53 protein-coding genes and 5 pseudogenes (2 of these 58 running past the window's edge) are annotated in these 55,686 nt (G+C 60.7%); 29 read left to right on the plus strand and 29 right to left on the minus strand.

Annotated features, from left to right (window positions below; genetic code table 11):
- The 6 genes and pseudogenes from A0U93_RS15565 to A0U93_RS15590 all read left to right on the plus strand — a co-directional run.
- A protein-coding gene (locus A0U93_RS15565; protein WP_077808605.1) for a replication initiator protein A crosses the window boundary here: on the plus strand, window positions 1–686 show its 3' portion. It extends 430 nt beyond the left edge of the window; the window shows 686 of its 1,116 coding nt (coding positions 431–1,116); its start codon lies off the left edge, out of view; the stop codon is at window positions 684–686.
- Window positions 683–874, plus strand: coding sequence for a hypothetical protein (locus A0U93_RS15570; protein WP_077808124.1), 192 nt, complete (start codon window positions 683–685; stop codon window positions 872–874). The genes A0U93_RS15565 and A0U93_RS15570 overlap by 4 nt, the downstream gene beginning before the upstream one ends.
- Window positions 871–1,500 carry a S26 family signal peptidase gene (locus A0U93_RS15575; protein WP_077808125.1) on the plus strand — a complete coding sequence of 210 codons (630 nt, stop codon included), beginning with the start codon at window positions 871–873 and terminating at the stop codon, window positions 1,498–1,500. The genes A0U93_RS15570 and A0U93_RS15575 overlap by 4 nt, the downstream gene beginning before the upstream one ends.
- A 58-nt stretch (window positions 1,501–1,558) precedes the next feature.
- Window positions 1,559–1,900: a DUF736 domain-containing protein gene (locus A0U93_RS15580; protein ID WP_077808126.1), complete on the plus strand. Its 342-nt coding sequence runs from the start codon at window positions 1,559–1,561 to the stop codon at window positions 1,898–1,900.
- Window positions 1,897–2,547, plus strand: coding sequence for a lytic transglycosylase domain-containing protein (locus A0U93_RS15585; protein WP_077808127.1), 651 nt, complete (start codon window positions 1,897–1,899; stop codon window positions 2,545–2,547). Before A0U93_RS15580 ends, A0U93_RS15585 begins: the two co-directional genes overlap by 4 nt.
- Before the next feature lie 228 nt (window positions 2,548–2,775).
- Window positions 2,776–4,517: pseudogene (locus A0U93_RS15590) on the plus strand (relaxase/mobilization nuclease domain-containing protein).
- Window positions 4,518–4,704: 187 nt separating this feature from the next.
- Here the strand turns inward: A0U93_RS15590 and A0U93_RS16885 are convergent.
- Window positions 4,705–4,956: pseudogene (locus tag A0U93_RS16885) on the minus strand (SOS response-associated peptidase); the annotation flags it as partial.
- On the opposite strand from A0U93_RS16885, the pseudogene A0U93_RS16890 reads away from it, so the two are divergent.
- Window positions 4,955–5,214, plus strand: a pseudogene (locus A0U93_RS16890) (transposase); the annotation flags it as partial. The pseudogenes A0U93_RS16885 and A0U93_RS16890 overlap by 2 nt on opposite strands.
- 75 nt (window positions 5,215–5,289) lie before the next feature.
- Here A0U93_RS16890 and A0U93_RS15605 read toward each other — a convergent pair.
- The 11 genes from A0U93_RS15605 to A0U93_RS15655 all read right to left on the minus strand — a co-directional run bounded on the left by A0U93_RS15605 (window position 5,290) and on the right by A0U93_RS15655 (window position 17,387).
- Window positions 5,290–7,695, minus strand: a complete 2,406-nt coding sequence (locus A0U93_RS15605) for a TonB-dependent receptor (protein WP_077808128.1) — start codon at window positions 7,693–7,695, stop codon at window positions 5,290–5,292.
- Window positions 7,696–7,773: 78 nt separating this feature from the next.
- Window positions 7,774–9,228, minus strand: a complete 1,455-nt coding sequence (locus A0U93_RS15610; protein ID WP_077808129.1) for an aldehyde dehydrogenase family protein — start codon at window positions 9,226–9,228, stop codon at window positions 7,774–7,776.
- A gap of 28 nt (window positions 9,229–9,256) precedes the next feature.
- Entirely contained in the window at window positions 9,257–10,027 is a 771-nt protein-coding gene (locus tag A0U93_RS15615) for a sugar isomerase domain-containing protein (RefSeq protein ID WP_077808130.1), read from the minus strand.
- Window positions 10,027–10,797: a nucleoside phosphorylase gene (locus tag A0U93_RS15620; protein ID WP_077808131.1), complete on the minus strand. Its 771-nt coding sequence runs from the start codon at window positions 10,795–10,797 to the stop codon at window positions 10,027–10,029. The genes A0U93_RS15615 and A0U93_RS15620 overlap by 1 nt, the downstream gene beginning before the upstream one ends.
- Window positions 10,798–11,679, minus strand: coding sequence for a carbohydrate kinase family protein (locus tag A0U93_RS15625; protein ID WP_077808132.1), 882 nt, complete (start codon window positions 11,677–11,679; stop codon window positions 10,798–10,800).
- Window positions 11,676–12,236 carry a cysteine hydrolase family protein gene (locus A0U93_RS15630; protein WP_077808133.1) on the minus strand — a complete coding sequence of 187 codons (561 nt, stop codon included), beginning with the start codon at window positions 12,234–12,236 and terminating at the stop codon, window positions 11,676–11,678. Before A0U93_RS15630 ends, A0U93_RS15625 begins: the two co-directional genes overlap by 4 nt.
- A complete protein-coding gene (locus A0U93_RS15635; RefSeq protein WP_077808134.1) occupies window positions 12,233–13,099 on the minus strand; it encodes an ABC transporter permease in 867 nt (288 codons plus the stop codon). The genes A0U93_RS15630 and A0U93_RS15635 overlap by 4 nt, the downstream gene beginning before the upstream one ends.
- Window positions 13,096–14,127 carry an ABC transporter permease gene (locus A0U93_RS15640; protein ID WP_077808135.1) on the minus strand — a complete coding sequence of 344 codons (1,032 nt, stop codon included), beginning with the start codon at window positions 14,125–14,127 and terminating at the stop codon, window positions 13,096–13,098. Before A0U93_RS15640 ends, A0U93_RS15635 begins: the two co-directional genes overlap by 4 nt.
- Window positions 14,124–15,599 carry an ABC transporter ATP-binding protein gene (locus A0U93_RS15645; protein ID WP_077808136.1) on the minus strand — a complete coding sequence of 492 codons (1,476 nt, stop codon included), beginning with the start codon at window positions 15,597–15,599 and terminating at the stop codon, window positions 14,124–14,126. Before A0U93_RS15645 ends, A0U93_RS15640 begins: the two co-directional genes overlap by 4 nt.
- Window positions 15,596–16,609 (minus strand): BMP family lipoprotein, encoded by a 1,014-nt coding sequence (locus A0U93_RS15650; protein WP_245824960.1) that lies wholly within the window; start codon window positions 16,607–16,609, stop codon window positions 15,596–15,598. The genes A0U93_RS15645 and A0U93_RS15650 overlap by 4 nt, the downstream gene beginning before the upstream one ends.
- Complete coding sequence (locus tag A0U93_RS15655) at window positions 16,551–17,387, minus strand: GntR family transcriptional regulator (protein ID WP_077808137.1); 837 nt, start codon at window positions 17,385–17,387, stop codon at window positions 16,551–16,553. Before A0U93_RS15655 ends, A0U93_RS15650 begins: the two co-directional genes overlap by 59 nt.
- A gap of 925 nt (window positions 17,388–18,312) precedes the next feature.
- Between A0U93_RS15655 and A0U93_RS15665 the strand changes: the two genes are divergently transcribed.
- From A0U93_RS15665 to A0U93_RS15675, 3 genes and pseudogenes are all read left to right on the plus strand, one after another.
- Window positions 18,313–20,349 carry a conjugal transfer protein TraG gene (locus A0U93_RS15665; protein ID WP_077808138.1) on the plus strand — a complete coding sequence of 679 codons (2,037 nt, stop codon included), beginning with the start codon at window positions 18,313–18,315 and terminating at the stop codon, window positions 20,347–20,349.
- A complete protein-coding gene (locus tag A0U93_RS15670; protein WP_077808139.1) occupies window positions 20,346–20,765 on the plus strand; it encodes a CopG family transcriptional regulator in 420 nt (139 codons plus the stop codon). The genes A0U93_RS15665 and A0U93_RS15670 overlap by 4 nt, the downstream gene beginning before the upstream one ends.
- 197 nt (window positions 20,766–20,962) lie before the next feature.
- Window positions 20,963–21,220: pseudogene (locus A0U93_RS15675) on the plus strand (P-type conjugative transfer ATPase TrbB); the annotation flags it as partial.
- Between the two features lie 31 nt (window positions 21,221–21,251).
- Here A0U93_RS15675 and A0U93_RS15680 read toward each other — a convergent pair.
- The 6 genes from A0U93_RS15680 to A0U93_RS15705 form a co-directional block, all read right to left on the minus strand.
- On the minus strand, window positions 21,252–22,175 hold the full coding sequence (locus tag A0U93_RS15680) for a LysR family transcriptional regulator (protein ID WP_077808141.1): 924 nt from the start codon (window positions 22,173–22,175) through the stop codon (window positions 21,252–21,254).
- 107 nt (window positions 22,176–22,282) lie between these two features.
- Window positions 22,283–22,732: a MarR family winged helix-turn-helix transcriptional regulator gene (locus A0U93_RS15685; RefSeq protein WP_077808142.1), complete on the minus strand. Its 450-nt coding sequence runs from the start codon at window positions 22,730–22,732 to the stop codon at window positions 22,283–22,285.
- A 51-nt stretch (window positions 22,733–22,783) separates the two neighbouring features.
- Window positions 22,784–24,118 (minus strand): MFS transporter, encoded by a 1,335-nt coding sequence (locus tag A0U93_RS15690; RefSeq protein ID WP_211274022.1) that lies wholly within the window; start codon window positions 24,116–24,118, stop codon window positions 22,784–22,786.
- A 111-nt stretch (window positions 24,119–24,229) separates the two neighbouring features.
- Window positions 24,230–25,129 (minus strand): hypothetical protein, encoded by a 900-nt coding sequence (locus tag A0U93_RS15695; protein ID WP_077808144.1) that lies wholly within the window; start codon window positions 25,127–25,129, stop codon window positions 24,230–24,232.
- A 40-nt stretch (window positions 25,130–25,169) separates the two neighbouring features.
- Window positions 25,170–25,745, minus strand: coding sequence for an isochorismatase family protein (locus A0U93_RS15700; protein WP_077808607.1), 576 nt, complete (start codon window positions 25,743–25,745; stop codon window positions 25,170–25,172).
- 100 nt (window positions 25,746–25,845) lie between these two features.
- The gene (locus A0U93_RS15705; RefSeq protein WP_077808145.1) at window positions 25,846–26,430 is read right to left on the minus strand and encodes a carboxymuconolactone decarboxylase family protein; all 585 of its coding nucleotides are present in this window, start codon (window positions 26,428–26,430) and stop codon (window positions 25,846–25,848) included.
- 179 nt (window positions 26,431–26,609) lie between these two features.
- On the opposite strand from A0U93_RS15705, the gene A0U93_RS15710 reads away from it, so the two are divergent.
- Window positions 26,610–27,173: an NAD(P)-dependent oxidoreductase gene (locus A0U93_RS15710; protein WP_077808146.1), complete on the plus strand. Its 564-nt coding sequence runs from the start codon at window positions 26,610–26,612 to the stop codon at window positions 27,171–27,173.
- Window positions 27,174–27,396: 223 nt separating this feature from the next.
- Here the strand turns inward: A0U93_RS15710 and A0U93_RS15715 are convergent, their stop codons facing one another.
- The 3 genes from A0U93_RS15715 to A0U93_RS15725 all read right to left on the minus strand — a co-directional run bounded on the left by A0U93_RS15715 (window position 27,397) and on the right by A0U93_RS15725 (window position 30,614).
- A complete protein-coding gene (locus A0U93_RS15715) occupies window positions 27,397–28,557 on the minus strand; it encodes a site-specific integrase (protein WP_077808147.1) in 1,161 nt (386 codons plus the stop codon).
- Between the two features lie 175 nt (window positions 28,558–28,732).
- On the minus strand, window positions 28,733–30,412 hold the full coding sequence (locus A0U93_RS15720; protein WP_077808148.1) for a recombinase family protein: 1,680 nt from the start codon (window positions 30,410–30,412) through the stop codon (window positions 28,733–28,735).
- A gap of 13 nt (window positions 30,413–30,425) precedes the next feature.
- Complete coding sequence (locus A0U93_RS15725; RefSeq protein ID WP_077808608.1) at window positions 30,426–30,614, minus strand: hypothetical protein; 189 nt, start codon at window positions 30,612–30,614, stop codon at window positions 30,426–30,428.
- Between the two features lie 241 nt (window positions 30,615–30,855).
- On the opposite strand from A0U93_RS15725, the gene recD2 reads away from it, so the two are divergent.
- The 4 genes from recD2 to A0U93_RS15745 all read left to right on the plus strand — a co-directional run bounded on the left by recD2 (window position 30,856) and on the right by A0U93_RS15745 (window position 36,208).
- The gene (gene recD2 / locus A0U93_RS15730) at window positions 30,856–33,042 is read left to right on the plus strand and encodes an SF1B family DNA helicase RecD2 (protein ID WP_077808149.1); all 2,187 of its coding nucleotides are present in this window, start codon (window positions 30,856–30,858) and stop codon (window positions 33,040–33,042) included.
- A gap of 283 nt (window positions 33,043–33,325) precedes the next feature.
- A complete protein-coding gene (locus A0U93_RS15735) occupies window positions 33,326–34,237 on the plus strand; it encodes a sce7726 family protein (protein WP_077808150.1) in 912 nt (303 codons plus the stop codon).
- A 7-nt stretch (window positions 34,238–34,244) separates the two neighbouring features.
- Window positions 34,245–35,180 (plus strand): sce7725 family protein, encoded by a 936-nt coding sequence (locus tag A0U93_RS15740; protein WP_077808151.1) that lies wholly within the window; start codon window positions 34,245–34,247, stop codon window positions 35,178–35,180.
- Window positions 35,181–35,185: 5 nt separating this feature from the next.
- On the plus strand, window positions 35,186–36,208 hold the full coding sequence (locus A0U93_RS15745) for an RES family NAD+ phosphorylase (RefSeq protein ID WP_077808152.1): 1,023 nt from the start codon (window positions 35,186–35,188) through the stop codon (window positions 36,206–36,208).
- A gap of 136 nt (window positions 36,209–36,344) precedes the next feature.
- On the opposite strand, the gene A0U93_RS15750 is transcribed toward A0U93_RS15745, so the two are convergent.
- The gene (locus A0U93_RS15750) at window positions 36,345–37,730 is read right to left on the minus strand and encodes a hypothetical protein (protein WP_211274023.1); all 1,386 of its coding nucleotides are present in this window, start codon (window positions 37,728–37,730) and stop codon (window positions 36,345–36,347) included.
- A 299-nt stretch (window positions 37,731–38,029) separates the two neighbouring features.
- Window positions 38,030–39,469: a DUF6880 family protein gene (locus A0U93_RS15755; RefSeq protein WP_077808154.1), complete on the minus strand. Its 1,440-nt coding sequence runs from the start codon at window positions 39,467–39,469 to the stop codon at window positions 38,030–38,032.
- Window positions 39,470–39,745: 276 nt separating this feature from the next.
- On the opposite strand from A0U93_RS15755, the gene A0U93_RS15760 reads away from it, so the two are divergent.
- Window positions 39,746–40,426: a DNA methyltransferase gene (locus A0U93_RS15760; protein WP_077808155.1), complete on the plus strand. Its 681-nt coding sequence runs from the start codon at window positions 39,746–39,748 to the stop codon at window positions 40,424–40,426.
- Between the two features lie 140 nt (window positions 40,427–40,566).
- On the opposite strand, the gene A0U93_RS15765 is transcribed toward A0U93_RS15760, so the two are convergent.
- On the minus strand, window positions 40,567–41,679 hold the full coding sequence (locus A0U93_RS15765) for a GNAT family N-acetyltransferase (RefSeq protein WP_169852790.1): 1,113 nt from the start codon (window positions 41,677–41,679) through the stop codon (window positions 40,567–40,569).
- Between the two features lie 709 nt (window positions 41,680–42,388).
- Here A0U93_RS15765 and A0U93_RS15775 point away from each other — a divergent pair.
- Window positions 42,389–42,703 (plus strand): DUF736 domain-containing protein, encoded by a 315-nt coding sequence (locus A0U93_RS15775; protein ID WP_077808157.1) that lies wholly within the window; start codon window positions 42,389–42,391, stop codon window positions 42,701–42,703.
- A gap of 56 nt (window positions 42,704–42,759) precedes the next feature.
- On the opposite strand, the gene A0U93_RS15780 is transcribed toward A0U93_RS15775, so the two are convergent.
- Window positions 42,760–43,011: a helix-turn-helix domain-containing protein gene (locus tag A0U93_RS15780; protein ID WP_077808158.1), complete on the minus strand. Its 252-nt coding sequence runs from the start codon at window positions 43,009–43,011 to the stop codon at window positions 42,760–42,762.
- Between the two features lie 271 nt (window positions 43,012–43,282).
- On the opposite strand from A0U93_RS15780, the gene A0U93_RS15785 reads away from it, so the two are divergent.
- From A0U93_RS15785 to A0U93_RS15825, 9 genes and pseudogenes are all read left to right on the plus strand, one after another.
- Window positions 43,283–43,489, plus strand: a complete 207-nt coding sequence (locus tag A0U93_RS15785; protein WP_077808159.1) for a transcriptional regulator domain-containing protein — start codon at window positions 43,283–43,285, stop codon at window positions 43,487–43,489.
- A gap of 58 nt (window positions 43,490–43,547) precedes the next feature.
- A complete protein-coding gene (locus tag A0U93_RS15790) occupies window positions 43,548–44,054 on the plus strand; it encodes a DNA -binding domain-containing protein (protein ID WP_245824962.1) in 507 nt (168 codons plus the stop codon).
- Window positions 44,055–44,166: 112 nt separating this feature from the next.
- Window positions 44,167–44,466 carry a helix-turn-helix transcriptional regulator gene (locus tag A0U93_RS15795; protein ID WP_077808161.1) on the plus strand — a complete coding sequence of 100 codons (300 nt, stop codon included), beginning with the start codon at window positions 44,167–44,169 and terminating at the stop codon, window positions 44,464–44,466.
- Complete coding sequence (locus A0U93_RS15800; RefSeq protein WP_077808162.1) at window positions 44,463–45,536, plus strand: replication initiator protein A; 1,074 nt, start codon at window positions 44,463–44,465, stop codon at window positions 45,534–45,536. The genes A0U93_RS15795 and A0U93_RS15800 overlap by 4 nt, the downstream gene beginning before the upstream one ends.
- Complete coding sequence (locus tag A0U93_RS15805; protein WP_077808163.1) at window positions 45,533–46,021, plus strand: DUF2840 domain-containing protein; 489 nt, start codon at window positions 45,533–45,535, stop codon at window positions 46,019–46,021. Before A0U93_RS15800 ends, A0U93_RS15805 begins: the two co-directional genes overlap by 4 nt.
- Window positions 46,018–46,648: pseudogene (locus A0U93_RS15810) on the plus strand (S26 family signal peptidase). Before A0U93_RS15805 ends, A0U93_RS15810 begins: the two are co-directional and overlap by 4 nt.
- A 46-nt stretch (window positions 46,649–46,694) precedes the next feature.
- Window positions 46,695–47,036, plus strand: a complete 342-nt coding sequence (locus tag A0U93_RS15815) for a DUF736 domain-containing protein (protein WP_077808164.1) — start codon at window positions 46,695–46,697, stop codon at window positions 47,034–47,036.
- Complete coding sequence (locus A0U93_RS15820; protein ID WP_077808165.1) at window positions 47,033–47,704, plus strand: lytic transglycosylase domain-containing protein; 672 nt, start codon at window positions 47,033–47,035, stop codon at window positions 47,702–47,704. Before A0U93_RS15815 ends, A0U93_RS15820 begins: the two co-directional genes overlap by 4 nt.
- 193 nt (window positions 47,705–47,897) lie before the next feature.
- Entirely contained in the window at window positions 47,898–49,637 is a 1,740-nt protein-coding gene (locus tag A0U93_RS15825) for a relaxase/mobilization nuclease domain-containing protein (RefSeq protein WP_077808166.1), read from the plus strand.
- Between the two features lie 70 nt (window positions 49,638–49,707).
- On the opposite strand, the gene A0U93_RS15830 is transcribed toward A0U93_RS15825, so the two are convergent.
- Both A0U93_RS15830 and A0U93_RS15835 read right to left on the minus strand, forming a co-directional pair.
- Complete coding sequence (locus A0U93_RS15830; protein ID WP_077808167.1) at window positions 49,708–50,655, minus strand: alpha/beta hydrolase; 948 nt, start codon at window positions 50,653–50,655, stop codon at window positions 49,708–49,710.
- 32 nt (window positions 50,656–50,687) lie between these two features.
- Window positions 50,688–51,605 carry an alpha/beta hydrolase gene (locus A0U93_RS15835; protein ID WP_077808168.1) on the minus strand — a complete coding sequence of 306 codons (918 nt, stop codon included), beginning with the start codon at window positions 51,603–51,605 and terminating at the stop codon, window positions 50,688–50,690.
- A gap of 92 nt (window positions 51,606–51,697) precedes the next feature.
- Here A0U93_RS15835 and A0U93_RS15840 point away from each other — a divergent pair, with 92 nt between their 5' ends.
- Window positions 51,698–52,591, plus strand: a complete 894-nt coding sequence (locus A0U93_RS15840) for a LysR family transcriptional regulator (protein ID WP_077808169.1) — start codon at window positions 51,698–51,700, stop codon at window positions 52,589–52,591.
- A 90-nt stretch (window positions 52,592–52,681) separates the two neighbouring features.
- Here A0U93_RS15840 and A0U93_RS15845 read toward each other — a convergent pair whose 3' ends face one another.
- Together A0U93_RS15845 and A0U93_RS15850 are read right to left on the minus strand one after the other, a co-directional pair.
- On the minus strand, window positions 52,682–52,993 hold the full coding sequence (locus A0U93_RS15845) for a CcdB family protein (protein WP_077808170.1): 312 nt from the start codon (window positions 52,991–52,993) through the stop codon (window positions 52,682–52,684).
- A gap of 4 nt (window positions 52,994–52,997) precedes the next feature.
- Window positions 52,998–53,267, minus strand: a complete 270-nt coding sequence (locus A0U93_RS15850; RefSeq protein ID WP_029605669.1) for a type II toxin-antitoxin system CcdA family antitoxin — start codon at window positions 53,265–53,267, stop codon at window positions 52,998–53,000.
- A 173-nt stretch (window positions 53,268–53,440) separates the two neighbouring features.
- Between A0U93_RS15850 and A0U93_RS15855 the strand changes: the two genes are divergently transcribed.
- Window positions 53,441–55,441 (plus strand): conjugal transfer protein TraG, encoded by a 2,001-nt coding sequence (locus A0U93_RS15855; RefSeq protein WP_077808171.1) that lies wholly within the window; start codon window positions 53,441–53,443, stop codon window positions 55,439–55,441.
- A gap of 9 nt (window positions 55,442–55,450) precedes the next feature.
- A protein-coding gene (locus A0U93_RS15860; RefSeq protein WP_077808172.1) for a CopG family transcriptional regulator crosses the window boundary here: on the plus strand, window positions 55,451–55,686 show its 5' portion. 196 nt of this gene lie beyond the right edge of the window; only the first 236 of its 432 coding nucleotides appear in the window; it begins with the start codon at window positions 55,451–55,453; its stop codon lies beyond the right edge, outside the window.

Consider the following 55,686-nt stretch of genomic DNA (forward strand, 5'->3'; position numbering starts at 1 on the left):
TCACGTGGGTCAGTGACCTGCGGATATCCCATGAGGACGGTGTCGCGCTGACGCTTCCCGCCTGGTTCATGGAAGGGGTGTGCGACTGCGCGCGTGTCCTGAGCGTCGATCCTGCCTATTTCCGGCTGGATGGCGGCCTGGAACGCTGGCTCTACCGCCTCGCGCGCCGCCATGCCGGTCGGCAGAAAGAGGGCTGGACCTTCGGCCTGGCCGATCTTCATGTCCGTTCCGGCAGTATGTCTCCCCGGCGTCGCTTCGCCGCCGGCATCGCCATGATTGTCCGTCGGCAGAGTGTTCCCGGCTACACGCTTCGCATCATTTCTGGCGGAAAACTGCCAGTGCTGCGGATTACACCAACGGTATCATCCACCGGCTCTGTGGATAACCGTGTGAGTCATACCGTTGCTTCAGTTACGCATGATACCGTTGGTCCAGTGACGGAAATACCGTTGGGTGAGTTCAGAATCGGCTCTCAAGCTATTGTTTTTGAACGAGAAATATCGTCCGTAACCTATATAACTAATATATATACTCTTAGTACTTGTACGCCGCGCGCACGCCTGCACGCGCGACTCTATATTATAGATACCTACGCTATTCTGCGTCGGGCTACGACAACACTGCAACAGGCATGTGATGTCTTCCGGCCTAGGGTCGTGGAAAAAGCATTGGGGAGGGCGGCATGACGCCCATCTCCCCTCCCACGGGCATCGCGATGCCCTATGCGCTGCTGCGTGTGCTGGTCCTGCATCGTGGCGGCTTCTTCACCCTCGTCGTCCCGGACATCCCTGAAGCCATATGGCACGTCATCCTGCGCGTCGAAATGGCGCTGGATGCTGCGCTCGGACGTGGGACAGCGGGAGGTGTGTCATGACCCGGCGCGGCTGGTTCTTCACCACGTATCTCGCGGCACTTGGCACGCTGGCCACGGTCAACATCCATCCAACGCCACGCTGGGTCTGGAACGAAACGGCGAGTGTGCCGGTCGGGCTGTATCGCATCCAGCCCACGGTCCCGGTGCGCGTCGGCGATATTGTCGCCATTCGCCTGCCTGAGCACGAGGCGACGCTGCTGGCGACACGCGGCTACCTGCCCTTTGGCGTACCGCTACTCAAGCCGGTGGCGGCACTCGCCGGGCAGAACGTCTGCCGTAACGGCGTGCATGTCACCGTTGACGGAAAGGCTATCGGTGACGCGAAAACCGTCGACCATCGGGGCCGCAAGCTGCCTGTCTGGCAGGGCTGTCAGCATCTTGGGCCGGGGCAGGTCTTTGTCATGAACGCCGCCGTGGCGACCAGCCTGGACGGGCGGTATTTCGGCGTCCTGCCGATGGAAACAGTGATCGGCCGCGCCGTGCCCGTGCATGTCCGGACCGGTGACGCGGAGCGACCACCGCGGCATTTCGATTCCCTTCCGGAACCCGGCGCTCCGATCCGGGCGCGACCGCTCCTGGCGCCACCCATGATGCCCATGAAACAGAGCGAACCGCCGATCGAATGACAATCGTAAGGCACGCGGATTTTCCATCATCTCTACCATTTCCGAAAGGATTTTTCCCATGAGCCAGATCGGATTTTTCACCCGCACGTCGGATGGTTTTGCCGGGCGTGTGCGCACCCTGTCGCTGGATGCCGAACTGACCTTCGTACCCGCGGAAAACAATGGCGCGGAGCATGCGCCGAATTATCGCATCCATCTCGGTGACGGAGAGTCCGGACCAGAACTAGGCGCGGGATGGAAACGCACCGGCGAACGTGCCGGCGAATACATTTCCGTCGTCCTGGACGATCCCAGTTTCATGCAGCCAATCCGCGCGACCTTGTTCCAGACAGGGCGCGGCGGGCGTGAATGGCAACTAGTGTGGAACCGCGCGTCCAAACGTCCGGGAGCTCGGGAATGAGCCGCCGGTTTTTCATGTCCGTCGGCATGCTGGCCATGCTCGTGCTGCCGCTCTCGCTCGCCACTGTCCACGCGCAGGATTGGGACGATCTCGTGCGGAAGGCGGCGGAGCAAAACGCGATTCCACCAGCGTGGGTGCGGGCGGTCCTTCGGGCTGAAAGCGCTGGCGATCCGCACGCGGTTTCCGGCGCTGGTGCGATGGGGCTGATGCAGCTTATGCCCAGCACATGGCAGGACGTCCGGCGTGCGCTCAATCTGGGCGCTGATCCCTTCGATCCGCACGACAATATCGCGGCTGGAGCAGCCTATCTGCGATGGCTGCACGACCGCTATGGCGATGCCGGATTCCTCGCCGCCTACAATGCCGGTCCTGCCCGTTACGACGAGCATCTGGCGACCGGTCGGCCCTTGCCAGCCGAGACGGTTTCCTACGTTGCCTCTGTCGCCCGATTGCTGAATGGCGCCGGATCGGCTGCAATTTCGCGACAGATCGACAGCACGTCGGCGGCACCAGACTGGCGTTCCGGCGCCATGTTCGTGACGGCTGTTTCCTTATCGCCGGACGTCAATGCACAGCATTTCCGAAGCATAGGGACACCAGCGAACAATGCCCTCTTCGTCACTCGCTCCAGAGGTGAAATGCCATGAGAAGGTGTCTTTCAGGGCGCGGAGAACATTCCCGGCGATTGGCGGAAATCGGGCGTTTTTGGCCGGGAGGGGGTGGTTTGAAGGTGAAGCAAGATAAAAGCCACAAGGTGTGGCGCGGTCGGGGAGGGCAGTTTTTCAGGGGATTTTACAAGGTCTTTTTACCACCCCAAGGTGGCGGCCCTTGTGTTCCCTTTGTTTTCAATGTGATCGCACAAGGTCAGGGCCACCATGGCGCGGGATGAGGATTTTCGGGTCCGGCCCGGCCGTATCCGTACTCCCCGTGCGCCGGGGCACGCGAAATCTTTCATCGGCAGCGTGCTGGCCGCGACCAATCGTGCTGGTGGCATGGGCCGTCCTGGCCGGGGCAATGGTGGCAATCGTCCCTCGACCTTCGGGCGGGGACGGGGCGCCGCCGTGCGCGCAAACCGCGTCCTCTCGCGCCGTACGCGTCATGTCGTGGTCAAGGCCCGCGTCGTGCGGCATAGCGGAAAATCGTCGCTGCGCGCGCATCTCGCCTATCTCCGTCGCGAGGGCGTGACGAAGGACGGCGACACGGCGCGCCTGTTCGGAGCGGAGCGCGATGATGTTCCTGCGTCGGAATTCGCGGCTCGCTGTGACAATGACCGGCATCATTTCCGCTTCATCATCGGTCCCGAAGACGCCACCGATATGGCGGATCTCACGGCGTTCGCGCGCGACCTGATGAGCCAGGCCGAACAGGATCTCGGCACGAAGCTGGACTGGGTGGCCGTGTCGCACTGGAATACCGACAATCCACACCTCCATGTCATCGTGCGCGGCAAGGACCAGGAGGGAGAGGATCTGGTCATGTCCCGCGACTATATTCGCGAAGGCTTGCGTGCCCGCGCCCAGAACCTCGTGACGCTGGAGCTTGGCCCCAGAACCGAGAACGAGATCAGACGATCGGTGGAGCGTCAGGTCGAGGCCGAACGCTGGACGCAGCTGGACCGGCAATTGCAGCAGGATGCCGGTGCCCGGGGGAACGTTACAGTCGCCCCCGAAGCAGGTCGTCAACCGGATATGTTTGCGGTGATGAAGACGGGTCGCCTGCGTTATCTGGAACGCATGGGCCTCGCCCATGATCTCGAGGGCGGGCAATGGCGGGTTGACGAGACGGCCGAGTTGACGTTGCGCGAGATGGGCGAGCGCGACGACATCATCAAACGGATCCATCGCGCCCTGAGAGAGAAAGGCATCGATCGGGCGATGTCATCCTGGGTCGTAGCGGGAGAGCAGGCGAGCGGTCCGGTCGTTGGCCGGTTGGTCGATCGCGGTCTTGATGACGAGCTGAAGGGGAGTGCTTGGGCGATCGTCGATGGCGTGGACGGGCACACGCGTCATATCCGCCTGCCGACGCTCGACGCGGCTTCGGATGCCCATGCGGGCGCTATCGTCGAACTGCGGGCGTTCAGGAGCGATGGCCGGCAACGCGTAGCACTTGCCGTACGGTCGGATCTGGCGATCGAAGAGCAGGTGACGGCGCGGGGCGCGACGTGGTTGGATCGTCAGCTTATTGCGCGCGATCCGATCGCTCTTGGCGATGCCGGTTTGGCGTCCAGGTGAAGGACGCGCTGGTCCGTCGTCGGGCGCATCTGGTCGAACAGGGGATCGCCCGGCAGGATGGTGACAAGGTTTTCTATCCGCGCGGGATGCTGGCGACATTGCAGCAGAGGGAACGGGACGATCTCGCCCGGCGGCTGGAGTGCGAGACGGGCATGAACCACAGCCCGCCGGCTGCGGGCGAGTATATTGCGGGCACCTATCGTCAGCGTTTCACGCTGGCAGCGGGGAGGATGGCCATGATTGATGACGGGCTCCAGTTCCAGCTCGTGCCCTGGACGCCGTCGCTGGAGAAACAGCGCGGGCAGCATGTCTCGGGCGTCGGACGCGACGATGGTGGCGTGGACTGGTCGTTCGGTCGGAAACGGGACATGGGGATCGGGATTTAGGCACGGGAACGGCCGCTGGATGACGGGGCGTTGCATGGCGACTATGTGGGGGAAAGTAGACTGTCGACTCTCGAAGGGAATAATCAGATAGCCGACATATGCATGAACGATGCCAAAGAGAGAAATGACTGCGATTGAATCGTAAACGGATATTATTTAGGAGGTAATAAAGCTACCAGTTCCTGAAATTGGCCTCGGTGGTCAGAAATCCGAACAGGTCATCCGTCGTTTCTCCGTCCGCCAGTTTCCGCACCGAGGTCCATCGGCACCAAATCCCGGCAAAGAAAGCCAGCGACTCTCCATTTCTGCAGGCAAATCACACAGGCAGTGATTTTCCATCATGCAGACGTTCCGGTTCCGAGAACACCGTCAGCGTTAACAGGCAGCGATGCGCAACACCTTCCTATCGCTTCCACCATGCCGAGGTCGGATTGTCGATGCATGCCGTCACCGACCGGAACGGATGTCCACTGGACTTCTTCATGACAGCAGGTCAGATCAGTGATTATACCGGTGCCACGGCCCTTCTGGACAGTCTCCATCAGTCGAATGGATGCTGGCAGACCGAGGCCATGACGCTGACTGGTTCGGGGAGATCCTGGAGGAGAAAGGGATCAAACCCTGTATTCCTGATCGAAAATCTCACCGAATACCGATCAAATACGACAGGCGGAAATACAAAAGACGCAGGCGCCTTTAAGCAGGTATTTGTTAGCTTCTCTCTTGTTCGACTATGTGGGAAAAGCAGAGAAGCTAACAATATACTGTAAATTCAGAACGAAGTTTGAACGGAACCCATCATCGCGAAGCCAGAACCAACAAAATAAGATGGAGAGGAGCCTGCGATTGTGGATCCGAACACACCCCGGGAAGATTTCGCATTCAGGCCCGGATACGCTACGCCGGAAAGGTATTTTGTATTTCCGACATTGATGAAATTCAGACGGAATTCCGGAGCCTTCGCAATCCAGACCTTCTTGAGCCGGACGCCAAGTGCAATATCGCCCGTAACGTAGGACGGCATTTTCTCGTCATTCATGAAGGTTGAATACTGGCTGGAGACAAACTTCATGCCGCCATTGGCAAAGAACATCCCATCGTCATAGGAGAACCCGGCCGCCACCTGCCAGTGGGGGCTGCGGACTGCGGTCTTCCCCGCCGTCTTCAGGTAATCGGTACCTGACGCGATGTTGTTGTCGGTCCTGGCATTCAGATATTCCAGGGACGCATAGGGGCTGACGTGATAATAGGGGCGTGTCCCGATTTCCGCGTCAAACCCGCGGGAGGTCTGGCCGCCTGCGTTCATGTAGGAGCTGACGAGGCTTCCGTTCTCGTTCAGAACCGTTGAAATCTGTCGGTTTGTAAAATTGTAGTTGAAGAAGGTGATCGATGCGATGATGTCCTTCTGATACCGGTATCCGATTTCCTCTTGAATGGAATACTCGTCCTTGAGTTTGGTGTTCGACAGGCTGGTTATTGCGCCTGTTGCGATGCTGTAGCTGTTATACAGATTGCTCGTCGCGGGAGGACGGAAGTTGCCGCTCGCGGAAATGAAGATCTGATTGTACTCGTTTGGCTTGTAGCTCATGGAAAACTGCGGAAGAGGTTCGGACATGTTCTGTCCGACATGCCCCTGAGGACCGGGCAGATAGTTGTTGCCCGAGCGGGAGACCATCATTTCCTTGAAGCCCGCGTTGACCGTCAGCCTGTTGTTCAGCAGTGAAAAACTGTCGCCGATGTAGATGCCGTTTATCTGGGTGCGCGTGTAGTTGTCGCCAGCCAGAAGAAGTTGCCCGTTCGGATAGCGGATGCTGTATCCCCCCGTATGGCTTGCAGCTTCACCAACCGAGTTCAGGGTTGCGAATGGCTGCTGCACGGCGTTGGTCTGGTAATTATACCAGTATCCAAGCGTGAGTTTGTGGCGACCGATCCTGTATTGCAGCGTACTGTTTACGCCGCCTGTGTATTCCTGCTCCAGATACTGCGCGAGTCCGTTGACCTGGCCGTTACTGTCGGCGCCCGCAAGATTCAGGCTTTCCGGATGATACTGCGTCCCGATGTAGTTTCCGGACTGGTTGATCATCGTACCGCCCGGGTAGTAGCCGCTTCCCCAGTAATAATAGGGCGTAACACTCAGGGTCAGATTTTTGGTGAGGCTGAAATGAGAGGGCGCGCTGATCATGACATCGTTCCAGCCGCCGATGAACGACTTCCAGTAATTTGTCTGGCCGCTTTGGAATGTGCCTGCGTAATTCGCTGAATATCCGAGTTTGTTCCACTGGGCGAGGGACGGCTCCATGTAATACGCAACATCGCGGCTGTTATAGGAGCCGAACAAGGATACGCTGTTGTCGCCCCATTCTTTCTTTATCTTGAAATCGACGTGACGCCGGTGATTCCAGCCCGACCCATGAGAGTTCTGGCTGGACGCGCCCGAGAACGACACGAACGCTGCAACGCCGCTATTGGCGATTTCACCCGTATCCAAGCGGATGAAATCCCGGTTCGTGGTAAAGGTTCCGTATGCGCCATCTGCGAAAACGCCGAATTTTTTGGAAGGGTCACGGATGCCCACGGTCATGACACCGCCTGCGGACGTGTAGACCGGATCCGTCAGTCCGGCCGAACCCTGGGCGATCGAGATTGACTTGATGTTCTCGGAATCAGCCCATTCCGAGGCGTCCTGAATATAGATGCCGCTATCGTTGAGGGGGATTCCTTCCATGACATATCCGATTTCGTCCTGCCCGAGGCCACGGATTGAAATCGTTGACTGGTCGGAAAGACCTATTGGATCCGAACCACCGATATTGACGCCAGGCAGCATTTTTACGAGCTGCACGGCACTCGTGCCGGGAGACTGTTTCTGGATGAAGTCCGATGAGACTGTGCTGACGGATCTCGCATCGGTTTCGCGCCGGATAAGTCCTGCTCCAAGCCCCGGACCCGTCACGCCATTGGTGGCATTCGTGCTTTCTGCCGTCACGGTGATCTGCTCGGGTGCCGATTTGGCGAGGGCCTGCGCCTTTGTGGGACGTGTATGAGGAAAGCTTGGTGAAGCCTTGGCGGCATGGGGCGTATTATGCGACGTCTTGTTGCTCTGCTGGGGTTTTGCTTCCGCCGCAGTCAGGGGGATGAGGGCACAGACGGGAAGAAAGAACAGGATGGTGGAACGCATTTTCGGATCTCCTCGAAGGAAAAACATTACGCAACCGAAACAAATACAAGGAGTTAAAGGGAATTTCTTCACTTTGTACTAGAAGGTGGTACGCGGCCGGACCTTCATCCGGACGTGACGGCTTTCGCGGTAGGTTTCCAGGCCTTCGACGCCCAGCTCCCGCCCGAACCCACTCATTTTCCAGCCACCGAACGGTGCCTGAAGCTCACTGACATCGTTCACGTTGATGCCAATGCCTCCGGCTTCGATCTGGTCCGCCAGGGCCCAGGCACGATCCAGATCCTGTCCGTACACATACGCCGCCAGACCGAACGGCAGCATATTGGCCAACTTCAGGGCTTCTGCATCAGTTTCGAAAGACCGAACGGCAGCGACGGGACCGAAACTTTCCTGTGTCATGGCCAGTGCCTCCACGGGGACGTCATCAAGAACAGCGGGGCTGTAGAAGAAGCCGTTGCCGTATTCCGAGCCCGTCAGATTATGACCCCCGCACAGCAGGCGCGCGCCGAGATGCACGGCATCATCGACATGGTTTTGCGTCCGCACACGCACGCTGTCGTTCATCGCGGGGCCGTAAACCGCACCGCTTTCCATCCCGGGGCGGGGCGCGATGCCTCTCGTAATGCTGACCAGGGCATCCATGAAGCGGTCGTGGACCTTATGCGAGACAAAGATACGGTTCACTGCAATGCAGATCTGGCCCATGTTGGAGAAACTGCGCCGCGCTGCCGCTGCCGCGGCCTCCTCGATATTGGCGTCATCAAGAACGATGAAGGGGCATTGTCCGCCCAGTTCCAAGGCGACCCGTTTCAGATTGCCTGCGGCTGCCCTCATGATGGCCTGACCGGCTGGTACGGAGGCTGTGGCGGAGATCAGCGAGATCCGGGGATGTTCTGCCAGCGCCGCTCCGATGGTTGGGCCGTCACCGGGAATATCGTTCAGCACACCGGGGGGAAGACCCGCGTCCACCAGACAGTCAAGCACTGCTGCGATTGCCAGCGGCGTTTCCGGCGGTGGTTTGACGACCATGGTGCATCCGGCTGCAAGTGCGGGTGCGATTTTCCACGCATAAAGATCGACCGGATAATTCCAGGGTACAATCGCAGTGACGACGCCAACCGGAGCACCTGTCACGATGCAGCGGATATCCGGGCGGATCGAGGGGCGCAGCGTGCCACCCATCCGGCGCCCTTCTTCGGCGTAGTACCGAAGGACCTCGGCCCCGAACAGGATCTCCTTTCTGGAATCCGGCAGAGGCTTTCCCTGCTCCCGAGTGAGGAGAGCTGCGATGTGATCGACGCGCTCGTCGATCAGGCTGGCAGCGCGATGTAGAATGACGGCCCGGCTGTCCGGCATCATCCCGGCCCAGACCGGAAAGGCCCTGTGGGCTGCCTGCACGGCCTTTTCCAGGTCGGGCATGGTCGCGATGGCGGTTACGCCGGTGATTTCGTTTGTCGCGGGGTCGATGACATTGCGGTAGCCGCCCTCAAGGGGAGGGACCCACATGCCATCAATGAAAAGCTCTCGTTTCATGGTTTTCTTCCGATCAGGAATGCGACAGTCAGCTTCGTGCCCGCAGGCGTCTCCACAGTTCGGCGTAATTTCGGTCGTTCTGGCGGGTGGCCTCTTCCTTGTGTTCGGTGTTCGGATTGATCATCACGAACGGCTCGACCCCGCGTGACACCAGTTCCTCTGCGGTCGCGGAGACGAGCGCATGGGCGATGGCGATGGTGATGCTGGTCGAACTCGCCCCGACTGGCGCCTTCAGGCCATCGATCCTGAGGGAGGCATCGGATTTCGGCACGCCCGTATCGATCACGACATCCGCCACTTCGAACAAACGCTGACCGCTGGAGTGGCGGGACTTCGTGTTCGAAGAATGGGGAAGGGACGTCACGCCGATAACCTTCATCCCCTTTGCCTTTGCCTCCAGAGCCATATCGAGGATGACGGCATTGATGCCGGAATGGGAAAACAGGACCAGTGTGTCAGCAGGATCGAGATGATGCGCATCCAGGATGGCCTTACCGTAACCTTCCACGGCATGGATGAAGCGATACTGCCGGGCACCCTGGTCCCCCAGAACCCGATGGAAGGAAATCATGCTGCTCTCAACGATCGGGCGGAAACCTGAGATCGTACCCGTTCTGGGAAACGTCTCGATCGCCGGCAGGGCACCGTGGCCCGTTCCGAACGTGAAGACGAGCTTGTCTGCCGCAATACTGTCCGCGCAGAGTTTGGCAGCCCCATGAATGGCGGTGTTTTGTGTGTCGCGGACATGCCCGAGGCGGGCGATCAGCAGATCGAAGTACTGTTCAACGATGTCGGCCATTATCGTGTTTCCTGCAAAGTGGAAGAAGAGAGGGATTCTATTGCGATCTCGAAAAGGTCTTTCTCGGCGGCAGCCATGTCTTCGATGTCGAGTTTCTTCTGGGTTATGGGATCGACCGTTGCGACACACAGGCTTGATGTGCGTGCACCGAGCATGCGACCAGCGACCAGCAGGGCCGATGTCTCCATATCTGCGCCAATCAGTCCGAACTTCTCGATGTCGCTCAGAAGCGCGTCACGCACGCCGCCCCGCGAGCTGGGAAGATCAAACATCTGGGAATAAAAGCCGTCATAACTGGCGAACATGCCGGCTCCGTACGGGCGTTCCTGCTGGGCGAGATGCTTGAGGATGATTGCGTTCAGCTCCGGATCGGAGACGGCTGGGTAGCCGGGCGGGGCATAGCTGTCCGATGTTCCTTCCCGTCGCAGGGCAGAGTCCGCGAGCACGAAATCCCCCAGAGACCGCCCGCTTGCCGCCATCGCGGTGCCGATCCTCAGGAAGGAGCGTACACCCAGAGCCCGGAGCTCTTCCATGACAACAACGGCAATCGGAGCGCCCATGCCGAATGCGCTGGCGGTAATGCGGCAACCGTTGCGCGTGCCGGTAATGGTCTGAAGGCCACGGTTGACCGGGATACGTTCGACATCGTCCAGATGCAGCGCAATCCGGTCGATCCGCCCGGGATCCCCTATCAGGATGGCGACATCAGCCACCTGACTTTCCTTCGCCCCGATATACCAGGCCCGTTTTTCTTCCGGTGTTTTCGTCATCTATTCCTTTTCCTCGCTATTCTGTCTCTGGCTGAGAAGGTGATAGGCATCCTGCATGCCCCGCTTCAGCGCGGTTTCCGGTGATCCGGCGTCGCGGATGAGGCAGGAAAGCGTTCCCGCAGCGAGAGTGTCCCCGGCTCCGCACGGGTCCAGCACGGGCAGGGTCGCAGGAGGCTGCAGCAGAGTTCGTTCGCCCCGGATCTCCAGGGAGGAACCGCGCCGGCCATAGGTTTCGACCAGGATCAGATCCGGTTTTGCCTGCGCACGGGCCAGGGCGTCGCGAATGGTGCTCCCTTCGGTTTCGCTGCAGAAAATGATGTCGGCGCGCTGCACGATCCGCTCCAGAAGATGGGGCGGCAGGGCGTGCGCGTCTTTCTTGGCTACCCACGCGACCTTCGCATCGCTCCGGCAGGTTTCCAGAGCCGCGAGCGTGGCATCCGCAGGTGCAATCGTGAGAACGAGCCAGTCGGCCTGCGCAATCAGGTCCCGGTGTCCGGCCTCCAGCGAAGGGCGCGTGTCTCCTGCCGCGGGGAGGGGATCGTAGAGGCAGATGGCCTCGCCCGAAGGCTCGTAGACCATGAGCGTGACAGGCGTGCGCCCTCCGGGAATAACCCGGATGCCCGCCGTGGACGCCCCGATCTCTTTCATGGCGGAGAGATAATGTTCTCCGCTGCGATCATCCCCGATCCAGGTGACCGGCACCGTCTGGCAGCCGCTGGCCTGTTCAAGGATCCGGGCGATGAACCACGGCGCACCGCCCATCCTGTTCCACGAGTCTTCCCGGCGCTCCGTGATCCGTGTCGTCTGCCCGGGCACTGCCGGTCCGTCCAGGGCGATAACGTGATCGAGGCTCGCATAACCGAGAATGACAACGTTTTTCATGCCAGGAGCTCCAGCCCCTCTGACAGCGGTACGACCTGACCGAAATAGCGCCAGATATCCTCCAGGGACGCCTCTTCCAGATGGGGTCTGTTGGAATTGGTCGCTTCCCGGACAACAACGGGTTCAAAACCACCCGCAAACGCATCCTGAACCGTAGCGCGGATGCAGCAGTTGGTCTTGACGCCCACGGTGACCAGACGGGAAACATTCTGTTCCCGCAACATAAGGGCCATGTCCGTGGCATAGAATGCGCTGTAACGGCGTTTATAGACGACCGGCTCACCGGGGAGGGGACCGAAACCCTCCACGAAGTCGATGGTGTCGTCACCCTCGATGTGATGAACTGGAAGCTTGGCCCATTCGAAATCGTAAATGCCTTCTCGATGACGCTCCGCCGTGTGAACGACAAGCGTGCCGGATGCGCGGGCCTTGTCGAGAAGCTGGCGGATTGGTTCAAGGACCTGATCGGCCTGCGGATAGTAGTTCGGATCGCCGGGGCGAAAGAACGAATTGATGACGTCCACCAGAAGGAGGGCGGTTACAGGATGGGATGTCACGACAAGGTACCTCCGTGTCTGTGTCTGGTCCGGAGGGTTTGCAGAAGCATCAGGACAAGCACAGAAATGTAGGGAAATGCCTGCGCCAGAGAGACCGGGATGTTCAGCACCTGGGCACGGGTCGCCAGCTCTTCGAGGGCAGTCAGGAAAAGACATGTCAGGGCGGTCGGAAGGGGGCGGTTCCGTCCGATGTAAAACGCGGCAAGTGCCACATAACCCCGGCCGGACGAGATATCGTCGCTGAAGGCTCCGACGATCCCAAGACTGAGATCCGCGCCCGCCAGACCGCAGAGCGCTCCGGCCACGACGGTCGAGAACAGCAGCATCCGGGGCGCCGAAATCCCGACGGTCCGGGCCATGGCGGGCTCACTCCCCGCTGCTGTCACGTGCAGTCCAAGCCATGTCTGGTCGAGGAACCAGGTCATGACCAGAACCAGGACCCAGGCGAGCAGCGTCAGGATGTCGACGGAGCCCAGCACCGGGACGGAAAACGCCGGAAGTTTGGGGCATGATGCCAGCAGAAGAAGTCCCGAAACGCCAAAGGCGGTCTTGACCAGCAGCCGGCACAGGGCATGGGAGAACAGGTTGAAGCCCAGCCCTGTGACGATCGGGTTCGCGCCCAGTCCGGTGATGACGCTCCCCATCAGGAAGCAGCCCAAAGCTCCGGCCAGTGCCCCTGCGGTCGTGCCGAGGAACGCGGAATGCGTTGCCGCCCCCGTGACTTCCGCAGCCAGCGCACCGACGAGGATGAAAGCGTCCAGACCGACATTCACGAGCCCGGCTGTCCGGCAGAATGCTCCACCCAGCGAAGTCAGAAGGAGAGGCGTCGTCTGCAGCAGGCAGCCCTGAAGAAACGCGTTCATCGGGCGCTCCTCTCTCGCCAGTTGCGGAGGCGGCGGCCAAAGCCCGTAAAGCGGACCGAGGCGAAAATGATGAACGAGGCCTCGATCAGACGTGTCACTTCCTCGGGGATATCGCTGATAAGCTGGATACCGATCCCGGAGACGACCAGCATGGCCAGCAGAAGGGAGGCAAGAAAGATACCCGGAGCCCGGTTGTCCCCGAGGATGGCGACAGTCAGCCCCAGAAAACCGTATTCGGCAGAAAAGCCCGTCACATACTGATGGACTGTTCCCAGAGTATGGACCGCCCCCGCCAGACCGCCGATCCCGCCGCTCAGCAGCATAGCGGAGACAAGGATCCGCCGGACCCCAAAACCGGTTGCGCGTGCGAAACGCCTGTTCCACCCGACGATGCGGGTTTCATATCCAAGCGTTCCTCTGCTGCACCATGCCGTGTAAAGCGCAACGCAGATGATGGAAATCATGAAAGACAGGTTGAGGCCGGGAAAGCCGACATCCGGCAGATGGGTCACTACCGGGATCATCGCCGTGGCCGAATTGGCTGAGCCGGGCGCGAGGAAAAAGCGCTCGACCAGCCATGCCGCCAGATCCAGGGCCACGAAATTGACCATGAGCGTGGTGACGACATCGTCGAGATTGCGAAAAACCACCAGCCACGCGGGAACCAGCATCCAGAGCGACCCCGCGACACTCCCCGCGAGAAGTGGAAACAGGATGGCAAGAGGAGCGGAGAGCGTGCTGCAATGTCCGGCAGTGATTGCGGCGGCGAGGCCGCCAAGGACAAAGCATCCTTCCAGTCCCACATTGAAAACGCCGCTGCGGAAGCAGATGCCGGTCGCAAGACCAAGCAGGAGCAGAGGGGCTGCGCTGTTGCATGTCTGGGCGATTGCGGCCGGGCTGCCCAGCGCGGACCTGAGGATGAGGATCAGGCTTTCGAGCGGGTTGAAACCGCACAGGCCGATGACGACCATCGCGGCGAAGAGGGCTCCCGCGATCGGGCCGAGATGGGAGGAAAGACGCCCCGTCATGCGGCAACCTCTGCTTCGGACACGAGAATGCCGTCGTGTAGCGTCATGCGACGCGTGGAGAGCGTCTGAAGCTCCGCTTCTTCTTCAGAAATCAGAATGACTGCGCCCCCGTCTTTCGCGAATTTGACAAGCAGGCTGTGAATGACGTGGATGCCGGCCAGATCCACGCCGCGGGTCGGCTGCGCGACGAGAAGGACGCAGGGATCGGCATCGAGCTCGCGGGCCATGGCCAGACGCTGCTGATTGCCGCCAGACAGATGCCCTGCCGCCAGAAGATCATCCGACCGGCGCACCCCGAAGCGGTCGAGAAGGGCATGGACATGCGCGCTGATGGATGCCGGTCGCAGCATCTGCCAACGGGAGAAAGGCATCACGTTGTGGCGTCCGGCAATGGCGTTGTCCTGCAGGGATGCCTGCAGGCACAGGCTCTCTGTTGCCCGGTCCGCGCTCAGATAGCCCAGCCCTACGGTGCGTCTGGTGTGGGGCGTACTGCGTTCGATTGGCTGGTTCTTCAGGAGGATACGGCCACTCTCCTGTAGACGCAGTCCGGCAAGGCATTCGAGAAGCTCCAGCTGTCCCGCGTCAGGCAGGCCCCCAATCCCCAGGATCTCCCCTTCGCACAATCTGAGGGACGCATCCCTGACCCGCATCACGCCACGAGGATCGCGAATGGACATGGCATCGACTTCAAGCACCGGACTGCCGATTTTTTTGCAGGGACGGGATACGGGGCGCGGAGCCTCGCCCGTCATATGCCGGATCAGGAGATCATGCGTGGCGCCCTCGCGGGGAAGGGTTGCGATATGGCGTCCTTCACGCAGGATGCTCATACGATCGGATACGGCGAGAACTTCATCGAGTTTGTGGCTGATGAAAATGAGGGTGTGGCCCCTGTCGCGCAGACTGCACATTAGCGACAGCAGGTTCTGGACTTGCTCCCGCGGCAGGACGGCGCTGGGTTCGTCGAGGATGAGGATATCGCTGCCCCGGTACAGTCCGCGAAGGATTTCCACGATCTGGCGGACATGCAGCGGCGTATCCCCGGCCTGTAGGGACCAGTCGATCGAGACGCCGGCCAGCGATGCCAGACGTTCTGCGTCCTGCAGGGCTTTTTGACGGTCGATCTGCCCCCAGCGCCCCCGCGGTTCCGCGCCCAGGATGAGGTTGTCGAGAAGAGTGAGTTGCGGAATGATCGAGAATTCCTGCTGGATCATTCCGACGCCATGACGGAATGCATCCTGCGGAGAACCGAGCGAGACTGAAACGCCGTCGAACAGGATTTCGCCGCTGTCAGGCTGCTCCAGCCCCTGAAGCATTTTCATGAGCGTTGTCTTGCCCGCCCCGTTGCCTCCAAGAAAGGCGTGGATGCTTCCGCGTTCGATCTCTAGCGAGATGTCATCATTCGCCCGGTGTGAGCCGAAGACGCGCGTGATGTTGCGCAATGTGATGCGGGGCTGAGAAAGTCCGGTCATCGCATGAAATCCGGATAGCCCTGGGTGACGACGTTCCAGACATGCACACGGCCGGAAACGATATCCTCACGGGCTGTGGTGACACTTTGAAGAACATTTGCGGGAATGAGGGCGCGGGTATAACGCATCTCCGTCAGGCCGACGCCGTCTTCGCTCAGCCCCATATGCACTACGGAGCCACCCGCCAGCCTGCCATGCGCGTAATCGGTGACAACGCGGTCAAGCGCGACTTCGGTGTGTTTGAGCATGCTGGTCAGGACATGGCCGGGCGCAAGCCCGTCTTCATTCTGGTCCACCCCGATGGCATACAGGCCGCTCTGTGCGGCCGCATGAATGACGCCTACGCCGGTTGTGCCAGCGACGGCGTAAATGATCCCGACGCCACTGTCATACATGACATGGGCCATCTCCAGCCCCTTGGCTGGGTCGCTGAAAGTGTTGGCATAGGAAATTCGAACACCAAGCCCCGGATCGACGCTATGGGCGCCCTGTACGAAGCCCGCGATGAACTTGTCGATGCCAACGGAGCGGGTGCCTCCAATGACGCCCAGTTCCTGATGATGTTCCAGTCCCGGGAGATGAGCCTGCTTGACGACACCCGCAGCCAGAACGCCCGCCAGAAAAGATCCCTGCTGTTCTTCGAACAGCACTGAAGTGACGTTAGAGCCACTCGCGACCTGATTGAGAATGACAAAATGGCAGTCCGGAAAATCCTGGGCAACGTCCTGAAGAATGCCGCTATGGGAATATTCGAGGTCTATCACCAGTCCGGCTCCGGACGAGGCCGCCTGGCGCAGGATGGTGCCCCCTTCCGCCACAACCGAGGACGTTTCCAGCACCCGTCCTGTCAGTCCTGTCTGGGCAAGTCCTAGCGTAAAACCGCGATGACCCAGATCGTTGTAAGACTGATCGCCCAGACCGCCCTGACCAATGATCAGAACAGCCTTGTGCTCATTTTCCGGATGGGCGGCGGCGTTTTGTGGCAGGCTTGCGCTGCCTATCAAAGTCAAGGCCAGGGCCGCCTGAAGAGCCCGTATTGTTCCCGGTTTCAGCATGAGATGGACCTTTTTTCTGAGGGTCATTGTTACGCTGAAGGTTTGTTTCGTAATAATAACGACGTGCGTCGTAGATGGCCTCGACCATGTCCAGAAGCTGCCCGGCTTCATTAAAAGACTGTCGATAAATGACGATCACGACGGCACCAGCCGGAAGGGAGAGAAGGTCTCTCTCATCCTCGGTCGCCAGCCGTGCGTTCAGACGCTCCTTGGCGCTCACGACAGGAGAGTTTTTCTCCGCCAGAAAGCCATAGAATGAAAAGTCGGAGCGCCGGGATATTTCTTCTGTCAGTCCGGTCTGTTTGACCACAGTCAGTGGAACAACAGAGTTGTGGCGTGCCACCGGAACACCGTCCACATAACGCAGACGGTCCATGATGACCGACGGTTCGTCGATCTCGAACGGCGGCATGCCCCGACCTGGCCACATATCGAACGACAGAAGCTGGTGAGAGGCAGCGTGACCCGCGGCCGTGACAGCCTCGGTAAAGCTGGTGAGCAGGCCGGGCTGCTTGCGCAGGGGCGCACTGGCCACGAAAGTCCCGCTGCCCTGTTTCCTTACGACCAGCCCCTCGGCCACGAGCTCTTCGATGGCTTTGGACACCGTAAAGCGGCTGACACCCCATCTGGCCGCCAGAACGGGTTCACTGGTGAGGCGCTCACCCGGGCTGCTGACCGAAATCTGTTCTCTGAGACGGTCAGACATCTGGCGGTACAAAGGAGGTGGTGTCATCAAAAATCCTGCAACCTGTTCAGTTGTCCAGACAACTGAACATACTCATGCTGGATTCGCAACGAGATTCTTGGCCGCCTCGCAATTTTCTTTGATTTCTTCGGATGCCTAGGCCGCATTGAATTTAGGCTTGGGACTCAATGATTTGAGTTGAGAAATCTGATTCAGGCTCTGTGAAGAGACTGAAGATGCGCTCCAGATTGCTCATCAATCTCCTTATGATCTGTGTCAGGGGAAAGAAGGATTGGAACTAGAAAGAGGCCGGGATTAACCGGGACGATCTGTGGTTTGGCGGGACAAGAGACGGCGGAAGACCGCCAGAGATCGACACGCGGTCGGTGTTTTGGTGCGCGATCGTCCGGCGCCCTGTCGGTTCTCGCCGATGATGATTGCACGACGATGGAGAGGCCTTTGGCAGATGCTCGGCACTACCCCACAGCCAGCCCGGCGAGATTAACCCGCGTATTCCCGCGCCGAGTGTCATCAAGACGGAAATCGAAATGTTGGAGAGGTGGATCGCTAATATCCGCGTCCGGCAGGAAAAGGTCGCATGACGAAATTCCAGCGCTTCAAGCCGATACCTGCCGGAGGACGTCCCTTTCAAACGCAAACGATATCAGTTCGCTGTGCCGGCGGACTGTCTGCTCTGGGGGAATAAGATTGGCAGACTGAATGACTGACATGAGGGCGACAGCGGAAGTATGAATCGCCGTAGTTCGCGCGATCCGTGCGTCTGCCGCATAGGCAGTATGGCTACTGCATTACCGCCTTGGTCTGGTTTCAGTTGAAGGACGGAAATACGTTCACGCTCGTTTTTCTACGCCTGATTTCGCTCGGCCACGACTGCCGTCCTTTTCGCCATTGAACAGGGCGGCCAGTGCTTCGCCTTCTTGTGGGATATCTGCACAGACAAGGCGGAAGGGTGATGGACCAGCCGGGTGCGCGTATTCAATGGAGACAGGTTGCCGTCGTCCTGTCGGTTGTCCTCGTTTCCTGGTGGACGGCAACACAATGGACGGCCTGGGAACTGGCGTTTCAGCCGGAACTGGGGCGACCGTGGTTTACGCTCCTGCACCGCTGGCCGGTCTATGCCCCGCCGCTGTTCTTCTGGTGGTGGTACGAATTCGACGTCTACGCGCCGGCAGTCTTCGCGCGCGGGGCGTGGATCGCGGGCTCCGGCGGAGTGCTGGCTTTTGCTGCGGCGGTCGCGCTGTCCGTTTATCGTGCCCGCGAGGCGACGCGTGCCGCGACCTATGGGTCCGCCCGCTGGGCGACACGTGAGGACATGCGGTCCGCCGGTCTTCTGGGCGAGGACGGCGTCGTGCTCGGGCAGTACAGGCGGGACTATCTCCGTCATGATGGCCCCGATCATGTGCTGTGCTTCGCGCCCACCCGGTCGGGCAAGGGGGTAGGGCTGGTCATCCCGACCCTGCTGACCTGGCCGGGTTCGGCCATCGTCCACGACATCAAGGGCGAAAACTGGCAGCTTACGGCGGGATTCCGTGCGACCTTCGGGCGGGCGGTGCTGTTCGATCCGACCAATCCGGACTCCGACGGCTATAATCCCCTGCTGGAAATCCGCCGGGGCGCATGGGAGGTCCGCGACGCCCAGAATGTCGCCGATATTCTCGTGGACCCGGAGGGCAGCCTGGAGAAGCGCAATCATTGGGAGAAGACCTCGCACGCCCTGCTGGTCGGTGCGATCCTGCATGTGCTGTATGCCGAGGACGACAAAACGCTGGCCGGGGTGGCGAATTTCCTCTCCGACCCGAAGCGACCGATAGCCTCCACGCTCTCGGCGATGATGCGAACCAGCCATCTCGGGGAGGCGGGACCGCATCCCGTCGTCGCGTCCGCCGCGCGGGAACTGCTCAATAAATCTCCCAACGAGCGTTCGGGCGTGTTGTCGACCGCCATGTCGTTTCTCGGCCTCTATCGTGATCCTGTCGTGGCGCGGGTAACCGGGCGTTGCGGCTGGCGGATCGGCGACCTGCTCGCGGGAGAGCGGCCGGTCACGCTCTACCTCACTGTGCCACCGTCGGATATCAGCCGCACCAAGCCGTTGATCCGGCTGGTGCTCAATCAGATCGGGCGGCGGCTGACCGAGGATCTGCAGGCCGCCAGCCGACGGCCACGCCTGTTGTTCATGCTCGATGAATTTCCCGCCCTCGGGCGGCTGGATTTCTTCGAGAGCGCGTTGGCTTTCATGGCGGGATATGGCATCCGCGCCTTTCTGATCGCGCAGTCGCTGAACCAGAGCGAAAAAGCCTACGGGCAGAACAACAGCATTCTGGACAACTGCCATGTCCGGGTCAGTTTCGCGACCAATGACGAACGGACCGCCAGGCGCGTGTCCGATGGGCTCGGCATGGCGACCGAGGTTCGCTCGCAGAAGAACTATGCCGGCCATCGGCTGTCCCCGTGGCTCGGACACCTCATGGTCTCGCGTCAGGAAAGTGCGCGCCCGCTCCTGACGGTGGGCGAGGTCATGCAGCTCCCGGAACGCGACGAGGTCGTCATGGTGACCGGGTGTCCGCCGATCCGCGCGCGCAAGGTCCGGTATTACCGCGATCGCCGTCTCACCGTGCGCATCCTGCCGCCACCTGGCCCCGGCCGTGCCCGGCCCGAGGCGGACCCGGACGACTGGACCGGCCAACCCCGGCCGCCATGCCCCGCACCCGAAGGTGAGGCGGACATGGCTGCGTCATCCCCACCACCACGGGAAGACGGGGACGAAGACGTCACGACAACCGCCCCGGGGTTTCGGCAGGAGCGGCTTCCCGAAATGGCGGATGAGGAACGGATGCGGCGGAGGGCTGCCGCCGATCGGAGGCCGGAGCACGAGCCGCCCGCAGGCGATGACAGGCGACGACACCGCGCGCGGGAGTTCGAGGATCTCGGTCGCATCGCGCGTCTGACGGCGCTCGACCACGATGACGGTATGGATCTGGACGGACCATGAGCGCACGGCGGAAAAAGCGGCAGATGACCGTCTATCTCGATCCGGTCCTGTCGCGTGCGATCGGGGAGATGGCGACGCGACGACGCCAGTCAGGGTCGCTGGTCGTCGAAACCGCCCTGGCGGCCTTCTTTACGCCGGAAGACGACGCAGCGGGCGAGGCCGCGACAGGGCGGCGGCTCGACCGGATGGAACGGCGTCTGGGACGCCTGGAACGCGATGTCGGTATCGGGGTGGAGACGCTGGCAATGTTCATCCGTTTCTGGATGGTGAGCAACCCGCCGTTGCCCGAACCGCTGTCCGCTGCTGCGCAGGCGCAGGCCGCCGAACGGTATGAGCGGTTTCTCGAGATGCTGGGACGCCGGCTCAGTACCGGACAACGGCTGCATGGAGATCTCCGGCCGGAAACGGACTCGTAACGGCGCTGCCGTGACACGCGCCCTTTCTGTCCCGAAAGGGCCGCGCCCGCCTACGCCGGTTTTCGTTTGTTTTCGCAGGTCTGCGTTCGTCTTCGACAAACGGAAATTGCCTGTTGCGGGCCAATAAATCCGCCCCTTTCTAATCATCCCCGTCGTCGTCCGGAAGCGCCGGACGATCCGAACGGACGGGGACGGGCATGCCGGTCACAGCAATCAACACCAGTGGCTGGACGCGCGGCATGTCCATGCTGCGCACGGCGATGGGACCGGCGATTGCCCGGCATCTCGCTGATCCCGCTGTGGTCGAGGTGATGCTCAACCCCGACGGGCGGCTGTGGATCGACCGTCTGTCCGAGGGGCTGTCCGACACGGGTGAGCAGATCACACCCGCCGACGCCGAGCGCATCGTGCGTCTGGTCGCGCACCATGTCGGGGCGGAGGTGCATGAAGCGGCCCACGTCTTTCTCAAGCAGAAACGGGCAGGTCTCAAGAGATCGATCCTGTAGCCGCGAAGGTGCTGGCGCTCTCGATGAACAGATCGAGCGCATCATTGCGCTGACCCTGTCGCCAGGCCGCCGTGTAATCCAGATGCGTAACGGCATTGCCGCCCGTCAGCGTCACGAATTGCACGCCGGGAACCCGCATCTCCCGCCACGCGTCCGTCGTTAGGCAGAGCGCGACACCCGCCCGAACGAAGCCGAGTATGTCGGCTTGCGGCACTTTCTGGCGGATGACACGCGGCGTGTCGGTCTGGTCGCCCAAACCGCGGCGCAGAATTCTCTCAAATGCCTGCCCGCGCCCATCACTGCCGGTCACGAACGTCTCGCCTCGTACATCGGCCCAAGCGAGCGCGCGGCATCCGGCGAAACGATGCCTCTCGGGCAGCGCGATTGCCAGGCGTTCGGTCCACAGGTGACGCGTCTCGAAGTCGTAGGCCTGAAAGTCGCCGGCTAAAATGGCCACGTCGATATAACCCAGGTCCAGAGACCTCAGCAGGCGCCGGCGCCCACGGGATTCCAGCATGATTTCAACGTCTGGTCGTCGGGCGCGACTCTTGGCAAGGACCGTGGTCATCCGACCCGTGATGACAGGGGCCTGGATTCCTGCGCGCAAGACGGAACTCACGCTTGTCCAATCTCGGTTTTTTCGGTTCGAAAGTCCGTCGAAGTCGCGCAGGAGGCGGGTCGCCTCCTTGAGGAATCGTTCTCCTTCCCGGGTTGCCCGGATGCCTGCGTGAGTGCGGTGAAAGAGTGACAAGCCGGTTACATCTTCGATCCGCAGCAGGTGCCGTCGGATGCGTGCCGGGCGCGTGCCGAGATCCTCCGCCGCGCGCCGGATGCTGCCCCGCTCGGCGGCCGTGATCGCGCAGATCAGTTGCCAGACTTCCAGCGGAGGCCGAATGAATGTCATGTCATCAGCCTATAAAAAGGGATATGAAACCGCTGTGCAACGACTCTGAAATAAAAATTCGCCGAGTGCCCAAAGAAATGCCGAAAATAAATAATCCGTATTGTAGGTTAATTTTCTCTGGGTGGTGTCGGGAAATAATTGGCGAGGCGCTCGAGAATATATCCGGCGGCGATGAGCGTAGCTTCCTCTTTATTCGTAAGCAGATTCTGGATCGCTTCAGCAAGCCAGTCGTCGCGCAATGCGCGATCTCTAGCGACCAGCCGCTCACCGGCTGGGGTGAGAGTGATGTTGACGCGGCGCGTATCTACCCTATCAGCCGTCCGCTCAACAAAACCCCGCTCAGTCAACTCGGAGAGTGCGCCGGCCACATTGGATGAGGTCATGACCAGTTCGCGACCGATCTGAGTGGGTTGCGACCCACACTCGCTTCGCGCCACCACGCCCAGCACGCGCACAGCGGACTGCGAGAGCCCCTCGACTGGAGGGCGTTCACGACGCTGGCGGCGCTGCAGGGTGCGCAACTGCCCGAGCAATCGATGCAGGTCTTCGTCCTTCATTCTTCTTATCTTAAATAGCTATGTCGTGAGGCGCAATCAATAATGACCTCTTCACCTGGACTTCCCTGCGCCTGGGGCGAGAGCCAGCGAGCGATCGAGCAGAGTGACGAGCAGGGCGAGGGTCGAGACGATGATGATAAAAGCCGCGAGCTCGTGCATGCCGGTCGTATCGGCGCGATGCCCGAAAGCCATGCCCGTTGCCGCGGACGCGATGATCGCACCAAAATATTGAAAGGTGCGTAACAGGCCTGAGGAGGCGCCGAGGCTCTCAGGATGCGCCTGGTGATAGAGTGCATTCTGGTTGGAGAGGCTCAGCAGCCCCTGCGGGATACCCAGCAGGGCGGTGACGGCCGCAAGAAACCAGATCGGTGATCCCGGCGAGGTCAGCAGCAAGCCGCTTCCGACGACGGCCTGCAAGGTTCCGCCGACAACGAGCTTGCCCCGCACCTGTGGAGTACGTCCCCATAGAGTGGAAACCAGGATGCCGACGCCGAAAGTCGGCAGCAGTAGAAGTCCTGTCTTCGAGGCACTCAGGCCGCGACCTTCCTCCATCCATTGGCTGAAGCCGTAGATGAAGGCATAGGACGTCGTTGAGGCGGCCAGGGCGCGGGCGTACGTCGCGAGGAGTGGCAGGTTGCCCCATAAAAGCCTGAGATCGATGAAAGGTGCCGTCACGCGAAGCTCGTGGAAGGCAAACGCGGCGCCGGCAGAAGCGGCCATCGCCAAGCTCCACAGGGTGGAGGTGCCAGGTGCCATGAGGAACAGCAGCAGGCCAAGCAGCGCTACTGCGAACAGTGCGGTGCCGGCCCAATCGAAGCTGCGGAGGGCTTCACGTTCATCTTGCTGTGTGCCGGCGCCATAGGCCGGAAGCATCATCCAGCCCAGCAGGAGCGCGGCCATACCAAGAGGGATGTTGATGGCCATGGTGAGGCGCCAGCCGCCGAGAGCGATGAGGAGGCCGCCCAAGGTCGGACCGATGGCCGCGATCGTCTGCACTGTGACTGACAAGGCGGTCAGGACGCCAGCCGGACTCTCGAGATGGTCGTGATTTGCCACTTTGCGGATCAGCGACATGGCGGAGGGATAGCCGGCACAGGTTCCGAGTCCGAGGATGACACGCGCGACGACGAGCACCCATAGAGTGGGGGCCACGGTGCCGATTATGCCTGCGATCACGGTCAGGAAGGCGCCCAGCAGGAAAAGGCGCTTGGGACCGAAGACGTCCACGAACCGGCCGACGAGCGGCTGGCCGATCGCGGTGGCCATATAGAGCGCCGACACAAGCCAGGCGGTCTGAGCCGGGCGCGCGCCGAACGCTGCCCCGATGGGCACGAGGGCGACCGCGATGATGGAAGAGTTGATGGGATTGAGGATTGCCCCGAGCATGAGGGGCGCGAGAAACCGGCGTGGGAACCGGCCGTACGTTGTTATTTGTTGTGAATGCGTGATCATAGACGTGCGAGCGAGCGTGCTCCGTTGTTGAGTGATGTGTCCCGGTCAGTCGAGGCGCGGCAATTCCAGCACATACAGCTCGATGACCTGCCGCTCCGCGGTCGTGGTGGCGGCGCTGGCCGTCACCGTTTCATCGCGTGGGCTGTAGAGGCAGGTGAGCTTGCCGTGCGTCGTGCCGTCGACCCGGAGCCCGGCATCGCGTGTCCATGCGATTTGAGCGCGCTCGGAAGCGAACTCATAGGATGCGCCGTCGGCCAATTCGATCATGCCGATCCGGATGTCGGCGTTCGGGCCGGGATGGTCGAAGAAATGCCCAAGCTGTTTGACACGGACGCCTGCGGCGGTCGGATAATAGTCGAATGCCGCAGGGTGCAAGAGGATCGGCTCTGCATAGCCTGGCGGCGGGATGGAGAACTTTCGCCCCGTCCGGGCAAAATACTGTTCCTCGTAAAGAGCCTGATTCGCGTCGCGCTTGGTTTCGCCGCCGGTGGCCTCGTCCTGCTCGTAGTAGATGCCGCCCTCAAAGCGCCCCCTTGCGTTCAGACGTTCCAGAGCGGCGGCGCGGTGCTGTGTCCATTCCGGTCCGGACTGGTGTTCGCCATGAAAACCGAACTGAAGCAGGAGGCCCGCGCCGTGGTCCTTGCGTTGGGGGCCGTAGTAGGCCCCACGCGGGAAATACGCGATGTCCCCTTGAGAAATATCGTGGCCAGGAGCGTAATTGACCGAGCCGGCTTCGGTGAAGCGGATCTGCTGAAAGGCGTGACGGTGCTTCGGGGACTCAAACGCCGAGTCTCCGCCCTGATATTGACTGCGGATAAACCGGAAGTTCAGCCCGTCAGCAGTACTGTCGCTGAGCAGCGTCTGGCGAACGGTGCCGCCGGTACGAAGTGAGCTGTCCCGGCCCTGGCGGGTGGTAGGCGCTTCTGCGATGGCGACGATCTGCACGACGGTTTCTCCTCAATCGTGGCGGGGTGATTGCGCGCTGTCAGGCGTGTGCAGCGAGCTTGGCAAGGATCTCGTCGGTCGTGGCCGTCTCGCCCAGGCGCGGAAAAATCCGGCTGGTGCTGTGTTCGTGGGCCGCAGCGTTGGTATCGGTCATGGCGTCGGTGGCGAGAACGACGTGCAGCCCGTGCTCGTGTGCCGACCGGGCCGTCGATTCCACGCCGATGCTTGTGGCGACGCCGGTGATGACGACCTGCGTGACGTGACGTGCGGCCAGAGCCTCGGCGAGGTCGGTCCCCTGAAAAGCGCCCCAGGTATTTTTGGTGACGAGAATATCGTCCGGCTGCCGGTCGAGTTCTTCCAGCAGTTCGGCCCAGTCGGCCGGGCGCGCCGCCGAGGCGCCAGAGGGCTGATTCTGGTGGACGTCGGCCCGACCGGGAGCGCCGCCGGCCACGTTCACCAGGACGACGGGCAGTCCCTTTTTACGGAATGCCTCGGCAAGGCGTCGTGAATTGTCGACGACACTACCAAACGGATGAGCCGTCGGGAGGCCGGCGAGACCTTTCTGAAGATCGACGATGATGAGGGCAGGGATTTTATCCAGGACTGTGACTGGCATAATTATATTCTCCGTATTGTGAAGATGATTTTCGCCCGGCTTGCATGGCTGCTGAACATCCACCGGGCTATTTTCCTGGAGCGCAACATTCCGGCCGCGCTTAGGCGGGCATTGTCTTGTCGCCCACTTTTTCGATGACTTCTTCGTCGGTTTCCGCAGGGACCCGCGTCGAGATAAGATACCGGTTGAAGAAGTTATACCAACACATGACGGCAATATATTTCCGGCATATCTCGTCAGAATAACGATTTCGCATGGCCTCCAGAACGGGGTCGGAGATTGCGCCCTTCAGCGTCAATTCTTCGGTTGCCTGGATGATGAGTTGCGCCTCTTCATCCATACCCGTCACGGGGCCATCGTTCTGAATGCCCTCTTTTTCTGCTGTGCTGGCATTCAGATTGTCGAGCATGCGCAGATTCGGACCCCAGGGATTTACACCCCCGAGGAGCTTACAAATACGCAGGCAGATGAATTCGCGCAGTTTCGGATCAACGCCGTCGACCCGGAATACCGCGCGGGCCAGCTCGATGATAGGGACGCCGAGCGATCCGGCGCCCAGCATCATGCGGCCATCTTTGTAATTCTGCCCCTTCTCGCGGAGGTAGGTCGCCATTTCGGCGCCGATGTCCGCGTCAGTTGGCAAAGGGATAGCGATTTTGAAGGGATATTCCGTCAGATGAGACATCAACGTCCTCCTGTAGCGTGCTGCCACGGCGCGAGGAAAATTAACCGGCGCGGATCGTGGCGCCCGACTAGACCTATATGACATACCTATCTAACATAGTCAAAAGCATATAAGATCGGGTTCGACATCCGTGTTTCGACCGCCGGTCGGAAGCGACACGAACTTCAGGGAGATCGACAATGAACGTTGGATTTGTCGGAGTTGGCGCTATGGAGCAGCTTATGGCGGAGCGCCTTCTCGCGGCCGGACATCGCCTCGTTGTCTATGACTGCGTATCGGCAAGAACAGAGAACCTTGTTGCCCGTGGTGCAACTTTTGTTGAAACACCAGCTTCCGTCGCGTGGGAGGTGGACGTCGTTTTTTCGATGATGGCCGATGACGTAACGCTTGAGGACATGATCTTCGGTGAAGATGGCATCGCAACCGGGCTGTCACCCCGCGCGATTCACGTCAGCTGCGGCACAATCTCCTGCCCCCAGGCGCGTCGTCTGCGGGAGGGCCATGGGCAATGCGGACAGACATATGTCGACGCCATTATTCTCGGAGGGCCGGCGGAGGCTAAAGCGGGGGAGTTGTCCATACTGGCGACTGGCGTCAATGATGTATGGGTCCGCCTGATGCCATTACTCAAATGCTTGGGCGTCGTTATGTTCAGAACGGACGATTATTTCTGTCGAGCCGATCAGGGATGGGAGCGCGCATCTTCCACGGTCGGTTCGCGGAAAGAGATTCAGCGCGCTTGACGAACAAGCTGAGGCGGAGGCCGCTCATTTGCGTTTGCCATCAGTAGATTACGGAATCCCAACTGGACAACGAAGATAGGGCCCGATGCAATCGGCAGAAATCGAGAATGTTAATTATTTCTCAGGTCATCTGCCGTCGAATTGCTTGAGGTCAGCAGCTGCAAATCTGCAAGGTGGCGTGCAGCGATGTGATCGAGGCAATGGCGGTGAAAGGCCAGTACTTTCAGCGAGGTCCGTAAAGGGACAGGACCGATGCGATACGCCCCGCGACCCTTTCTGTAGCTGTTTTTACGGACACCTTTTTAAGGTGGGCGTAGCGCGCGGTAGTGTTGATGTCGCTGTGACCGAGCATCCGGCCGATCATCGTGAGATCCTCGCCCAGTTCCAGAGCGTCGGATGCAAAGGAATGGCGCAGATCATGGATTCGCAGTGTCTCCAGCCCTGCCGCCTTTCGGATGCGCCGCCATGGCTTCTGCACATCGGTCAGGTGGCCGCCATCCTTGCGACCGGTAATCACATACGGGTTTCCTTTGATCCGAGGGATGGCCTTGAGCACATCGACCGAAACCTGTCCAAGCTGGACGATCTTTGCGCCGCTCTTGCTGTCGGGAAGGCGAAGCTCCTGCTCGGGCAGACGAACGTGTTCCCATTTCAGCTTCAGGATTTCGCTCAGCCGGCAGCCGGTCAATGCTAGCAGCCGTAGCGCATTCGCAGCTTCAGGTTCGTCCATGGCGCCGTCCAGTGCTTTCCCGAGCCGGGCATATTCCTCCTGCGTCAGAAAACGCTCCCGCTTCTCCTCTTTGTAGCGCCTTACGCCACGGCAAGGGTTGATGCCGTCGCTTCGCACGCCCCATAGGTCCGCCAGACTGAACATCTTTGACAGCACGCCGAGGGTCCGGTTCGCCTGATAGGGAATATGCCGGAACTCATGGTGGAAGTCGGCGACGTCGGCGCGGGTGATATCGGTCATCCGACGCGTACCGAGCTTCGGCACGATGAACAGATCGACCGAACGGCGATATTCCGCCTGGGTCGTGGGTTTCAGATGAATATCGACGTGGCGCTCCATGAAAGTCTTGCCGAACTGCTTGACGGTCGGAACCTTGCGCTCTTCCTGCCTCTCATCCGCCGGGTTCTCGCCCTGGTGGACGCGAGCGAGAACCTTGATGGCTTCCTCGCGTGCCATGTCCGCTGTCCACGGACTGCCGTGCTGGCCGATCGTATAACGACGCATCCGGCCACCGGAACGGTAGTGGATGACGTAGACCTTTCGCTTCGAGGGCCAGACCCGGATCGCGAAGGCAGGAAGGTTGTCATCCCACAGGAAATAATCCGTCTCAGCCGGTTCGGCCGCGTCGACAATTTTTTTAGTGAGCTTGGCCATGCTGGCGACCTCCTACAGGAAACGCAGGAAACACACAGGAAACAGGTGGGATCGTATTCCAGCGTAGCTGGACGTATAAGGTTTGCTTTTTTCGTAGAAATATGCAAATTAAAACAAAGGATTGTCGTATTTTGGCGTAGTCTGACGAAGACACAAGTAGGCAAGAAAAACTAACTCATAACCTGAAGGCCGCAGGTTCAAATCCTGCCCCCGCAACCAACTGAACTTGCGATGCGAACGCATCATGAACCCCAGTCCGGAAACGGGCTGGGGTTTTTGTTTGTCCGCCTGACGCAACCGTCAGGATGCCGGCCAGGTCGCCCCGGACATCGATCTGGAGACCCTTGTCAGATGGCGTCAGGATGATGGCCTCGATCAGTGAGCGGATCACCTCGGCCGCCTCCTGGCGCTTCTCGTCCAGCTCGGAATGCAGCATGTCGTGCAGGCGCGCTAGTTGCCGGTGGTAGAACTCCGCCATCTGGGGATGGAGCAGGGGCGGGGGTGCCTCGGCAGTCGCGAGGAACTCCGTCAGCTCCGTCTTGCGGGCCTCGAGTTTGGAGCCGCGCTCCTTGACCGTTTCGATTGAGATGGCTTCCGAGAGGTAGAGATCCATCAGCCGCTGGATGTCGCGCTCGACCCGCTTCAGTTCTGACTCTGCTGCGCCGATGTCGGCCGACGCCTCCATGCGCAGCCGGTTCATCTCGATGGTGAATGCCGTGCAGAATTCGGCGAACAGGTTCGGATCCATAAGATGGTGGCGCAGGGCGTCGAGGACGCGCCGCTCCAGTTCCTCGCGACGCATATTGGTCCGGTTCTCGCAGATGCCCTTGTTGCGGGCTGTCGAGCAGCCGAGCAAAGTGCCGGAGATCATGGAATAGCCGCCACCACAGCAGCCGCATTTGCTGAGGCCGGAGAACAGGTAGCGGGGACGCCGTTTCGCCCGGAAATGATCAGGCGAGGATGTGTCGCGTGTGTCGCGGCTGGCGCTGACGCTGGCCTGCTGCGCCTTGACAGCGTCCCATAGTTCCTGGTCGACGATCCGCAGTTCCGGCACCTCCTGGATCACCCATTCGGAGTCCGGATTGGGTCGGGCCTGCCGCTTGCCGGTGTCGGGATCCTTGATGAAGCGTTGGCGGTTCCAGACCAATTTTCCGACATACATCTCATTGTTGAGGATACCCGTGCCGCGCGCCCGGTTGCCATTGATGGTGGAAAATCCCCAGGCACCGCTGCCCGGTGCGGATATGCCTTCCTCGTTGAGACGGAAGGCAATGGCGCGTGGCCCCAGTCCGGCCGCGAAGTCACGAAAGATACGACGGACCACTTCGGCTTCCGCTGGATTGATGGTCCGGTCGCCCCGGATGGGCTCGCCATTGGCGTCCAGTCTGCGCACCACGTCATACCCGTAGGCGTTGCCGCCGCCGGACTTGCCCTGTTCGACCCGGCCGCGCAGGCCGCGATGGGTCTTCTCGGCCAGGTCTTTCAGGAATAGGGCGTTCATCGTGCCCTTGAGGCCGACATGAAGGTGGGAAACCTCGCCCTCGGAAAGAGTGACGATCCGCACGCCGGCATAGTTCATGCGCTTGAAGACGCCGGCGATGTCCTCTTGGTCGCGGGAAAGGCGGTCCATCGCCTCGGCCAGCACGATCTGGAACCGTCCGCGCTGTGCGTCCGCGATCAGCGCTTGGATACCGGGCCGCATCAGGGAGGCGCCGGAAATGGCGTGATCGGTATACTCCTCGACGATGGTCCAGCCCTGTTTCTCCACGTGGGTGCGACAGACGCGAAGCTGGTCGGCGATCGAGGCGTCGCGCTGGTTGTCGGACGAATAGCGGGCGTAGAGCGCGACCTTCATGACGGGCTTTCCCTTAAGGTCCGGAGCTGCGGCGCTGCTCCTGTTGCTGCGACCGGAACCAGTCCCGCGCCGCGCGACGGGCCATGAGGCGAACCAGCGCCACAAGGCGTGGGTCCGGGGCATTGGGTCGCAGGATGAGCCGCAACTCGGGCTCTGGCGGCCGATACGCCGGGGCAATGGACTGGCTGGGTCTGTCCGTCATCGTCGCTCTCTTCCGACCATATGGCAAGGAAAACAGACACACGATCCGGACAGATGACTGTTATTTCAATGGAAATACGCAATGTGCGAAAGCGTAATCCTGAGTGCTCCAGCGTACGGAATCGTAGTTATGGGTAGTCCCGGTTAGAGGTGCGTCGTACAAATACTGGCGTATGACGGCGGCGCGAGAGGGGAGGGCGAGTCATGAACGATACGGGAGTGCCTTTCCTCCGGCAGGTCGGATGAGCGGGCGCGCCATCGACTCTTCGCCCACGGAAGCGCTGGCTGGCCTCGTGGAGCGGGTGACGTTCCACAACGCTGAGAATGGCTTCTGTGTCCTGCGGGTGAAGGTGCGCGGACAGCGCGATCTGGTCACCGTTGTCGGCCATGCCGCGATGATTTCGGCAGGCGAGTTCGTGCAGATATCGGGGCGCTGGTTCAACGACCACAGCCACGGGCTTCAGTTCAAGGCGGAATTTCTCAAGGCCAGCCCGCCGACCACGGTCGAGGGCATTGAACGCTACCTGGGCTCCGGCATGATCCGGGGCATCGGCCCCGTCTATGCGAAGAAGCTGGTGAAAGCATTCGGCGAGGCGGTGTTCGACCTGATCGAACAGGAACCGCATCGCCTGCGGGAAGTGACGGGTATCGGCCCCAAGCGCGCCGAACGGATCGTCGCCGGCTGGGCGGATCAGAAAGTGATCCGCGAGATCATGCTGTTTCTGCACAGCAACGGCGTCGGCACCTCGCGGGCGGTGCGCATTTTCAAGACCTACGGGCAGGACGCGGTCAAACTGATTAGCGAAAATCCGTATCGCCTGGCGAAGGACATCCGGGGGATCGGATTCAAGACCGCCGACCAGATCGCCCGGAAAATGGGGATCGCGCCTGACGCCATGATCCGGGTGCGGGCAGGGATCTCCTACGCGCTCGGCGAGGCGATGGATGAAGGGCATTGCGGCCTTCCGGTCGGAGAACTGCTGACCAGCACGGCTGAATTGCTGGAAGTCGCGGCACCTCTGATCGAGATGGCCCTCGCGCTGGAACTGGAAGCCGGTGACGTTATTGCCGACAGCGTGGGCGAGACGGGGTGCATCTTCCTGGCTGGCCTGTATCGCGCGGAGCAGAGTATCGCCGAGCGGTTGCGCGCCTGCGCCGTCGGCCGTCCGCCCTGGCCAGAGATCGACGCTGCAAAGGCCATGACCTGGGTGGAAAGGAAGACCGGGCTTGCTCTGGCCCCCAGCCAACAGGAGGCGGTGCGCCTCGCCCTGCGCAGCAAGGTGCTGGTGATCACGGGTGGTCCCGGCGTAGGCAAGACCACATTGGTCAACGCCATCCTGAAAATCGTGACGGCCAAGGGCATCGACGTGCAGCTTTGTGCGCCGACCGGCCGCGCGGCGAAGCGCCTGTCGGAAAGCACGGGGCTGGAAGGCAAGACGATCCATCGCCTATTGGAGACAGACCCGGCGACCGGCAGTTTCAATCGGGACGACACCAACCCGCTGACCTGCGATCTGCTGGTCGTGGACGAGGCCAGCATGGTCGACGTGCTGCTGATGCGCTCCCTGCTACGCGCGTTGCCTGACAGCGCGGCTCTGCTGATCGTCGGCGACGTGGACCAGTTGCCGTCCGTCGGACCGGGACAGGTGCTCGCCGACATCATTGGCTCCGGTGCTGTCCCTGTGGTGCGGCTGACCGAGGTGTTCCGCCAAGCGGCGCAGAGCCGGATCATCACCAACGCGCACCGGATCAACGAGGGCAGGATGCCCGAACTGAGTGCGGAAGAGGGATCGGATTTCTACTTTGTCGAGGCTGGCGAACCGGAGATCGGGCTGCGCAGGCTGCTGGCGGTTGTGAAGGATCGCATCCCAGCACGGTTCGGGCTGGACCCGGTTCGCGACGTGCAAGTGCTGTGTCCGATGAACCGGGGCGGGCTTGGGGCGCGGTCGCTGAATATCGAATTGCAGCAGGCGCTGAACCCGCCGGCCGAGGTGAAGGTCGAGCGGTTCGGCTGGACCTATGGTCCGGGCGACAAGGTGATGCAGATCGCCAACGATTATGACCGAGATGTCTTCAACGGGGATCTTGGCGTTATCGACAGGATCGATATCGAAGAAGGCGAACTGACCGTTTCATTCGATGGACGGGAGATCGTTTACGGTTTTGGAGAACTGGACGAGCTGGTGCTGGCCTACGCGACGACCATTCACAAGAGCCAGGGATCGGAATATCCGGCGGTGGTCATCCCGCTGGTGACGCAGCATTACGCCATGCTGGCGCGGAACCTGCTCTATACCGGCGTCACACGGGGGCGGATGCTCGTCGTGCTCGTGGGACAGAAGAAGGCGTTGGCCATCGCCGTGCGGAACCAGGGCGGCAGACGGCGGTGGTCGAAGCTCAGGGAGTGGCTGATGGGTAGTTTTGCATGACGGAGCGATGCCTCCATGTCGGCTTCCGCCCTCATCTTGGCCATACGAGCCTGCGAGTGACCTCTCGCATAGGAGACATGAGCGATTCGGCTCATCACGGAAAGGGCGAAGCCAATAGCAGACCAACGGCTTGCGAGCAACCTAACCAAAGCCGAAATATGGCGACTCGAATCGATCAGGAGCATTCCCAATGACGCTCTCGCCAGCGTTATCTCGATGTGGCAGAACCCCGATTCCATGTCGGAGTGTCTTGGACTATGATTGTGTAGAGTATGCACGATCAATGGGCGGTTCCAGCGGGGGAAGCAGTATCTACAGCGCAGTACAACTTTCTGTTTTAACTCGCCTTTTCTCTGCCACCGTTTTTCGTGAAATGGCGAAGAAAGGTCGATCCGGCTTGTTCCGTCGGTTGCTTGAGCAGACCGATTTAATCGAGAGCGCCGACCCGCACGCGACTGTCGGCGACGCTTTTGACTCAGCATTTGAGATTCTGAAGGTCGCGGGGCACCGCGACGAATACATCTATCGCGCGGCGATCAGCCACAAAGTGCTGATGGGCACGCACTCGCTCCGCACGGCCTCAATGCTCAATGAGTTTCGTGCCGGCAGCTGCAAGGCGGATCTCGTCATCCTGAATGGCACTGCGACCGTCTATGAAATCAAGTCGGAGCGGGATTCGCTCGCGCGGCTCGCCAACCAAGTAGAGAACTATAAGCGTGTCTTTGCCAAAGTGAACGTGATCGCGAGCAAAGGTCATATCGAGAACGTGCTGGCAACGGTGCCGAACGATGTCGGGGTGATGTGTCTCTCCAAGCGCTACCAGATCACAACGGTGCGCGACGCGGTCGACTGCCCGGCGCGCATCTGTCCGGTAACCGTCTTTGAATCACTACGGATGGCCGAAGGTGCGGCGATCCTGCGGGCGATGGGCGTAACGGTGCCGCAGGTTTCCAACACGCAGCGGCATGCCGCGATGCGCGACCTTTTCGCTGCGCTTGACCCGGTTGCGCTTCATGCCGAGATGGTGCGGACGCTCAAGCGGACGCGCGATCTCGCACCGCTCGGCGACCTGGTCGATCGTCTACCGGAGTCTCTACAAGCTGCGGCGCTATCTGTATCGGTGCGCCGTGCTGACCACCCGCGGCTAGTCGACGCCACTTCGACCCCGCTGCACGCGACCATGGCCTGGAGCTGACTGCCGCATGTACCATCCCTATTTTCGCGGAAAGCAGTTCGAGCTTATCACGATCCGCGAGATGGCGGCGCTTCTTGCCAGGAAGAACTTCGTGCCTGTGATCGAGCCGGTGCGCGAGGCGCTCGGCGGCCTCAAAAAGACCTTGAGCGCGATTTGCTCTGCCGGTGGACGGGCGATCGTAATCGTGAACCCCTATCACGGCGACCATCAGGAAGACGGGACAAGCATCACCGGCCTCCTTCAAGACGGCTTTGTCGACGCCGACAATATCTCCGCTGGCATACTGCTGCGTAGCGACATGACCGTCGACGAAGTGATGGCCTGCTATAACCATCACGCAGATCATCATCCCGTGCTTGTCCACGCTGGCTTCACCGCGCCCAAGGCTCTAGCAGCCAAACTGGAGAATGGCATCCACAGCCTCACCAATGTCTTCGTCGAAGATCATGCAAAGCTGCTCTATCGGAAACATTTCGACCAGAGCATGCGCATCCTCGTGCGCGATGGCTTTAAGCGGCTGCGCAATGCCGATTATCCGGCGATGGAGGAGTTCTCCGATCTCCATGTCACCTACGGAGATCTCGGCATGTCGGGCTTTGGTGACTTTCTGATTGTCGGCGACGTCTACAGCGAGGGCGGAGGTCCAGCTTATGCCGTCGCGATCCATTTGACCTTCATCGATCCTGACAAGGACGATGTCATGTACATCTATCACTTCGTCTCGGATACGAAGGACACGCCGACCGATCCTGCCGGCAAGTTCGCCCAAGCGCTTGCGAAGCTGATCACGAAACTGGACAGCGGTAATTCCCACATCCTCGAGACCGGAGCGATCAAGGAGTTTCGAGACCTCCATGCTAAGGGCCATTTCCCGGGTCTTGGCTACGTCAAAAAGCTCTCGATGAAACATCACATCGAAACGCTTGCCGACTATATTGGCTGAGCCCCATGGCACAGCGTTTCTGCTGCTCGGAGTGCTTCGACGATCACGGACTGCGTGATCAGCTCTTCCCGTCGCTCGATCCCGGCCATGGGACATGCGATTTCTGTGGGACCACTGGCACCCAGCTCGTTGAACCGGGCAAGCTCGCCAATTATTTCGAACTGTTAGTAAATGTCTATGAGCCGAATGAAGATGGGAAGTCGCTGGTCGAATGGATGAAGGACGATTGGCAACTCTTCAGCCATCCGCGTATGGATATTGCTCACGCTAAGGAACTTCTTGGCGAGATTCTCGATGACGGTGAGATCGTCCGAAGGGGCTTCGTCCCGTCGGCAAGCTATATTAGTGAAGGTCTCGCGCAGTGGGACAAACTGCGTGACGAAATGATGTATGCTAATCGCTGGTTTCTCGACGTCGCCGTCGACCTAGACCGTCTCCGCCAGCTGCTCGACATGCTGCTGGCACCGCCATTGCCCCGGCAATGGTATCGCGCGCGAATCCGCACCGAGGATGAGGTCTTTCCAATCGAGAAGATGGGTGCACCGCCGAAGCGACGCTCATCACATGGCAGGGCCAATCCCGCGGGCATCCCCTATCTCTATTTGGGGTCGCTGCCCGATACGGCTGCAGCCGAGATCCGGCCCCATACCGGCGAAGTTGCTTGCGTTGCCGATTTCACAATCCCCGAGATCAAGGCGGTGGATTTACGAAATCCGCGTAAACTCGTTTCCCCCTTCATCCTGACCGATGCGAGCGAGATCGGCCAGCTGCGTGCCGACTTGCCATTCCTCGAACGTCTGGGTGAGGAATTGACTCGTCCGGTTCAACCGGCGGGGGCGGCAATCGACTATATTCCGAGCCAGTATCTGTGTGAATTCATCAAGAAGAGCGGCTTTAACGGCGTAGTCTATCGCAGTTCGGTCAGTGATGGCATCAATCTCGCTCTGTTCGATCCCGCTCAGGCAGTCGGCGGGGCGGTGGTGCTCTACAATGTAACCAAGGTATCGGTCGAAGTTGCCGCCGCCTAAGAAGACGCACTTTGATAACGGCAGCCTTGTAAACGATAGCTTCCAGAACCTGCGGGCATTTGTTGTTTGATCGCGACGAGGGCGCAATGCTATCGATGGACCGATCAGCAGGTGGCTTCGGAGGATTGTAGGAGATTCAGTGTCGCTTGCTTGCAGATGCCTTTCGGCTCGCATCAATTACTATGATCTCAGATGCTCGCTCGCCAGCATCTATACGTGCTTTCTGAATGCGCCGGATTTCGTTCAACTTCATACCGAGATCGCCATAATCAATAATAACGAATAGCGCGAATTCGGTCTGCGAGGCATCCTTGTAGAACTCGAGCTGCTTTTCATAGCCATGCACGATCGTGCCACCGGATCGCTTCATCTCGACCAGTACGCGGGCCGAATAGCCGCTTGAGAATTTGAAGTCGATCGGACCACCGCCCATGTTTGCCTCTGGAGAAATGTCTAGGTCGTTCGCCTTACAGAAAGCGTCGGCGATGGCGTAATAGATGAGCTGCGAGGCGCGTTCCTTCTTTGGCTTATCGCCGAGCCAAAGCTCCTCCCATAGATTGCCAGCCTCTACATGCCGTTTGAACTGCGCGACCGTATCCCTGACGACGCACATGATTTCGTTCGGTCCTAGCTTCAGGTTATAGGGCGATGCCTGCTTCAGGCCCGGAAATCCATTCGCGATGATGCCCTTTAGCCGGTAGTAGCCAAGTGCGTCTAAGTTGGGATCGTAGTTGCTAACGTTCTCCTTTACGGCGGCGAGGAAGAAGTCGAACTCCTCCGGTGATGCTAGCGCTGCGCTCCGCAGTGCATGCTTGCGATCGACAACTGTTGGTCGGATGATGCCGCCAAGTAACTGATTAACCCGGTCGCGGATGCGCGCGTTCTCCATCGCGGCACGCTCGATATCCGACCAATCGTTGGCGATAGGCAGTTCACGCACAATGTCTTCAGGTACCAGCACGATCGGGACTGCGCGGCCCGACGATGTCTCGAAACGGGGCAGCTTATGGTTCGTGCCTATGTTGGTTTCGAACAATGGAACCCCATTCGCCCGGCAGAACGCTTCAGTGATTGCGGCGAGGTCATCCATGATGACAGTCGTGGTTAGGTCACTGATCGTATCTGGCCCGACATCCTCCTCGAAAAATCCCATCAGCGAGATCATCTCTGGATCTCGCGCACCAAGCATGACAATCTCTTTGCTGGTGCGCAGGATCGCCTCGCGGATGTCCTGAGGGCGCGAGCTTCCCGAGCGTCCGCTTCCTCCGTAGCCCAGTCCGTTCTCCGGCGGTTCGCTTAGGTCAAGCTGACGACGGGCCCCCTTCCATGCAGCATCGTTCTCTGCGCTCGAGATAGTCAGCATCCGTACCAACACCTCGAAATGGCGCCGGAAGCGATCAACGGCCGATGTGGAGATCACGGTGTTACTGGATTTTTCGAGTAGAACCGGGTCGATAAAGAGCGGCACGTCGACATCGAGGAAGGGGTCAATCAGACCCGCAGCCGCGATTGTCTTTGGCATCACGCCAAAATAAGCAGAAAATAAGATTGGATTTTGTACACGAGCCATTCCTCAAGATAGCCTGCGTTGTGTCAGATCGCCATCAGCACATCATCCATCGTCTTGGAGAAGGGGATTTTTTCACGAAATCCGATCTCGGCCCCGTAGACCCCAGAAGTCTGCATATATAGATCGCGACCAAATCGCTAGAATGGTCGCGATCGGGCGGCCTGCTGCGAACCTCTAACACACTAATGACTGTTTTCTATTGATTCTCTCCGACACCGGACTTTCCGCTCACCCCCCATTGCGGTCTTTAACTATTTACCGACCAAGGACCAGAATCCCAGCTTGCGCTTATGCTGCGCTTGCAAGCGGATCACAAAGGCTTCGTGGCTTTCCATGCCGTTTGTCGCTGTCAGCATTGGCGCAAGCCGCCGACAGGAGGCGAGATCCTTTGCTGCATAGGAGTAGTAGCGGGAAAGCGCCTTATCCAGCACGGCCTCGACCAGTAGGCGGTAAAGAATCGTGGCCTCGTTGGGATACGATTCAGACAGACGATCCGCAGCCGGACGCAGTGTTCCATAATCACGCCCGTCCAGTTCCGCCGTATGTTCCCGCACGAGATTGGCAGCGGCATCGAGTGCTGGCCATTCAAGAAGAGTGGAAAGGGCTACGCTCCTGACCGGGAAATTACGGATGTAATTGAGTGTCTGTTCTTCAGCATCAATCGCATCGTAATCGCTGAGATGGCGTTGGTATGCCCGCCAGTGCGGCAGGCTCAGGCGGTCCTGAAAGACTTTCCATCGCAGGGACTGGGCCTGGTCGCGGTCGCCCACGGCTTCGCACGCTTCTATCCGAAGGTCATCGTTTTCCCAGCGGAACCGGGATGTCTCATCGGTCTCCCGGTCGAGCCATTCGAGCGCCTCATGGGCGCGCTCCTTGTCCAGCAGGCGGCGTGCAACATCGCCGATAGAGGCGGACTGGCGGTCACTCAGGCCAACCGCGTCAATATAGGCATCGACGTCACCCATTGCATCGGCCAGATCCTTCAGGTGACCGAGGGTCTGCATGCGTGCGATGTCGGTACGATAGTCTCCCTTCGCCTTTGAGGCGGGAAGGTCGTGCAATCGTGCAAGAAGCGTGCTTCTGAGTATGGCCGCGCCCGGCTTCCCCAGAGCTTCACCGCACGACGCGATCAGGTGGTCACACGTGCCATACCCATCCGCATCGAGAAGCGTGAGCAGATCCCTGACGGTGACAGCCGGATCCCGGCCGGCCTGTCGTCCCCAGAGGGTACCAAGGTCGGAGGCCGCCTCGCGGAACACATCGGACAGATAACCGGAACTGTCATCGGAGCGCTCATAGACGGAAGGAGCAAGTTCCACGAGAATGCGCATGGCGGAAATCGCCTGCCCGATATCCATCGTTGAAACATCATCGAGAATGGAGCGTCGCAGTGTGTCGAGTTCCGCGGCGAGGGGTTTGATCCGGTCCCAGGGCAGGAATCCACGGGAACGCTGGATCGTTCGCAGCCTTTTCTCGATCTCCTTGCCGAGTTTGTCTTTCGCATGGGCGGCTGTCAGCGCCATGCGCAGCTTTCGGGTGAGCACGGCATCCTGCTCCGACAGTTCGACCAGAAGGTCTGCGAGCCGATCCACACCAAGGGCTTTCAGATTCTCTTTCGTGACGGTCGTGCCGACTTTCGCGGATGCGGCGGATTTGCGGGTGGCAGGCTTTGTAGAAGGAGTGCGGGCCATGAATACAGATTATGACAGCGACACAGGGGACGCAATCAAATGCCGTTGCCAGGAAAAAGAGGAAAAAAGCTAATGGCTCCGCCCTCGCGTCGGCAAGGGGTCGCGTCAGCGCGCTGACGCCGCCCGATGGGGTGTCCCCGATCTTCCTGCGCTGCGCTCCGTGCAGATCTGGCGATACCCCTCCCCATCGGTCGCCCTTGCCGTTGCTACCCCGCTGCTCGCCGCGAGGCAGAGGAACAGCGGGGGCTGTTCCTCGCGGAACAAAGGGCAAAGACCATGACCGGCAACATCACCACGGCGACCGATTTCCGCAATACCGTCCTTAACGGTGACAGTGTGCAGCTTATGCGCGCACTACCCCGTAACTCGGTGGATTTCATCCTGACAGACCCGCCTTACCTGGTGAACTATCAGGGCAGGGACGGGCGGAAGGTGCGCAACGACGACAATGCGCGCTGGCTTCGGCCCGCTTTCAACCAGATGCACCGTGTCCTGAAATGGGACGGGTTCGCCGTTTCGTTCTATGGCTGGAACCGTATCGACCTCTTCGCTGAGGCCTGGAAGGCGGCGGGGTTCCGCATGGTCGGGCATATCGTTTTTCGCAAGTCGTATTCCTCCTCTTCCCGATTTCTCCGGTATGAACACGAAAGCGCCTACCTGCTGGCCAAGGGGAACGTCACACCGCCCGCAAAGCCCATCCCGGATGTGATCGACATGCCCTATTCCGGAAACAAGTTGCACCCGACGCAAAAGCCGGTGGCCGCACTTCTGCCCCTGGTGGAAGCCTTCTGCCCGGTGGGTGGTCTGGTTCTGGACCCGTTCGCCGGTTCGGGTTCGTCGCTGGTGGCGGCGCAGCATCTTGGCCGCGACTGGCTGGGGATGGAACTGGACCCGGACCACGCCGCGACGGCAACCCGTCGGCTGGCCTGGCATGGAGCGAGGAGGGCGGCGGCGTAAGCCGCCCCCTTCTTCGCCTCACCGGACGGCCGGAAAATCGCGCCGGTCCCGATGGACCGGCGGCGGAGACGCGCCGCTGCCCGGCGCGTGCGGCGCTCGCCGGCATCGCCGGCTCGCATTTTTCATTTCGGCAGCTCTGTTTACTGTTTTTGAAGAACAGTGGCCGTCACGACCTGATGAGGTGTAAAGCCAAGCGACTGATACAATGCTATGGCAGCTTTATTGTCGGAGTAAGTGTGGAGGAAAGGTGTCTCGTCTCGATCCAGAATACGCTGGGCGACAATACGCATGAGAAATCCAGCATATCCACGCCCCCGATAGTGAGGGTGAGTGCATACACCGCTGACCTCCGTAAAGTTTCCTGGCTTCATGCGCTCCCCAGCCATGGCGACCAGACGTCCCGCTTCGCGAATACCGACAAAACCACCCAACTGCCATGTGTCCGCCAGAAATGGACCGGGGACAGTGAGCGTCGCGAGCCCTTGCATTTCAACGGCGTCGTCCGCCCCTAGATCAAAGAACGTAAAATCGTGCTCACTATCAGACACATGTGATGCCACCATCTGTAGGCATTCGGCAGCTTTTACGGCTTTCAGGCCAAGCGGGGTGGGAAAGCCTTCTTTTTCCACGAGCCAGATTTCTTCATCCGGAGAAAGCAATTCCCCAAATGCCCGAAGATCAACGTCTCCAGTTCCGGCGGACGCGCCGAACGGAGTAATCGTCCTCTTGTAGCACAATGCATGACTATTACCGACAGAGAGTGAGCTTTGCCGTCCGGTCAGAGCATGCCAGACGGGGCGATTCAGAACATCTAACGGAGATGAGGCGGGCGTGCGGGTTAACAAATGCCGAACTGAAGTCAGTGCCTGCGCGAGTGTCTGCTGCTCAGTCTCATTCAACTGTAACAGGGTAGCCTCAATGACATCGTGCTGTCTTTGATCGACGTTTTCGAAAACGATACGTCCCTTGGTCGTCAGTTTCATGGGACGCGAACGACCATCTTCCGATGATCGTTCGCGTGCTATCCATCCTTCATTCTCGAACCGACGTATCATGCGGCTCAGATACCCGCGATCCAGTGCCAGGACATCCCGCAGGACATTGGCCTGAACGGGTTCACGGTTTGCGATTTCCAGTAGAAGACGGGCTTCCGTCAGCGTCATGTCGCTGCCGAGAAAGCGTGAATCGAGCGCCCCGACATATCGCATGTAAAAGCGGTTGAAATCACGAATCGCCGCTATCGCCTGTTTCATATTCATCCATCCTGGCATATAGTTGCCCAAAGCAACTATATGCCGAGCCGGGAGACAATGCACGTGTGTTGAGCGGAAAGAGTCCACTCCATGGCGAACGGATCCTGTTGGAAGGTGCCGGGTATTCTGCGCCACGCACGGGGCGTCCAAGTTTTGCCGAGCGCCGTAGGGTTTCCCCTGCTGAAGAAAGAAACAAAACAGCCGCAGAAGAGACGGATGAGCGTCAATGCTTGGAACACTTGTCATTCCCGCCGGTGCAGTTGACGCCTTGGCGTCAATTTCTCGCGTCCTTATCTCAGGAATTACAGAACATAATATTTGTCGGCGGGTTCTCCCGGCGACGGATACGGTTCGATCTGCATGGTGTCGAGAAACGGGTATCTCCTGACACCCCGCGCCCCTTGCCATGGAACACGACGGACTGACCTATCTCTCCACAGGGCTGACGGCGCCGCACACCATGGCCACTCGATATGGCCGATCTGCCCTGAGACTGGCTTCGCCTCGCCCGGCTATGGCGCAACGGCGGCCCGCAATTTTCTTCCCCTGCCGGCTACGCCGTCATTCCTCGCGGCGCAAGAAAGTTCCGGGCCGCCGTCCTCCACGTTGCTCCGGCCTGCAAGCAGGTGCGCCGCCGGTCGTCTCCGGGCTGTCGATGGCCATCGAGGCCACGGTGGTCGCGGCCTGATACAGCAAGGAGGACAGGACAATGATCATCGGTTCTTTCAAAAAGGTCGGCGAGGGGTACGAAGGCGAAATCGTCACCCTGACACAGAAAATCCGGGGTGTCCGCTTCGTGCCCGAAGCCAACCGGGCCAGCGACAATGTTCCCAACTTCCGGGTCCAGATCAGCAAACTCGAGGCCGGGGCCGCCTGGATCAAGCACACCACGGACTGGCGCGAATATCTCAGCGTGAAGCTGGACGATCCGACCCTTCCCGGTCCGATCTTCGCCAGCCTCTTCGAAGAAGGTGGCGCCTACAACCTGGTCTGGAGCCGCCAGCGTCCGCGCAACGGGGACTGACTACCCCACACTGGCCCTTCCCGGCTCAGCCGGGAAGGGCTTTCTTCACCGGCGGGTTATGGCTTCCCGCTGGCCAATGCCGCTTCTGTAGCGACAACATGACTTTCATCCAGTAACGCCGCCGGCCGCACGTCCAGCGCCTGTGACGCATGCCACAGTGAAAGCAGCGTCGCGTTCTGGCGCCCGGTCTCTATCCAGCTGATATAGGCGCGGTCCACGCCCATCCGTTCCGCCAGAGCCTCCTGGCTGAGACCGGCGGCGCGTCGCAGGCGCCTCACGTTCGCGCCGAAAAGTCCTCGGATGTCCATCCGCAGGATAGGAACGATTTGTGTATTATCGCGCTACGTATTATAATACACGGACGGTTTCTCTCCCGCCGGAGTGATGTGCCGAGCGCATCACGTAATGCCGGAAAAACCAACATTTCCCGCCCGCGTGGCCTGAATCTTCCTCTCTCTTCCAAATAATCCCGATCAGGCCGTAGATTGTCGGGATCACCTCCCTGAGTCTTTGGGACTACCCGTTCCTGTTCCGCACCGGATACTGGGTCGAATCCATGACATATCGGGAGAGGGGGACGTGCCGACAATCAGGCCGTGGGATGCCGCACCCCTTCGTCGCGCCTACGCCGGGCTCGACTCTGCCGGTCTCGCCCAGGAATGGCTGCGACACAATCCGGCCTACCGGAGCGATCATGCAGCAACCATGACGACGGGCAAGGTTGGCGCCGAGGCATGGCGCGCCTTCGCCCGTCGCTGGGGGTTGCGTTTTCCCTGTCGACCCTGATCTCCCCGCCTGGCTTGCCCCCGCTTTCTGGGATCCTGATGTTGCGCCGGAGGTCGCTGTGCGTGGCGACAGGGGTGACATTCTATCCCGTCTCGCGCCATACGCGCGGGCACGGCATGATGGTCCGGATGGCATCCACCTCGTGCTGGACAGTGTGGCGGGTGCGCTGCGCCTTGTCATCGTTGCCGATCGGCAGCCCGACGTGCCAGGAACCTGGTTCGTCATTGACGACAGGCACCTCGCGATCCGTCTGGCCTGCGTTGCGCGCTTCGGCCGCCTGGTTGACGGTCAATTACCCGGCCCAATTCCACCCGTCCTGCGCCTGAGTCCCCAGCAGAGACTCCGTCAAGTCCGCATGCTCTGCATCGCGGAAGGCCGGCGCATGGGCATGGCGGTCCGACGGATCGCGGCGGGCATCTACGGCGAGCGCATCCTGTACCTGTCCCGCAATGAATGGAGTGCCAGCTCATGGCACCGGGCTTTCTATCGCGATCTCGAGGGTGCCGGGTTCTACCTGAACGGCGGTCACATCGCCCTCCTTCAGGGGCTGAAGCAGGGGGGGTGACAGTCTGGTGGCCTGAACTTTGTCATCCCTTCCCACAGCCCATTCTCCGGCAGCGTCCCCTCATGGGCCGCAGCATCCCGCCAGTGGCCCGCTCCACCGGGAGGAACACCCCATGCGTGTCCAGCCGACACTGCCACCGCGCTATCTGCGCACCCCGGACGCAGCCAATTTCGTTGGCTTGTCCATCCGCACCCTCGAAAAACACCGGAGTTGCGGTACCGGCCCGCTCTACCGCCAGCTTGGTGGCCGGATCGTCTATGCCGTGGAAGACCTCTGCGCCTGGGCTGATCTGAACGTCCGGCTGTCCACGGGTGACGGTGGCGGCATTCCCATGCCGTCCGACCCGCGCGCCTACATCATCCGATTGCAGGCCAGGGCTCGCAAAGCCCAGCAGCGGAGTGCCGGACGATGATGCCGGCGGCCGACAACTGGCGCCAGCCCGACCGGCGCTTCGTGGTCACGGGATCGGCACGGCCCCGTGACATCCGCGATCTGATGGGGCGTCCGTTTTTCGCATTGGGAAAAACGCCGCGCGTCACCCCGATCGATTACCAGGCGCGACATATCGCGGTCATGGTGCGGTCTGAAAATGCCGGCGGTATGGCGACCGTCTGGGACGTCGATGTTCTGATCTGGCTGACCGGGCAGATTGTCGATGCGCTGAACCATGGATTGTGGGTGTCACGCCATGTGCGCTTCACACCATGGCGTCTGTTTCAGGATCTGGGCTGGGCTTCCGGGCTGCACGAATATCATCGCCTTCGTGGTGCATTGGAACGGCTGTCGACCACAGCAGTCATGACGAATATCCGCCAGGGCACTGACTGGAGGGAAAGACCGTTCACCTGGATCAGTGATGTCCGGATATCCCGTGACGATGGCGTGGCCCTGACACTGCCGGACTGGCTGATGGAGGCCGCCTGCGATCGCTCGCGCGTGCTGAGCGTTGACCCCGCCTATTTCAGCCTTCGTGGCGGTATCGAGCGGTGGCTTTACCGCCTGGCGCGTCGGCATGCCGGACGGCAGAAGGATGGATGGCGCTTCGATCTGGCGGAGTTGCACGCACGCTCAGGCAGCCTGACCCGTCGTCGCGATTTCATCGCGAAAATCCGCGCCATTGTCGTCAGCCAGATCATCCCCGGTTATGCGTTTCGCGTCATTTCTGGCGGAAAACAGGGAGTTTTATGCGCTGTTCCAACGAGTCAATCCACCGAGGGTGTGGATAACGATGTGAAACATGTCGTTGGATCAACGGCGCATCATATCGTGGGAACGGCGGCGGATTTATCGTGGGATCATTGGCGAAAATCGGCGCAACATATTGTTTTCAAAAGCGGAATCAGACCCGTAACTTATATAACTAATATAATAACTTATTATGTAGGGGAGTTCGGTCTTTTCGCCCCCCTTCCGGCAGCCCCGATGAGGGCAGAAAAAGAGGCCCGGGAAGCGATCGCGGATCGCCTGGTCGGTGTCCCATGACCGTCCGCTCTTTCAAGCCGGACGACGCTGTTCTCACCACGGTCGAACTGACGTGGATCGAGAAGCGTATCGAGCACTGGATCCGTTTCGGGCACCCTGTCGAGGATCGCATTCTGGATCGTCGGCGCAGGCTGATGAGCTTCACGCCGGACAGCGTGTTCGCCTTCATCCGCTGGGCCGCGAACGATTTCGGCACCGTGGTGTCCTGCATCGACATCGTGCGGGCCGTTGGCGCTCAAGAAGCCTGCCAGACCGTGCCGTTCGTACGGCCCGGCGGCGAAAGCCTGCTGCGGCAGAGCGGCTGGCCAAAGGTGCGTCGGGTGCTGGAGGCCATCGACGCCGTCGAGGCGCTGGGGATCGATCCTGTCACGGCCTGTCCCGATCACTGGCGCCATCTGCATCACCGGCTCACGGCGGCGCATGAGCCACGTCCCTACACGCCAGGGCGCCATGAGGCATGGCTGCGCAGGAGGGCCATGTTATGACCCGGCGCGCCTGGTTTTTCACCACGTATTTCGCCGTGCTCGGCGTGGGCGCCTCGCTGGCGTTTCATCCGACCCCGCGCTGGGTCTGGAACGAAACGGCCAGCGTTCCGGTCGGGCTGTATCGGATCCAGTCCACCGTCCCGATCCGTGTCGGTGACATCGTCGCCATCCGCCTTCCCGAGCACGAGGCCACGCTGCTGGCGACACGCGGCTACCTGCCTTTCGGCGTGCCGCTGCTCAAGCCTGTGGCAGCACTGGCGGGGCAGAGTGCCTGTCGTAACGGCATCCATGTCACCATCGACGGCAAGCCCGTCGGTGATGCGAAACCCGTCGACCATCGCGGCCGCAAGCTGCCGGTCTGGCAGGGGTGTCAGCATCTCGGGCCGGGGCAGGTGTTCGTCATGAACGCTGCCGTGCCGACCAGTCTTGACGGACGGTATTTCGGTGTCCTGCCGATGGAAACAGTGATCGGTCGCGCGGTGCCGGTGCATGTGCGCACAGGCAAGGCCGAATTGCCTCCGCCGCATTTTCGATCTCCTTCCGGAACCGCCCGAGCCGATGCGGAAGTGGCCGCTTCTGGTGCAGCCCATGATGCCCATGAAACCCGGTGAACCACCCATCCAATGATGGTCGCCAGCCATTAAATTTTCATACTCCCGAAAGGACTTCTCTCATGAGCCAGATCGGATTTTTCACGCGCACGTCGGACGGTTTCGCCGGACGTGTGCGCACCCTGTCGCTGGACGCCGAACTGACCTTCGTGCCAGCGGAAAACAGCGGCGCGGAAAACGCTCCGGATTATCGTATTCACCTGGGTGACGGGGATACTGGCCCCGAGCTGGGCGCGGGATGGAAACGCACCGGGGAACGTGCCGGCGAGTATGTATCCGTGGTCCTGGATGATCCCGCCTTCATGCAGCCGGTCCGGGCCACGCTGTTTCAGGCCGGACGCGGTGGGCGTGAGTGGCAACTGGTGTGGAATCGCCCCGCAAAACGTCCGGTTGGTCGGGAATGAGCGGCCGGTTTTTCCTGCCCGGCAGCATGCTGGCTGTGCTCGCGCTGACGCTCTCGCCAGCCATCGCCTGTGCGCAGGATTGGGACGATCTGGTGCGGCAGGCGGCGGAACGGAACGCGATCCCCGCGATGTGGGTGCGGGCGGTCCTGCATGCTGAAAGTGCTGGTGATCCGCATGCGGTATCCGGTGCTGGTGCGATGGGGTTGATGCAACTCATGCCCGGCACCTGGAAAGATGTCCGGCGCACGCTCAATCTGGGTGCAGATCCCTTCGATCCGCACGACAATATCGTGGCAGGGGCAGCCTATCTGCGATGGCTGCACGACCGTTATGGCGATACAGGATTCCTTGCTGCCTATAACGCCGGCCCTGGTCGTTATGACGATCATCTGGCGACCGGTCGGCCACTGCCAGGCGAGACGATTTCCTACGTGGAATTCGTCACACGGCTGATGAAAAACCGATCGTCTGGCATTCATCTGCCCGTTTCCTTTTTGTCCTTTCCAGCTCGCTCCTGGGTGACGGCCGCGCTCTTCGTTTCAGGCCAGCCCGATGCGTTTCGGGGCACCATGGTGCGTCATGTTTCTGCTCCCGAGAACCTTTTCGCAGGGCATGCCGGGGATAGGTCCGACATGGTCCCGTTGAGGGGATCGGATCAGGTCCAGTGAGGCGTGAGAACCCCGGAAAGCCAACAGAAAAGGGAGGGCTGGATAAAAGGCCGCACATCGCGGCTCGGTCGGGGTGGCTGTTTTCCGGGGTTTTTGAGGTCTTGTCGCGAGGCGCGTGGAAATTCCACACCTCGCGTCGAGGCGTTATCTCTTTGATCCGACGCGATCTTTCGCGCGGTGCAGGGCATTTTTCATGAACAGAGATGAAGAATTCCGGATCCGGCCAGGGCGCATCCGCTCCACCCGCGCCCGGCAGGCGCGACCCTTCGTGACACAGGTGCTGGCGTCCGTGCAGCGGGCCGGTGGCAGGGTGTCCCGCGCGGGGAAAATCAGTGCTGGGCGTCGCTCCAGTTTCGGGCGAGGGAGGGCCGCCGCTCATGCCGCCAATCGCCTGCTCACCAGCCGTTCGCGGGGCGTCGTGATCAAGGCCCGTGTTGTGCGGCACGCACCGCGCGCCACACCACTGGCGGCACATCTCCGCTATCTCCGTCGGGAGGGCGTGACGCGGGACGGCGAGGATGCGCGCCTGTTCGGGAAGGACAGCGACGATATCCGTGCCTCGGACTTCGCGGAGCGATGCGCTGGGGACCGCCACCATTTCCGCTTCATCGTCTCGCCAGAGGATGCGCCGGAGATGTCGGACCTGCGGGCCTTCGCCTGTGATCTGATGGGGCAGATGGAATCCGATCTCGGTACGAAACTGGAGTGGGCCGCTGTCGATCACTGGAACACCGCGCATCCCCATCTGCATGTCATTGTCCGGGGCGTCGCGGAAGATGGCACCGACCTGGTGATCGCGCGCGATTATATCCGCGAAGGCATGCGTGCCCGTGCCCAGGATCTGGTGACGCTGGAACTCGGACCACGCACCGATCATGATATCCATCAGGCGGTCGAGCGGCAGGTGAACGCCGACCGCTGGACCCAGCTTGACCGCCAGCTTCAGAGGGACGCGGGGCAGGATGGTGTCATTGATCTCGGACGCGTGCCGGGCGAAACGCCGGATGCCTTCGCGGCGGTGAAACTGGGGCGCCTGCGCCGCCTGGAAACGATGGGGCTGGCGCATCAGGTCGGGCCGGATCGCTGGCGGATGGACGAGAACGCCGAGGCGACCCTGCGGGAGATCAGCGAGCGCAACGACATCATCAAACGGATCCACCGGGGGCTGGCGGAACAGAAGATCGACCGCGCCGCGTCGTCGTGGGTGCTCGCGGGGGAGGACACCACCGATCCCGTTATCGGTCGGCTGGTCGATCGCGGCCTTGATGATGAGCTGCGTGGTACGGCCTATGCGGTGATCGACGGGATTGATGGACGCACGCACCATGTCCGCCTGCCGAACCTCGAAGCTGCTGGCGATGGGCCGGTCGGTTCCATCGTCGAACTGCGGCATTTTACCGACAAACAGGGACGTGACCGTGTCGCGCTGGCCGTGCGCTCGGACGTCACGCTGGAGCGCCAGTTGACAGCGGAGGGCGCGACCTGGCTCGATCGGCAGGCCATCGCACGGGAGCCTCTTGCGCTGGCGTCCACCGGGTTCGGCGCGGAAGTGAAAGAAGCGATGAAAAAGCGGACAGATCATCTGGTGGAGCAGGGGCTGGCCAGTCGCGACGGCGGGAGCGTCCGTTATGCCAGGAACATGATCGCTACGCTGCGCGAGCGGGAGCTGGACGCGCTGGGCCGGAGCCTTGCCGGGAAGTCAGGGACGCCGTTCCGGCGGAGCGGGGAGGGCGATCCCGTCACCGGCACCTATCGTCAGCGCTTCAACCTGGCGTCGGGCCGGTTCGCCATGATCGACGACGGGCTGGGTTTCGAGCTGGTGCCGTGGTCGCCATCGCTGGAAAAGCAGCGCGGCCGGGAGGTGTCGGGCGTCATGCGCGGCGATGGGGGGATCGACTGGACGTTCGCGCGCAAACGGGGGCTGGGTCTATGACCGGGAAGGGGGGGAAACGGAATGTCCGCTCACAACGCAGGCGACGATGAAAGCGGACAAAACAAAGTTCTTATGCTGAAGCGCTATTTCCAAGGTGCACTCTGAAAAACGGCACCAGTTTTTCCAGCGCCGGACCAACGGCTTCCGGTTTGTCATACAGGTCATAATGCGAGCTGTTTTCCAGGGACACGATCTGCCGATCTTTTGACGCGATGGCACGGCCATAAATCTCCGTACCATCGCGATAGGCGCCAAACGCGCCGACCTTTTCTCCCACTACAACCATGACGGGCTGGGTCAGCAGGGTTTCAGCAAAGGCAAACGCGTCCCATGACAGGGTTTTCTGGGCATGGCTGAACAGCATCCGCGTCCACCCTCCCGGCTTCTGGCCGCGCGGTGTCTTGTAGTAATCCGTGGCTTCCAGAACATCCCGGTCCGTCAGACCATTCGCACGGGCAGCCTCGACGCTCGGTGGCAGCAGTTCATTGACCTGCAACTCGTCGCCACGCGCCTCTTTCGTGCGTTGCGCCGCCATGGCCTCCAATGTGCCGAGTGGATTGAAACCACTGAACCCCTCCCGGAACAGGCGGCCGAGATTGACTGGCGTGATACCGACAACAGCCTTGATCCGTTTTTCCGTCAGCGTGGCGTTGATGGCATAGGCCCCGCCGCCACAGACACCGATTGCGCCGATACGGTCAGCATCCACATAAGGCAGCGTCACGGCATAATCGATCACATGGCTGATGTCCTCGACCCGCTGGGTCGGGCTTTCAATCCAGCGCGGCGCACCGCCGCTTTCACCCTGATAGGAGGCGTCATAGGCAATAACGACGAAACCTGCCTCGGCTAGCGCTTTGCCATAGACATTCCCCGAGGTCTGCTCCTTGCAGCTTCCAAACGGGTGAACGCTGACAATGGTTGGATAGGTCCGGCTTTCATTAAAGTCGGAAGGGAGCAGGATATTGGCTGCAATCGGCAAGGCCATATCGGCATTCTGGATCTGGACAGACTTCATCTCGATGTCCTTCGGTTTGTTTTGCAGGCTCGTTACGCCAGTTTGGCCTGAAAGAACGGCGCGAGCACGGAAACGGCTTCGGTCACGAAGGCTTTCCCATCATAGAGATCCATGTGATTGGCGCCCTTCACGATATGGACCGACTTGTCCGTACTGGCCGCACGGTCGTACAGGTCGTCGCTCATCCACTTGCTGCCCGCGTCGCTGCCGACGACGATCTGGATCGGTTGAGTCAGATAGGTTTCGGCCATGTGATAGGCGTCGTAGGTGACGATCTGGTTCAGGCTCCGCAGCGTGGCAAAGCCGGGCGCGGTCGCACACTCGGCGCGGGGCGTATGATAATACTCCCAGGCCTGACGCAGTTCTTCGTTCGGCGCATCTTTCTCCGTCAGTGGCGCGAGTGGCATGGTGGCGTAACCGTTGCCTGCGGCATCTGTGGTGCGGGCATTGGACCCGGCTTCGATCAGCGGGAGTGCGTCGATCGAGCGCACCGAATTGTCCCAGCCATTACGGAACATGGAGCCGATATTGACTGCGCTGACGGTGCCGATTGCCTTGATGCGACGATCCTGAATGGCGGCATTGGCCGTGTAGCCCGCACCCGCACAGATGCCCATGGCGCCGATGCGGTTCTGGTCGATGTAGGGCAGTGTCGTCAGATGGTCGATAACGGCGCTGACGTCTTCGGTGCTGACGTAGGGGTTTTCAAGCTGGCGTGGCTCACCGCCGCTTTCCCCCTGACAGGACCGGTCGAACGCAATGGTGACAAAGCCCTGTTCCGCGAGTTTCTGCGCGTAGGTGCCAGCCGTCTGCTCCTTTACGCCGCCGCCTGGATGGGAGACGACAATGGCGGGCCATTTTTTCGCCTCGTCAAAGCCATTGGGGAAATTGATCACCGCCGACAGGCTAATGGCCGGGTTGTTGGTGTTCGTGAAACTGATCTTTGTCATGGTCTGTCTCCTGTTGATGAAAGCATGGTAGGACAAACCCATTGCGCGGATTAGATGGATAATCTGTCATGGCCCTATCACTGGAGTGATCAATGAGGCGGGATGAAATCGCCGATCTGGCAGCTTTCGTCGTGGTGGCCGAGGAAGGCAGCTTCACCAAAGCGGCCCGTCGTCTTGGCATCGCACAGTCCGGCCTGAGCCAGATCGTGCGACGCACGGAAGAACGGCTGGGCATGCGCCTGCTGTCACGCACGACCCGCAGCGTGGCACCGACGGAAGCGGGCGAGCGGCTGCTCGCGACACTCGGCCCCATGCTGCATGATCTGGACGCGGCGGTCGCCTCTCTGGGTGATTTGCGGGACCGTCCATCGGGCACCATCCGGGTGACGACCGTGGAACATGCGGCGAAAACCATCCTTCTTCCCGGCGTGAAGCAGCTTCTGCGGGACAATCCCGATATCCGCGTGGACGTGACCATTGATTACGGACTGGCAGACGTGGTGGCGGATCGCTTCGACGCCGGCATCCGCTTAGGCGGTGAGATTGCGAAAGACATGATCGCCGTTCGGATCAGTCCGGACATCCCCATGGCCATTGTCGGGTCACCAGATTATTTCCGCACCCATCCCGCGCCAACGTCTCCAGCGCAGCTTGTCGAGCATAAGGCGGTCAATCTACGACTGCCGACATCGCAGACCGTCAATGGCTGGCGCTTAATGCGGGGCGGTCGGGAAACGCGGGTGCGACTAGAGGGACAGATGATGCTCAATACCATCGACCTGATCCGCGATGCCGCCCTGGACGGACATGGGCTGGCTTATCTGCCACGCGACATGGTGCAGGCGGATATCGGCACCGGGCATCTGATCCATGTTCTGGGGAAATTCACCCCAGATCTTCCCGGTTACCATCTCTATTATCCGAACCGACGGAACGCGTCGGCGGCGTTCAGGCTGTTCGTGGAGAACGTGCGCTATATTGGATAAAAATCTGCGTTGAATGATGTCCGGTTTGCGTAGCACTTCGCAGTAAGTTTTAGGTCCAGCATGAAGGCGACAGCGGAAGTTCCGCGTCTCTCATGCCCTACTGACCAATTCGTCCAGCGCCCTGATGATCATGTCCTGATCGCGTTCGGCCAGGACGCCGACGGCGGTTCCAAGCCGTGCGGCAGGGACAGTCGCCAGGTCGAACGGGTTGGCGAAGACTTCCTCTCCCTCGACATGCAAATGCGGCGTCAGCGGGTGATTCGGCGGGGCGCTGCCCGATCGTCTGACGAGCGGCATGACGACGCGGCCCACGCTGCGCTCCAGACGGCTGCTCTGGATCTGGACGACAAACGGAATGTCCCGGTTACGACCGGGGTTCCGGTAGATCGCGAATTGCGACATCGGATCAGAGCGTCGAGAATTCGTCGCTCAGGAAGCCGTGCCGCGCGTGCAGATCGTTCACTGCGTCGATCACGCCGTCGAGCTTGCGCTGTTCGTCCTCGCGTTGCTGGCGTGCGGATTGCAGGTAGTCGCCCAGCAGGGTCTCGACCGTCGCCGAAAGATTGGGCGTCACTTCCCGGACCTGCGCCAGCAGATCGGTGTTGAGCGACAGGTTGACCGGGCGGCGGGGCGCGCTCCGGTCATAGGAAACACCGAGGCTGGTGCGGCTGGGCATGATCCGACTCCTTATGCGCATATCGTGCGCATGAGATGAGGATGCCGACGTCAGACCGCAACGCGCAAGTATTTTTTCGCTCCTGCCCCCTCCGGTACGATGGGTAGCGGATCATGCTTGCCTCCCGGAAAATCTGGGTTCTTCGCTGTCTCCCATAACGAGGGGAGGACTCGATGGACCAGCCGGGAACACGTATCCAGTGGGGGCAGGCGCTCGTGGTCCTGTCCATGATCGTGCTGTCCTGGTGGACGGCGACACAATGGGCGGCCTGGGAACTGGCGTTCCAGCCGGAACTCGGTCGCCCGTGGTTTATGGTCCTGCATCGCTGGCCGGTCTATGCCCCACCACTGTTCTTCTGGTGGTGGTACGAGTTCGACGCCTACGCGCCGGCGGTCTTCGCACGCGGTGCCTGGATCGCGGGTTCCGGCGGGGTGCTGGCCTTTGCCGCAGCCGTGGCGCTGTCCGTCCATCGTGCCCGCGAGGCGAAGCGGGCCGCGACCTATGGCTCCGCCCGCTGGGCCGAGGACGCGGAAATCCGCGCGGCTGGACTGCTGGGCGAGGATGGCGTGGTGCTGGGGAAATACCGCCGGAGCTATCTCCGACATGATGGCCCCGAGCATGTCCTGACTTTCGCGCCGACGCGCACGGGCAAAGGCGTGGGCATGGTGATCCCCACGCTCCTGACCTGGCCGGGTTCGGCCATCATCCATGATATCAAGGGTGAGAACTGGCAGATCACCGCCGGTTTCCGGAATCGCTTCGGGCGGGTGCTGCTGTTCGATCCCACCAATTCGGCGTCCTCGGCCTACAACCCGCTGCTGGAGGTGCGACGTGGGGCGTCGGAAGTCCGTGACGTGCAGAACATCGCCGACATCCTGGTCGATCCCGAGGGATCGCTGGAGCGGCGCAACCATTGGGAGAAAACCTCCCATGCCCTGCTGGTCGGCGCGATCCTGCATGTGCTCTACGCCGAGGATGATAAGACCCTCGCCGGCGTAGCGAAATTCCTCTCCGACCCGAAGCGGTCGATCGAGGCGACCCTGTCCGCCATGATGCGGACACCGCATCTCGGGAAAGCGGGGCCACACCCCGTTGTGGCCTCGGCGGCGCGGGAATTGCTGAACAAGTCGGATAACGAGCGCTCCGGCGTGTTGTCCACCGCCATGTCGTTTCTCGGCCTCTACCGCGATCCGGTGGTGGCCACCGTGACCAGTCGCTGCGAATGGCGGATCGGCGATCTGCTGGACGGCGAACGGCCCGTCTCCCTGTATTTCGTCATTCCGCCGTCGGATATCAGCCGCACCAAACCGCTGATCCGCCTGATCCTCAACCAGATCGGACGCCGTCTGACGGAGGATCTGTCCGGCCGGGAGGGGCGTCGTCGCCTGCTGCTGATGCTCGACGAGTTTCCTGCTCTTGGCCGCCTGGACTTCTTCGAGAGCGCGCTGGCCTTTATGGCGGGCTATGGGATCAAGGCGTTCCTGATCGCGCAATCCCTCAACCAGATCGACAAGGCATACGGCCAGAACAACAGCATCCTGGACAATTGTCACGTCAGGGTCAGTTTCGCCACGAACGATGAACGCACCGCGAAGCGGGTGTCCGATGGACTGGGCGTGGCGACCGAGATCCGGTCGCAGAAGAACTATGCCGGGCACCGGCTGTCGCCCTGGCTCGGGCATCTCATGGTTTCGCGTCAGGAGAGCGCGCGGCCCCTGATGACGGTGGGCGAGGTTATGCAGCTTCCAACGCGGGATGAGGTCATCATGGTAGCGGGCTGTCCGCCCGTCCGCGCGCGCAAGGCGCGGTATTTCCGGGATCGCCGCTTCGTCGAGCGCGTCATGCCGCCGCCCGATCCGGCACAGTTGCCACGGCCCGTCCGGCCTGATGACTGGAGTGGTCGTCCGTCTCCTGTCACCCCGCCACCGGAGGAGACGGCACCGTCAATAGCACCCGACAAGTCTGACGATGCCGACAGCGATGAATCGCTCGGCACGGGGCGGAAATGGTCGCGCGAGCATGACCCGGCGGATGCCGGCAAGCACAGGGCGCGCACCGCACCGGACCTGTTTAGCGAGGAACTGCCACCGGATCCGGAAGCACGGGATCGTGCCGACCTGACGCGGATCGGCCGGCAGGCCGGGCTCGACCGTGGCAACGATCTCGGGTTGTGAGGGCGCAATATGAGGACATCCCCAAAGAAAGCGCGACTGTCGGTCTATCTGGAACCGAAACTGCTGGACGCCCTGACCGTCCATGCGGCACGGCGCGATCTTTCCCTGTCTCTCGTGGCGGAAGCAGCCGTCGCATCCTTCCTGTCGCCCGATGCCGATGAACGGCGGGAAGCGGCGATGAGCCGCAGGCTGGACCGCCTCGACCGGCAGGTCGCCCGTATGGAACGCGATCTCGGGATCAGCCT

The organism is Neoasaia chiangmaiensis (genome assembly GCF_002005465.1).
Taxonomy (GTDB): Bacteria; Pseudomonadota; Alphaproteobacteria; order Acetobacterales; family Acetobacteraceae; genus Neoasaia; species Neoasaia chiangmaiensis.

What these genes read in the sequence shown, in the direction of transcription:
- A0U93_RS15570 (WP_077808124.1), top strand. Translation starts at nt 683, where the DNA reads ATGACGCCCATCTCCCCTCCCACGGGCATCGCGATGCCCTATGCGCTG.
- A0U93_RS15575 (WP_077808125.1), top strand. Translation starts at nt 871, where the DNA reads ATGACCCGGCGCGGCTGGTTCTTCACCACGTATCTCGCGGCACTTGGC.
- A0U93_RS15580 (WP_077808126.1), top strand. Translation starts at nt 1,559, where the DNA reads ATGAGCCAGATCGGATTTTTCACCCGCACGTCGGATGGTTTTGCCGGG.
- A0U93_RS15585 (WP_077808127.1), top strand. Translation starts at nt 1,897, where the DNA reads ATGAGCCGCCGGTTTTTCATGTCCGTCGGCATGCTGGCCATGCTCGTG.
- A0U93_RS15605 (WP_077808128.1), bottom strand. Translation starts at nt 7,695, where the DNA reads ATGCGTTCCACCATCCTGTTCTTTCTTCCCGTCTGTGCCCTCATCCCC.
- A0U93_RS15610 (WP_077808129.1), bottom strand. Translation starts at nt 9,228, where the DNA reads ATGAAACGAGAGCTTTTCATTGATGGCATGTGGGTCCCTCCCCTTGAG.
- A0U93_RS15615 (WP_077808130.1), bottom strand. Translation starts at nt 10,027, where the DNA reads ATGGCCGACATCGTTGAACAGTACTTCGATCTGCTGATCGCCCGCCTC.
- A0U93_RS15620 (WP_077808131.1), bottom strand. Translation starts at nt 10,797, where the DNA reads ATGACGAAAACACCGGAAGAAAAACGGGCCTGGTATATCGGGGCGAAG.
- A0U93_RS15625 (WP_077808132.1), bottom strand. Translation starts at nt 11,679, where the DNA reads ATGAAAAACGTTGTCATTCTCGGTTATGCGAGCCTCGATCACGTTATC.
- A0U93_RS15635 (WP_077808134.1), bottom strand. Translation starts at nt 13,099, where the DNA reads ATGAACGCGTTTCTTCAGGGCTGCCTGCTGCAGACGACGCCTCTCCTT.
- A0U93_RS15640 (WP_077808135.1), bottom strand. Translation starts at nt 14,127, where the DNA reads ATGACGGGGCGTCTTTCCTCCCATCTCGGCCCGATCGCGGGAGCCCTC.
- A0U93_RS15645 (WP_077808136.1), bottom strand. Translation starts at nt 15,599, where the DNA reads ATGACCGGACTTTCTCAGCCCCGCATCACATTGCGCAACATCACGCGC.
- A0U93_RS15655 (WP_077808137.1), bottom strand. Translation starts at nt 17,387, where the DNA reads ATGACACCACCTCCTTTGTACCGCCAGATGTCTGACCGTCTCAGAGAA.
- A0U93_RS15665 (WP_077808138.1), top strand. Translation starts at nt 18,313, where the DNA reads ATGGACCAGCCGGGTGCGCGTATTCAATGGAGACAGGTTGCCGTCGTC.
- A0U93_RS15670 (WP_077808139.1), top strand. Translation starts at nt 20,346, where the DNA reads ATGAGCGCACGGCGGAAAAAGCGGCAGATGACCGTCTATCTCGATCCG.
- A0U93_RS15680 (WP_077808141.1), bottom strand. Translation starts at nt 22,175, where the DNA reads ATGACATTCATTCGGCCTCCGCTGGAAGTCTGGCAACTGATCTGCGCG.
- A0U93_RS15685 (WP_077808142.1), bottom strand. Translation starts at nt 22,732, where the DNA reads ATGAAGGACGAAGACCTGCATCGATTGCTCGGGCAGTTGCGCACCCTG.
- A0U93_RS15690 (WP_211274022.1), bottom strand. Translation starts at nt 24,118, where the DNA reads ATGCTCGGGGCAATCCTCAATCCCATCAACTCTTCCATCATCGCGGTC.
- A0U93_RS15700 (WP_077808607.1), bottom strand. Translation starts at nt 25,745, where the DNA reads ATGCCAGTCACAGTCCTGGATAAAATCCCTGCCCTCATCATCGTCGAT.
- A0U93_RS15705 (WP_077808145.1), bottom strand. Translation starts at nt 26,430, where the DNA reads ATGTCTCATCTGACGGAATATCCCTTCAAAATCGCTATCCCTTTGCCA.
- A0U93_RS15710 (WP_077808146.1), top strand. Translation starts at nt 26,610, where the DNA reads ATGAACGTTGGATTTGTCGGAGTTGGCGCTATGGAGCAGCTTATGGCG.
- A0U93_RS15715 (WP_077808147.1), bottom strand. Translation starts at nt 28,557, where the DNA reads ATGGCCAAGCTCACTAAAAAAATTGTCGACGCGGCCGAACCGGCTGAG.
- A0U93_RS15720 (WP_077808148.1), bottom strand. Translation starts at nt 30,412, where the DNA reads ATGAAGGTCGCGCTCTACGCCCGCTATTCGTCCGACAACCAGCGCGAC.
- A0U93_RS15725 (WP_077808608.1), bottom strand. Translation starts at nt 30,614, where the DNA reads ATGACGGACAGACCCAGCCAGTCCATTGCCCCGGCGTATCGGCCGCCA.
- recD2 (WP_077808149.1), top strand. Translation starts at nt 30,856, where the DNA reads ATGAGCGGGCGCGCCATCGACTCTTCGCCCACGGAAGCGCTGGCTGGC.
- A0U93_RS15735 (WP_077808150.1), top strand. Translation starts at nt 33,326, where the DNA reads ATGGGCGGTTCCAGCGGGGGAAGCAGTATCTACAGCGCAGTACAACTT.
- A0U93_RS15740 (WP_077808151.1), top strand. Translation starts at nt 34,245, where the DNA reads ATGTACCATCCCTATTTTCGCGGAAAGCAGTTCGAGCTTATCACGATC.
- A0U93_RS15745 (WP_077808152.1), top strand. Translation starts at nt 35,186, where the DNA reads ATGGCACAGCGTTTCTGCTGCTCGGAGTGCTTCGACGATCACGGACTG.
- A0U93_RS15750 (WP_211274023.1), bottom strand. Translation starts at nt 37,730, where the DNA reads ATGCCAAAGACAATCGCGGCTGCGGGTCTGATTGACCCCTTCCTCGAT.
- A0U93_RS15755 (WP_077808154.1), bottom strand. Translation starts at nt 39,469, where the DNA reads ATGGCCCGCACTCCTTCTACAAAGCCTGCCACCCGCAAATCCGCCGCA.
- A0U93_RS15760 (WP_077808155.1), top strand. Translation starts at nt 39,746, where the DNA reads ATGACCGGCAACATCACCACGGCGACCGATTTCCGCAATACCGTCCTT.
- A0U93_RS15765 (WP_169852790.1), bottom strand. Translation starts at nt 41,679, where the DNA reads ATGAAACAGGCGATAGCGGCGATTCGTGATTTCAACCGCTTTTACATG.
- A0U93_RS15775 (WP_077808157.1), top strand. Translation starts at nt 42,389, where the DNA reads ATGATCATCGGTTCTTTCAAAAAGGTCGGCGAGGGGTACGAAGGCGAA.
- A0U93_RS15780 (WP_077808158.1), bottom strand. Translation starts at nt 43,011, where the DNA reads ATGGACATCCGAGGACTTTTCGGCGCGAACGTGAGGCGCCTGCGACGC.
- A0U93_RS15795 (WP_077808161.1), top strand. Translation starts at nt 44,167, where the DNA reads ATGCGTGTCCAGCCGACACTGCCACCGCGCTATCTGCGCACCCCGGAC.
- A0U93_RS15800 (WP_077808162.1), top strand. Translation starts at nt 44,463, where the DNA reads ATGATGCCGGCGGCCGACAACTGGCGCCAGCCCGACCGGCGCTTCGTG.
- A0U93_RS15805 (WP_077808163.1), top strand. Translation starts at nt 45,533, where the DNA reads ATGACCGTCCGCTCTTTCAAGCCGGACGACGCTGTTCTCACCACGGTC.
- A0U93_RS15815 (WP_077808164.1), top strand. Translation starts at nt 46,695, where the DNA reads ATGAGCCAGATCGGATTTTTCACGCGCACGTCGGACGGTTTCGCCGGA.
- A0U93_RS15820 (WP_077808165.1), top strand. Translation starts at nt 47,033, where the DNA reads ATGAGCGGCCGGTTTTTCCTGCCCGGCAGCATGCTGGCTGTGCTCGCG.
- A0U93_RS15825 (WP_077808166.1), top strand. Translation starts at nt 47,898, where the DNA reads ATGAACAGAGATGAAGAATTCCGGATCCGGCCAGGGCGCATCCGCTCC.
- A0U93_RS15830 (WP_077808167.1), bottom strand. Translation starts at nt 50,655, where the DNA reads ATGAAGTCTGTCCAGATCCAGAATGCCGATATGGCCTTGCCGATTGCA.
- A0U93_RS15835 (WP_077808168.1), bottom strand. Translation starts at nt 51,605, where the DNA reads ATGACAAAGATCAGTTTCACGAACACCAACAACCCGGCCATTAGCCTG.
- A0U93_RS15840 (WP_077808169.1), top strand. Translation starts at nt 51,698, where the DNA reads ATGAGGCGGGATGAAATCGCCGATCTGGCAGCTTTCGTCGTGGTGGCC.
- A0U93_RS15845 (WP_077808170.1), bottom strand. Translation starts at nt 52,993, where the DNA reads ATGTCGCAATTCGCGATCTACCGGAACCCCGGTCGTAACCGGGACATT.
- A0U93_RS15850 (WP_029605669.1), bottom strand. Translation starts at nt 53,267, where the DNA reads ATGCCCAGCCGCACCAGCCTCGGTGTTTCCTATGACCGGAGCGCGCCC.
- A0U93_RS15855 (WP_077808171.1), top strand. Translation starts at nt 53,441, where the DNA reads ATGGACCAGCCGGGAACACGTATCCAGTGGGGGCAGGCGCTCGTGGTC.